The sequence below is a fragment of the Mesorhizobium sp. 2RAF45 genome, from assembly GCF_052115225.1.
Classification (GTDB): domain Bacteria; phylum Pseudomonadota; class Alphaproteobacteria; order Rhizobiales; family Rhizobiaceae; genus Mesorhizobium; species Mesorhizobium jarvisii.
Genome location: NZ_JBFRGG010000016.1, coordinates 1 through 57,232, shown reverse-complemented (window position 1 = coordinate 57,232; position 57,232 = coordinate 1). Strand labels below are relative to the sequence as shown.

Below are 57,232 nucleotides of genomic sequence, written 5' to 3'. Positions count from 1 at the left end.
GATGCTGGCGAACGGCGTTGAATTGACCGGCTTCAACGCGCCGCATTCGTCGGCGTGGGCATACGCCAAAGGCCCGCACGGCGCTTTCAGTTCGCGATTTGCGCATCCAAAAAGCCCGGCACCGAGCCCAATCACAACGCATATGCGCAGGACTCGCCTCGACAAGCGCTCAGCCCCCGCTCTTGCCGAATTCCGCGAACGGATTGACGTTGCGCGGCGTCATCATCTTCTGCACCTGGCTCTGGCGAAGAAGATCCCCCTTCAGCTTCTCATTCAGGGCCGCGACCGCGCCGTTCTGGACGCCGATCAGTTCGTTGACCGCGCGCGCGTTTTCCAGCTGCATTCGTGTGTTCTGGTCCACCGATCCCTTGACGTCCTCAGACTGCCCGATTTGCCCACTCGCGGATTGGAGAGACTGTTGGCGCTGGGTGACGCCCTGCGAAGCCTGCGAGGTCAATGCGCTCAGCAGCGAGGCCACGTTGACGCTGCCGCCATAGGCGGTGTTGACGGCGCTCGTCTCCTTGCCGGCAATCTGCTGGAGTTGCTTCACCAGCTGCAGTCCATTGATGACGGCGCCGGCGATTTTCTGGATTTCGGGCGACAGGCCGCCAAACGAAAGCGCCCCGCCGTTCAGGATCGATCCGAACGACGGCGCCTGGGCAATCGACATATTGCCGCCAAGACCCATCTGTCCGATCCCGAGCGAACCGTCACGACTGCCGCTGAGAGCCTGCAGGATCTCCTCGCTCTTTTTCAGGATATCCTTGTTGGAATCCATGATGGAGTTGGTGTTCTCCGCATTCTTGCGGGCGACATCGAGATTGGCGCCATCGATGACGGCAATCTGTGCAAAGCTCGCGCTCGTCCAAAGCGCCATGCCGGCAGCAACCGCGAATTTCTTCATGTCAGCCTCCTATTGCTGTAGGGAATCGATCACGCTGGCAGCGCCGGTAGGATCATTGGTGATGATCATCGAGCGGCTATCGGCCGAGCTTGCCGCCGCGTTCTGAACCGCGCATGGTAGCCAGCGGCCGCGATCGATCTTCAACCGCTCCAGTTCCGCGGGATCACAAGAGAGCGGGTTTGGGGAGCCGCTCTTTGGCGGTTGCACCAGCTTTGCGGACTGCGATGCCTGAACGTTCTGCAACGACAGAAGTTGGGCCAGCAACGCCGTAAAATCCCCCGCCTGGCCGAGGTACTGGTTGGTGACATCAGCGTTGATCCCACGAGCCGATGAGTTCAGCTCCCAGGCGTCCTTGTATTCGGTCACCTGGCCAACAGAGCCCGACAGCGCGTCGATTGCCGCATCGTTGGCGCCCATCTGCGATGCACTTGCATCGAGGCCGCCAGCCGCCTTTCTCACCGCGCCCATAGCGTCGTTCTGGGCCGTGCCGCCCGCGCCGTCGGCCGTGACGATCGAGAAGGGTGGCGGTGCGGCCGCCGGGGCCTTGCCGCTCGATACATAGTCGTTGAAGTAGCTGTTCCAGCGGCCGACACCGCCGGCCCACCCTCTCTGCTCGGCAGCATTCGATCCGTTGTAGAAGGAGGCGAGACAGTTGTAATTCGTCGCCCCGCATTGCTTCACGCCCATGCCGAGATATTTGACGCCGCCTTCGACGTTCTGCTCGTTCACGTCGCGGTCCAGTCCCATGGACTTGCCGGTGCCCTTGGTCAGCTGCATGACGCCTTTGACGCCGGTGTGGCTCCCGGCGCATGTGTCGAAGCGCGATTCCTGATAGGCAACGGACAGCGCCAGGCCTTCGGGCACGCCGTATTTTTGCGCGTAATACCGGATCATCTTCACGTTGCCCGCGTCGCGCTGCAACGCCTCAGCCGGGGATCGCCGAAACATCTGTGAGCGGTATTTGTTCGAATAGGTGCAGACGACGCTTTTCTTCTTGTCGGTTTCGTCCTTCTTGGCTTCATCCGACTTCGTGCTGTGCTTCTCGTCCTCTTGCCGCTTGTCGAGGTTCGGCCCGTCGATCACCGCGATCTGAGCGATAGCCACGCTCATGCTTTCCGCCGTCGCGAGAGCCACGACCAGACAAGCGCTGCTAAGCCGCTTCGTCATGCTCGTCCTCCCATCCGCAGAAGTATGGCAGCCACATCTCCGGCTCGTCGCCGAAGGCTTCTCGGAGCCGGGCGCATTCCTTGCTGTTGGCTTCGTTCGAGGACAAGACCTTGATGAGATCGGGCATCGCCGACAAATCGAGCTTGGCTACGATCGAGTCGCTGTCGTGCTTGACGAGGAAGGTGCGTGTTTCCTTCGCGGTCCGGCGCACGAACTCGAATTCCTTCGCTGTCAGCGAGAAGCGCTCCACGTAGGAGTCCTTGCCCGCCTTCGGATTGGGGAAGAAAATGTTGGTCTTCGTTTGCTCGATCAGCGACGACGAGATGGAAGAATTGACGACGTCTTCCGCCGTCTGCGTGCCAAAGCCGACGACGCCGTTGCGGCGACGAATGGTCTTCAGTGTCTCATTGATGAAGGCGGCGAAAACCTCGTCATCCAGCAGCTTCCAGCCTTCATCGAGGAAGAGCATCACCGGCGAGCCATCGATGACGTCTTCGAGGCGATGGAAGATGTAGAGCAACGCCGCCGAGCGCAGCTTTCGATCGCCCAGGATCTTCGTCATGTCGAACCCGACAACGGGTTTCGAGAAATCGACCAGATCGACGGGATTGTTGAAAAGCCAGCCCTTGTCCTTCGGGTCGAGCCAGGGTTGTATCCGCGCCGCCAGATCGTTCATGCCTGGCATCAGCGAACCCCGCAGCACTTCGGGCAGCAGGTCGAAGGTCCGCTGTTCGCGCGGGATCTTATAGATCATGTCGACGGCGGCGTTGATGACGCGCATTTCCGCCACGTCCAGCGCACCGCCTTCCGGCGTTAAAATGTAGATAAGCAGATCTTCAAGGAAAGAACGGTTTTCCGCCGTGTCATCAAGCTGCAACGGCGCGAACCCGGTCGGCTGAGAGGGCTCCATCACTTCGTAGCGACCGCCGAGCGCCCGAACGAAAATTTCGGCGCCGCGCATGTAGTCGAAATAGATACAACGCGGCCGCGGCACGATGCGCATGGCCTGCGCCATTAGAAACGACAGCACCACGGTCTTGCCCGAGCCGGTTGGGCCGAACACCGTGAAGTGCCCGACATCGTGAACGTGAAAATTGAAATAGTACGCCGTCTGGCTGGTCGTTTCGAGCAAAGCGATGGGCCGGTTCCAATGCAGCCGCTCGCGCTGGCCGGACGGGAAATTGTGTCCGGAAAAAAGACCGGCGAAATTTAGCGAAGAGATCAACGCACGTCGCGCGATGTAACTGAAATTCCCCGGCAACTGCGCCCAGAAAGCAAGTTCCGTGTTCAGGGTCTCGCGTACCGGCACGATCGACATGCGCGAAAGTTCGGCCGAGATGTCGGATAGCGCACGGTTGAGCCCAGTCATGTCAGGCGCCAATGCCATGACGCTCATGTGATGTTGTCCGAAGACGACTTCGCCGCCGGCCAGCTTGTCGGCGCCGTCGTGCACGGAGACCTCGACCGTCGTGCCCGCCTCGTCGGAACCCTCGACCTGGTTGGCGATGGTGTTGATCCTGCGCATCGCCGTTACACGGTCTTCGATCGCGAAACTTTGCGTCAGGACAAACTCATGCGGCAGGCGCAACAGACCGTCCAATGAGCCCGGCGCGGTGAACGGCGGGTATTCCTTGATTGACACCATGGCGCCGAGCTTGGCTGCGTCCGGCCCGCGAAGTTCCAACGCCGACTTGCCGAAAAACAGCTGCCGCGTCGCCAGAACATCGCCAAGGGACATGCGCGGCAAAGGCATTTCCACGTCGCCGCCACCCGCAAGAATCTTCGCCAGAAACTCGGCGGGCTCGGAAAAGATGCTGTCGCGACGCTTCACGACACCGAGAAGGCGTCCCCCATAAGCCGTGAAATCCTTGACCATGCCGTCGAGGATGTCATGCAGTTCGGCTATTGCCTCTTCGCGGGTTTCTTCGCCAGCGGTGCTGATACGGAATGCATTGAGCGCCTTGTCCACCCAGCCGACCCGGCCGACCATCGGGCGCCGTATGACCGTCAGATACGCCTCGTTGACGAAGAGGTTTTTCGAGCCAAGCTCGTCCATGTAGCGGGCGTCGAGCTCGGCCACGAAAGGATTGTCAAAGTCGCCTTCGATTTCCGGGGTCACGTGACGGCGGATGATCGTTGTGTAGACCGCAAACCGAGAGGTCGAAAGATTGCGGAACGTGGTGTTGCGGTTGAACATTCGGCTGTTCAACTCGGCCTGGTCCATGGTCTGGAATGGCAGGCCGCTGAGCCGGATGGCGCCGACCAGAAAGCCGCTCTTCGTCACGATCAGATTGTCATCGACATGGCGAAGGTAGGGGATGTGCATCGCAGCCGGCTTTTCGCGGCGGCGCTCACGGCCAAACTTCAGCTCTGCATCGAGGCTCATGGCGAATAGCTCCTCGCCCCCCAGAAAGTGAGATTCGCCACCGCTCCGCGTTTGGAGACGCGCCGCTCGAAAATATGAAAGATGTAGGGATCGCGCTGGCACAGATATGCGCTTACCAGATGCACCAGGCCGAAGACGCCAAGACCGAGCATGAAGCTGCTCGTGGCGATAAAGCCGATCACCGCCAGGATGCCGTTCAATGCAAAAACTTCATATCGCACCCCCCATTTCATCGGCGGGCGTGTCAGGGGCAGGCTGACGGGCTCGACATAGACTTCCTCGTCGTCCATGGCTCAGCTGCCTCCCGCCGTCGCGCGAACCGCGTCCACCAGCTGGGCAGCGCCGAAGATAAGAGCGATGCCAATGATGATGGAAAAAGCCATCATCCACGCCAGCCGTCCCGTCATGGCGAGGAAGCCGAGAAAACAGACAGCGATGATGGCAAATGAGCGCGCTATGTTACCCTGCAGAACGCCGACGAACCATTCCAGCACGTTTTCGACTGGTGCCGCCGATTGGGCGTATGCGGTCGCCGGCGCGAGCGCTATTCCGACCGCCGAGGCCAAGGCCAGTTTCAGGACAAATTTGCCTGCTTTCCTGTATTCCACCCTTGGCTCCTTTCAGTTGCCGAAATCCATGACATGACCATCCTGCCAAGCGTCCTCGCTTGCTGGCGGAGCGGCCGCCAGCATTTCGGATTTGGTCAGGACGGGCTTCTTCACGACACCGCCGAACTTCCAGCGGTTGAGGATTTTCACGATGTATTCCGCCGTCTCCGGATTCACCGGAATCCCTTGCGCCTTGTAGACGCTGTTGGGCCCGGCGTTGTAAGCCGCCAGCATCAGCAGCGGATCCTGGAACTCGTCGTAGAGGGACTTCAGATAACGCAGGCCAGCCCGAACGTTCGCCTGCGTATCGCAACGGTCGCTCACGCCGAGATCGGCCGCCGTGCCCGGCATCAACTGCATGATCCCAAGGGCTCCGGCCTTGGACGGACCCTGACTTGCGCCGAGATCGCTTTCAGCCCATGCAATCGCCTCGGCCAGATCGGCGTCGAAGCCTTCGTCCCGCGCGATTGAACGCACAAGTTCGGCGACTTCTGTACGGTTTTCGGTTTTGCACGACCCGGGCCTCTGCGTCCCGACTGAGGAAAGGGCTTGCGCCGGCGTTGCAAAGGCGACTGCGACGCGGTCTGATGCCAGATCCCGGCCGTGCGCTTCCAAGGGCATCGTAGCGGCACACAGTGTGAGCAGAAGAGCTGTTCGAGTGTTCATACTGTCGCCAAAATTTAACACTTTACTATGGCTACACGCAGCCCTAGTAAAGTGTCAACACGATATCGATCACAAGGACGGATTTCGATGAAACAGACGGCCCTTTGCACGGCTTTGCTGCTCCAGGGCGCCGTGGCTCATGCTGGTGGCGCCGACGCCCCAAGCGCCTTCGCGCAGCCGTCGGAACACTACCTGCTGCAGTTTGCGAAGCCGGGCGAGAAGGTGTTCGTCTATGAGCGCTACGATGCGAAAGGCGCACTCTTTCAGCGCGACGCGGCCGCCCTGAGCTTGCCGGTGAAGGTGCCGTCGGCGACCGAGCGCGTCATCAACGGCGTGGCCTATCGACTGCGCGGTCTCGCGGCCTGCCCAAAACCGAAGATTACCTACAAGGCGCAGGAGTGGGACTGCACAAAGGCCGCGCAGGACTATGAAGAAGGAATCTACAACGATCGTGCTTCTGTCGTGCTTTGCAAAACGCTTGTGCTGCGGAGCGGGAAGGGGGAACCAGACGCAGTGTCGTGTTTTTCTCTCGTTGGTGCGGGCAATACAAACGACCCGTACAACGTCGCCTACGACGATGACGAAATGGTTTTCTTCGACATGGCCGCAATCGGACGCAACAAGGACGGCAAGTCGCTGCGCCCCGATCTGGAGCACTCCGCCGACCTCGGTGGACAGTTCCAGGAATGAAACAGGCGCGCTTTGCAGTGCTGGCCGTTTTTGGTTTGTGCGCATCGGCACAGGCCCAGGGTGCATCCGAATCTGCCGCGCCAACGCCCTTCGCGGTATCGAAATCGGCTCAACTGCTGACCGGAGATACCTGGCGTGACGGCGACCACCTTTTCCGCCTCTATGGCGTCCAGTCATGTCTTCGCGGCACGTCGGCTGAACAGCCAAATGGGAACAAACTCGATTGCGGGAACATCTCGCTGGCGCACCTGGCCGCCCTGTTCGATAGCGCGGCGGTGACATGCCAGCCAATCGGCTACGCCCTCGACAAGGCGGCCTTTGTCGTGTGCGGTGCGCAGCTGAATGGCGACACAATCGACGTCGGCACCGCGCTCATCGCGACCGGATACGCGTTCGCCGCAACGACAGCAAAGGGCAAAGCCGTCAATGAGAACTACCTCATCGCGGAAATCAACGCTAAGATGAAACGTGCAGGTTTGTGGGGCACGACGTTTCAGCATCCTGTTCAGCTGCTGCTAAATAAGCGGTCGGAGAGACAACAATGAAGCACGACGATGAGGCGCACAAATATTACTATCCCGTGGAAGGACGCACCGAGGGCGCCATCGGCGATGCTATCGCGTTGGTTGCGATCATCTTGGTGCCGGCAGGACTCTATGCGGCCTGGAATGCCGTGGCTGCATGGATTTCAGCACTCTTCTCCTAGGACTGAACTTTCGTGAAAGAACCGAGCAACGCGCGTAAATCGTCGACGTCAATCTCGCACCAGCCATGGGCCGTCAGCCGTTGGAAATAAGCAGCTTTCATTCTCATTTCCGCGATAGTGGCTACTGGAGCAATCGCAGCACGCCTTCGCACCGCCGCCTCTTCCGCCATGACCGTGTCCAGCCTTTGACCCAGCAGAACCGCATCCTTCCCCTCGGCCTCCATCGCTTGCTTGCCGAGACTTTCAAGCTCAGCGACGCTCTGACGATGTTTAGCAATCAGTTTCGCGACGCCTTCTGCCGCTTCCATCTGTCGGTTGCTGCAGACCAGTTGAATAGGCATCGTCTTGCTCCTGGCTTACATCGGTCAGACACAGATAGCCGTGGAGGTGAGGAAAAATAGGGATGGCACCATCCCTATTTTGAAGCGACCAATTCTGAAAGACAGGGGGCGGGGGGCGCCTGCGTAGAAGGATTGGCTTCTGATGTTTCGTGCCCTGGTGGTCGAAGACCAGACGCTTATGCGTCTGGCACTGATGAACGAAGTGCAAGCGAGCTTCGAAAAATGCGTCGTCCTGGGGGCGGAAACGCTGAACATCGCGACCGTAGAACTTCAAAACAGCCATTTCGATCTTGTCGTTATCGATCCTGGCTTGCCCGGTTTTGACCCCACCTCACAAGGTGATCGCGTCGCTGTCGTCGACAGGATCATCGAGGCTTCACCCAGTGCAATCCATATTGTTGTCACCGGTTCCGACAACCGCTGCGAGGCAGATGGTTTCCGACGAATCGGCGCCGCCGCCTATCTAGGCAAGACCGGACTTGCGCCCGGCGTGTTCAGCGACGTTCTGGACGATATTTCCACCAAGGGATTCTCCTTGCGCCTGTCGCGGGCTGTCATGACAAAACCCGATTACCGATTTTCCGTCCTTACACCGCGCGAACAGGAGGCCATCGACATGATGGCGCACCGCGCACCCGGCGTGAAACGCAAAGAGATCTTCTCGCTCATGGCCGATCGACTCGCCATTGATGCCGGCTCGGCCGAGAAATATTACAAGCAGGCTCGCGCCAAGCTCATGAGGCAAGGTCATCCGCTCCCACAGGGGCTATGATCGCGATGGCTTCTCTAACCGTACATGGGATCAAGGTCCCCGTCGAACCGCGGGATGTTTCGCCGGTTATCTGGCGAGCGCTTCAAAGCCAGAGCTATGAAGCGAAGGAAGCGAAGTGGATATTCAGGGCGGTCAAGGCGCGCGATCGCGTACTGGAGCTGGGGTCGGGCATCGGCATCATCACCGCATTGATTGCGAAAATCCCCGGCGTTCAGGTGTGGGCTTTTGAAGCAAATCCCGCAACAGCGGAACTAGCCAAGCGCGTGATAGCGGCCAACGAGCTCGACAATGTCACATATTCCCAAGGCATGCTCACAGCAGGCCCGCCGCGGTCCTTCACCTTCTACGTTCGTCGCGACCTTTGGATGTCATCCACGGACAAAGACCAGGGACCATATGAGCGGGAACTTTCAATCGTCTCGGCCAACGTCGATCGTTTCATCACCGATCATCGGATAAACGCCCTCGTCATGGACATTGAAGGTGCCGAAAAAGAGCTTCTGCAGGATGCCGAGTTGCCCGGCGTCGAGCGCATCTTTCTTGAGCTGCACGACCATCTCTATGGCCTTGACGGCATCCGCAACATCACGCTTGCGCTTGCAGAAAAGGGGTTTGCCTACGACCCGCGGGGGTCCCGAGGACCTTGCGTGCTGTTCGCCAAGAACGATGGACCCCGTGAATACGGGGATATGGAAGATGTTGCGTAATGCCCTTGCTGTAATGTTTGCCTTGGCCCTTCCGCTCGCCAGCGCCGCCGAGGAAATTCCCCTCGATCCCAACGAAGTGTCGGTAGAAGACGCCAGCGGCAAGACCGTCGCGGTCTTTTCGGTCAACCAGCTGCAGGCAGAGTTTCCGCAACAGACCTATGACACGCGAACCCCCTGGACGAGCGACAACGAGAAAATCGAATACCGTGGGCCGCTGCTTGCAAACGTGCTTGCTAAGGCTGGAGTCACCGTCGCGCAGGAGGTGAAAGTTGTCGCCTTTGACAACTTCGTTTCCGATATTCGTATTGACGAAATCCGGTCTTATAATCCGATCCTGGCAGTTGAGCGTCGTTGCAACGAGAACGACAAGGCCAGATCGCTCTGCCCGTCGGGCCAGGAGTTCCGCCCGATCAGCATGGTGGAGAAAGGGCCCATCTTCATTGTTTGGCCCTTCGACCAGTTGCCCGCTTCCTACGTTCCCGCAAGAAACTCGATCTGGGTGTTTTTCCCAGTCATCCTGCGCGCCACGCAATGAAGTTCTACAACGGCCGTTTCCTCGCTGTTCTGCCGTATCTCGGTATGGCTGCAGCCCTTGGCCTGAGTGCGTGGACATTCATCCAATCCGACCGCTATCGCCAGGAGACGGATGCCATCCTCAATCAGACCTTCGAGATTCAGTGGCGCGCGGCACAGATTCGCGAGCGCCTTATACGGGTCTATGGCTATCTTCGTATTGCCGACGCAACGGGCAAGCTTGATGCGGACATCGATCGGCAAATGGCGCTGGTGAGCGTCAACGTCGCACAGCTGGAAAACCTGCCCTATCTGGACCGTTTTTTCCCCGATCATGACGCCGAACTCCTGGGCGGGGTTCGCCTGACCCTAGAGCAGAAGATCGCACCCCTTGTGTCGGCACGCAAAAATTACACACAAGCCATTGCAGACATGGCCAAGCTCGAACAGTCAATTTACGAGATCTCCAGCTCCACCGTTGATCACAGCGCCACCTTGCAGCAGACCGCCAGCATCGACATTGCGGCCACGCGTAACTGGTTCATCTTTGCCATCGCGCTTGGCCTCGGTGCCACCTTCTATCTCGTTATCCATCAGCGCTATTCCTCGGCCAATCGCCGTGACCAGCATATGCGCTCGTTTGCTTCGCTTTTTGCGCATATGACCCGATCGCGTGTTACAGCCTTGCGGCTGTTCCTTGAGCACGCACAACCAGACAAGCAGCCGAGCGGTGAAATGCTTGAGGCTGCACGCGGTGCTGCCAACGAACTGGAATCGATCACCAACAGCGTGCTTCAGATCGCCTATGCACCACAAGATTCCAGCACCGTGGCGCTCGGCCAACTGCTTGAGGATCTCACGCGCGATCGCAGCAGTATGGTGCAAGTTCTGGTCGATGCTAAAGCGCGTCTGCACCCCGTGCCGGCGGCGCCCTTCCGGCTGGTGGTCAATGAGCTGATCGAAAACGCTCTGGCCGCGTTTTCCGGCGCCAGAAACGCACGAGTACTCATCTCCGCGACACTCAAACGACAACCATTTCTCCCGCGCAGTTATCTGGTGGTAGAAGTGGCCGACAAGGGCGCAGGCATGCCACCTGCAATTGTTGCAAAGGCAACTACCCCTTTCTTTTCAACGCGAGCTGGAAATCATACTGGCCTTGGACTGACCGCATGTTCCGAGATGGTCTCGACGCTGAACGGAAAGCTTGTCATCCAGAGCGCCCAAGGTGTCGGTACAACCGTACAAGTCAGGATTCCTGTGCGTTCCACCGCAGCCGCCTTCTGGCAATCATTCGTTAGGCATAGGTGATGGCGCGGGTGGATCTCAGAGAGCGCTGCTCATTTTCACCTGAATTGCCGGTCTGCGCGATCACCGCGAACCCTGCCAGGCATTTATATGGCCCTGCCTAAACCGATGATGCCCCTTGATGTTTACGGCTCTGTGAAATGAGTACCTACGCGCCGGCTGGGTTGAGAGCAGGCGGATCAGGTGTTGGCGGAATCTTTTCGGAAAAGAGGAAGGTCGCTGGATCAAGTTTCAACGCCTTGGCGATCGCGGCAATCGTGTCGACGCTGATGTTGCCGCTCGCGCGCTCCAGTTTCACGTATGTCGCCTCCGCCACGCCGATGAGCTCGGCCATCTGGTACCGGTGCAAAGTTCGTCGTTGTCGCTCAATATCGATGATTTGCGCCAGCCGCTTGCGGATCGCATTGTCGTCCAACTGATGCGCCCACTCCGGAACCTTCTTCCCGCCAGCGAGCAGTCCTGCAAAAGACACTTGCAAGCCGCTTGCCATGATCTGCAACGTGGTCAGCGTGACATTGTTTTTCTGACGCACGGTCTGGATGTAGGTTCGATAGGCCAGCTTTTCGCCCTCGGCGGTCCGAAACAGCTCGGCCATGTGCATATGGGATAGGCCACGTTTGGCTCGCTCCCGCTCAAGCGTCAGGGCAATGTTCGTGCGCAACGGGTTGTTGACCACGCCCGCGTCGTCTCGTTTCATAAATCGATGTAGTCGCACAAACCTGCCTTTTCGATCTGTCCTTTTTCGCGCGGGTCATCCATAGTAAAATGTCAAAATCTATAGCGAGGAAAAGGCTATGACCATACTCAAATTCCTACTTGGGGGTGCCGTCGCCATCGCGGGCGCCGCAGCTCTTCCATCCCAATCAAAAGCGTCGGAATGGGGCTGTCAGGTCCTCCTATGTCTTTCCGGCGACTGGCAGGGTACCCCCTCGTGCCACCCGCCAATTTACAAGTTGATTGCGGCGATGGAAGCCCCGGGCTTTGACTGGCCGACCTGTCCGCAAGCCAACTCCAGCGCCGCGAGGTTCGAGAAGTATGCGGATTGTCCGCCTGGCTGGCAAGCAGTTGGCGGCAATGACTCCGATCGACCCGGAATGGGACAAGAACGCAACATCTGCCGCATCGCGTCCGAAAGGCTCACGCTACCCGTGTCTATGATGAATAGTCGCCTCGGCCAGAACCATGACAACGGATCCCGACAGGCCCAGATCGAAATCAACGGTAAGTTGGTGACGGCAGAAATCCAGAGCACAGGCAACGATAGAGGGCATTCCGCTGGAAATGGTCCCACCTACTTCACCATCTCTCGACCGATGCGAGAAAAACCCTGGTTCATCGAGTATGACGATGCGAACGGCATACGCCAGAAAAGCTGGTTTAACCTCAACATGCCATAGGCAAGGCGATCACTCAGGACGGGTCGCTATTCAGGGAGGTTTGTAGTGTTCAAGGTGCTTCTCCTGTCCACTGTGATTTTGAACACAGGCGCTGTGTTGACAGCGGCTGGTCAGAGCGACAAGCCGCGATCAAACGTGGACAATCCTATGTGGCCCGCTTCGCTAAAATGGGACTGCAACACAGCTACCAAAATCGTGTGCGAGCGCGATGGCAGTTGCTCGGCGGCTGAGGACCACACTGGATTTGTGCTGAACTACGGCAGCAACGAAGCTGAGTTTCCGGCCGGCAATGTCAGGATCAAACGCCACTATCAACAGACCGTGCAGGGGAGCCCTTTGCAGCAGGAAGTTAAAGTTGAACTGGCCGACAATCGCGTTCTTTGGCTGACGGCCGTGGATGCCAGCCGCACTTATTCGCAAGCGTGGGTTGGCGCACTGAGCGAGTTGAAGGGTGGCGCGGTACTAATGGAATCCGAGGGTGTCTATTGCATGCCGCACAAATGAGTTGCGCCGACAGGGGAGGCGCGAGCGAAGGCCGATATGGGCTGACCTGGGGCGCCGGCCCGGCTGCTCAGCGAGTTCAAAGTCTCCGGTTAAATTTAGTCAAAGGAGGGGTCTTAAGTAGCGCCTGTCTATCAACCGGTACGTCGAGTTGGCGTTACTGTTAGAAGCTGGCGATTGGCTCTCGATTAAAGTCTATAAGACTTGTTGAAAACGATAGTCTTACTTTGCAATAGCGAGTAATATCTACCTTTAGTTATGATGTGGCGGCGATGTAGAAATGTCGCCGGTTCTGCAAAGTAGAAATGTCGCATCCTACGTTTGCGAGGGCAGGGTGCAGCAAGTTAGAAATGCGACAGCGGCGCACTTCCTGGCGCCGACATGAGTGCCCGATCGGGCGTCAGCTGGTCGGGGTTGCGCAGCCCGATCGGGCGCGTTCCAGCTTGGCTCCCTGGCTTTAGCTTTGAAAGCCGCCTCACTCGGCAGCGGCCACCCTTGTCAGCGCCTGTTCTCGCCGCGCGATGACAGCAGGATCGTTCATGAAATCCGTCCGTTTGCCCGGCTTGCGTCCGCGCTTTTTGTAGGCGCTCTGCTCGCTGTTGGTCTTGATCTTCGGCGGAGGCCGCGCCTCGTCCTGCTAAGCCTTGATACAGGTCAGCACTTCGCCGAGCCGCTTGTTCTCGGTGATCGCCGTGTGCGTGACGTGCTGCTCCTTGTCGAAGACAGTGTGGGGGAGGGAACACGCTCTCCATCGAACGTCCAGCCGACCGTCGGCGAACTCTTAGATATCGACGTATTTGTGGCCGACATAGCGCTGCTCCCGCATGCACAGCACGTCACGCAGCCGATCCGACGCAACATTCAACGCGCGATGCAGATTGTCCGGTCGGGCAGAGACCTTGGCGAACCTCTCGTTGAAGTCGACCATGAAGGCCGGTAGGAACGCATTGGCCGCCTCGATGTCCGATATGCCGGCGACGCGCAGTTCCTTCACAAGACGGTCCTGCAGCGTCACTACCGTCGATCTGCACCAGCTCGCCATAAGATTCCCGACGCAAACGAGGCTGATGGAATGTCCGGCGCTGCTTGCGCGACAGCCAGATTCCGGCTTCCGCCATCCATTTGCGCAACTGCGCAACGTCTCTCGCGACACGATCAGGCCGTGGTTCGCCGCCAATTTCTCGGCCGCCAAGGTTGGCCCGAAGTCGAGATACTTTTCCCGAACCAATCTATCTTATGGACTCGCTTTTATGCAATATAATCACGACTCAATTCGGATTGATCGACCGCAACACCGAACTGGCCCAGGCGCTGAGAATAACCGGAACGCCGGGCTTCGTCGCCGGCGACCAGATCTTTCCCGGTGCGACCGATCTTGTGCCTGAGCGTGGTGCTGTATTTAAAGGCCTTCCCCCTTAATATATTAAGCTCTTAGCCTTATGGTCATGATGACGAGATGAATGATCCGACTGTTGGCGCGTTCTTCTGTTCTTCTGTGTTCTCGCCGCGAAGCAGCGTCCGAATACGGATGGCAGCGATAAGAAATTTCGACCGCCTGCCCAACAGAATGACTCCTAGATCACGCTCAACCACAAGAACGCACTCTTCGCAAATCTTACAATGCCGCTGGCTATCAGTTTGCCGGAACGGCCGGAGTGGTTGGTAGAACACGTACGAAATTTAGATTTCGAATTCCACATCAACGCAGCACGACAAGGATGGGAACGTGCACGCGAAGAAGTTTGCGGTCAGCTATCGTCGTTGCGTCGTTGCGTCATCATTCGATGAGCTTACAGTCTCCACCCGGCATAGTTTCCAGCAATATGTCTCCACCCCAGGGAAATTTCACGCCGAGATACCGGCGGCTGGTTTGCACAATCGGTTCAAGCTTCTCTGGATCATTGATAGGCAACAGCATGATCATCGCATGCGCCGTAACCGGGACTTGAACCGATGGAACTTTGCCGGCGCATTTTAAAAATGCATTGGCCTGGGCATCGGTGTCCGCCTGCTCCTCCGGTTTGAGCTCACCAGCAATGCACGCATTCAATGCGGCCGGTTCCGGCATATTGGATGTCGTCTGGGCCGTGCCCAGCATGGTAATCCGCTCCACTTTCGTGCCCTGCAGATCAGTCTGATCCTTGGTCAGATGCGCGGGAACGCTGAAATTCACGTGGTCAGATTCGACAGAAATTTCGCCCGTGTCACCGCCAGTGTAAGTTAGCGTGATAGGACTTTTCCAGCCTTCGATGAAAGTGTCTTCGGTTTCACATTTCACGATGGTTGCGGCCTGGGCCAATGCCATGGATTGCACGGTCACTGTCGTGAAGATGAGTGTTTTGAAGCCGTGGATCATTGCACCACCAGCTCGACACGGCGATTCTTGGCCCGGCCGTCATCGGAATCGTTGGAGGCGATGGGTTTTGTAAAGCCAGCACCCTCATAGCTCAGACGCGAGGGATCAATGCCATATCCTCCGACCAGGGCAGCTGAAACATTGGCTGCCCGCCGGCTTGAAAGATCCAAATTGTAGTCGGCGGCGCCCTGGTTGTCGGTATGCCCAATGATCTTGAGGCGCATTGAGGGGTTTGCAGTCAACGCCTTGGCGATTTCGTCAAGGGCCGGTTTTGATTCCGATTTCACCACATCCTTGTCGAAATCAAAGAGAATGCCGTAGACATTGGCGCTGCCCTGCTGCTGCAATGTGGCCGACAGATCCGCGGGCGCCTCGATCTTGCCGCCATCCATCGGCTTTTCCTCAAGGATGCGTATGAAAGCCGTGGATCTGTCCTGATCATCGCCTACAAGCACGCTGGCATAGACATTGCCTTCCGGCCTTCTCAGCTCCGCCAGCAAATAACGAGCATGATCGGCGTAAGATGTAGAGACGACGTTGCCCGGATCCAGTTGCTCGCCCAGAACATAGGTGTCGCGCACACTGCCGGTCAGGCACTCCTGATCCGTGCAGGAAAAGGTGATCGAGAACCCTTTTGACTTGAGCGCCGCCTCATAGTTTGTCGCAACCTCGAGCGTCGAGCTGCCGGGGGCCAGATCATAGCGAACCTCGCTGGACCGGCCTTGTTTCTTCAGCCATTCGGCGCCCCAATGATCCTTCACCGCATTGCGGTCCAGCAATGCACCATAGTCATGCGGTGCGTTTATGAATTGCAGCTCATCAAAATCCTTGAACCGGCACCAGGCAATCGAGGCGCCCTGATAGCGTCCTAGAAGTGCTGCGTCCTTGCAGCCTTGCGCATCTTCGGCATGCGCCGGCAGGTAGAGAGAAAGGAAAACCATCGTCGCGAGGATCATCCTCATCCCGTCCTCCATCATTTCACAGTATGAGTAAAGGTAACCCAAGGCTTGCAGTTGGACCTCGGCGGAAATCCACCATAGGCGCAGGCCTGGATTGCATAGCTGAATGTAGGCGGCTTACCCTTCGGGATATACAACTGGAACTGCGTCTCGTTTTTGCCGAGTTCGATTTGCCCGCCGACAATGCGGTCGGACGACACATTGAAATGATCGACATTCGTGTAGCTGGTGCTGAACTCTACGATATGCAGCGATCCTGCATCATGACCACTGACGCAAAACCCCTGCTTGCAACTCGCTAGCGCCGGCGTGCTTGCCATCGCAATCGCAATGCCGGCCATTGCGCTCAGCAGTAATGGGTTGCTCATCATCTGATGCTCCACTTTTTCAATCGGCAACACAGCTCTCTCCGCTCACATGAAAGCCGTGCTGGCAGGGCACGCAGCGGCCATTTTCGAAATGGTCGTTGTGGGAGCATGAAAAGCAATTGCCGGTGTTCGGGTTCAAGTTTTGGCCTTCCGGGCACTGCTCCACCGGGGGGAGAGCCTGCTGCTGCGTCTTGTTCCGCCTGCTGGCGACAGGCAGACAATTGCCGTCGCTATCCGCAATCTCGCCGTGGGGGCAAAGCGATGGTTGCGGCAACTGGTCATTGTGTTTGCGGTGAACGCGGTGTTTGACCTCCACGAGGTAAGGTGGTGGTGAACTGCAGCCATGAGCTTTGCAACTATCGAGCCCGCTTACGAATGCAGCTGAAACCTCGTTAGGAGCGCAAGTAAATAGCAACATTGCGAGGAGTGAACGGACTGGAATCGCCATGATTGTCATCCTCTAGTTGACGTTGCTTCTTGGGAGACATTTTCCGTTCATCTCGAAGTATCCTGCTGGGCAGCCTTGTGCGGGTGGCGGTGGCGGCGGTGTCACCGGAATGATCTCGCAATAGGCGCCGTATTTGCTCGGCTTCGTCAGCACCTTGTATCCACTCGGGCAATCATGCACCTGCGTCTGTGGCTGGGTATGCCGACCAATTCGGCACATGGCGTAGCTGGTCACCAACCTTCCATCCGGACATGTAATCTGCCGCGGTTCCTGCGGTTGTGGTTGAGTATGGCGCCCAATGCGGCACATGGCGTAGCTCGTAACCACTCTTCCATCCGGGCATGTGATCTGCCTGGGTGGCTGCTGTTGCTGTTCCTGATCGCGCACGCAACGACGGCCAACAAAATGCGTTCCTGTCGGACAGCAATTGGGGTAGGTCCCCACCGGCCTTCCGGCCGGGCATACAGCCGGCTGAGATGGCCGCTTCACACACAAGCCTGTATCGGGGTCAAAGAACTGGTTGTCCGCGCAAACCTGGATCTGCTTTGGAGGACGGCAGCGCCCGTGCCTATCCAACTCCGTACCGCTGGGACAGCAGTTCGGATAAGTGCCATTGGGTCGATCGGGGGGACACACTTTCAGCGTGATCTTCACACAAGCGTCGCGGCGCGCGGTTGTGCCCGTCGGGCAACTCACACATTTGCCTGTGGAGCGATCATGCACCATGCCCTGGCTGCACAGCGGGGGGGCGACGGCTGCCCGCTTGCACACGCCATTTTTAAAGGACGTTCCGGCGGGGCAGCAATTCGGGTAATTACCAAGGGGTCGATCCACCGGGCAGGTCTTTGCCCTAACAACGGGCGCAGGCTCTGTATCGATCGGTTTGCTTGGATATGCGCCACCGCCCCCGGCCGATCCTGCTACGCAAGCGCCACCATTCCATTTGGTTCCCGCAGGGCACGCGCAGAAGCCGTTATTGTTCAGAGTCATGCCGAATTTGCATTCCGCGGGCTGTGTCGTCGCAAGCGGTGCAGGGGTGTCATTCGAGATGCTTGGTGTCGCGCCACCGGTTCCCTGTCCGGCGCATTGCAGGCCATTCCATTTGGTGTTTGCAGGGCAAGCGCAAATGCCGCCGGTCATTGTCATACCGTTCCTGCACTGCGCAGAAGGCGCCGGCTTCTCCACGGCGATTTGCGCGCACGATTTGGCTGCCGCCTGCTGCCCATCAATATTCGCGCAGTTGTTTACGAACTTCGCATCCCCAAGTGAACCCGGCAATGGCTGCAGTGACAGCAGCAAGTCCACCGATGCGCCTGCCGTCAGGGGGCCTGGATGATTGCACTGCATGCCGGGGGCTGCCGAGCCGATGCAAACCCACGGCGCTGCTGGCGAGCTCGCAAATTTGTATTGCGTCATCGGTGCGGCATCGGCCGCCATCAGGTCAAAGATTGAAATGCCGGCAGGATAAGCTTGGGCAGATTTGTTGGTCACGGTGATCTTGAAGTCGCATGGCTTCGCCTCGCCACAGGTTTGTGCCACGGCAGTCTTGGTGATGACCAAATCGGCCGTCGTTGCGGGCGGGGCTGGCTTGGCCTGCACCGACACGCAGGATCGGCCGGTCGAGGCCTTGGCAGTGCCGTCTGACACATCTGCGCAATTTGAGAACGACCCCGGCGCAGCATCGGCCGGCAGTCGCACAATCATGTCGAACGTCTTGGGCCCAAACTCGCTGCCATCGGCGGCATCGAGATCAAGCCGGACCGGACCCGGCGAGGTGCAGCTGAACGGAATCTGGGTCGGCTGAGCGGCGCAGGGCAGCGGTGGATTTATGGAGACGATTGGTGCCGAAGCAAAGCCGGTGAGCTTGTCCGAAATCGTCACGGGTGCATTGTGGTCGATGGGGCCGGGGTTGAACAGCCTGATCTGGAAGTGGCAATCCGACCCCGCCAGGCAGGATTGATCGCCGGTTTTGGTGACTTTCACGGAAAATGGATCGAGCGCGACGAAGGCGCAACCTTTGTCATCGCTGACAACGGTGCCGGGATCATTGCCCAACCCCTTGGCGCCGGGCGGAATAGCCAACGCGGCGCAATTTGTCAGCGTATTGTCTTTCTTCCAGGTCGCGGCACCCGGTGTCACATTGATCCGCAAGGAGTCGACTAAGCGTCCTCCCGGCTGGATTGTGACCACGGGGTGATCGCACTTCAGCGAGGTTACGCCTGAGCAGGACCAGCCCGGGCTTTGGCTTGGCGTAAAGTCCATCTTTTCCGGCAGGCGCTCCTGGACGGCCTCCGTCAAGTTGATCGGACCGGTAAAGGGGGCGTCGCCTAAATTCCTTACAACAATGTCGAAACTGCACTGCCCGCTGACCGTGCAGCTCATCGGCTTTGCGCCCCCTGCGGTCGCAACCGACTTCTTGACCACGAGATTGGGTTGAGCGGGCAGCTTGCACTTTCCCTGGTTGGCAGGGTCAGGAATCACGCCCTGCATCGTCGCCGTTGCCTTGGCAGGCGCCTGGGCAGGATCGCCCGCTTCCAGCGTTGCCGTATTGTCGAGTTGGCAGGGCAGGCCCTTGGCATCCCGTGGGATGGTGACGGCCAATGGCAGGCTGATGCTGGCCTGCGCATCGATGCTGGCATCGCGGTTGTTGCAACTGTTGGCCACGGGATTCAGGGGGTCGGGTCCTATGCAAGTCCAAGGCGGAATGGAGGCGACCCCCGCTCCCAGGCCATCGAGGCCTGGCATAGCTTCGTTGATGGTGATCGGACCTTTGAACGGTGCGTCCCCCGCGTTAGTGATCGTGATGCTGAAGTTGCATTCAAAGCGGCTCTTGCCGTCGTTGAGCTTGCAATCATCTGCTATTTTTTTGAGCGTCAGCTTGGCCCCCTTTGCCGGCGGAGGAGCAACCGCTGGATTGAGAGTGACCTCGGCGCAGGACGGTTCAGGTGCCAGGTTGCCATCGTTTGGGCCTGGCTTTGTGTCGATCGAGGCGCAGTTCCGGAACGTCTTGGCGGTGGCCTTCGCCCCCGGCGCGAAGCTCAATTGCAAAGCCAGGCCTTCGGGCGGCACCGGACCAGGATTGGTGCAGGTGATCGTGTCGCCGTTGGTGCAAACCCAGGACGGCGGAGTGGCCACGAAGGGTTTGTTGGCCGGCAAATTGAGACCCGCCAAGTTGTCTGGGGTATCCTTGACCACGATGGGGCCAGGATGGTTTGGTGTCTTGCTCGTGACCTGGATGTTGAAGACGCAGAGCTGTCCCGCCGTGCAGTCTGCCGCACCGGCCGATTTCTGAACGGTCAGGCCGTTGCCCTGGTCCTGCGGGGGGCCATTGGCGTTGGCCGCTTCAACGGGTGGTGGTACCTGTTCAACTGGCGGGGGTCCCTGTACATCCGGTTGGGCAGCCTGCTGGTCCGGCTTCGCGATGTCCACCACCGCGCATTGCTCGGGGGCCGGATCGCCGGCCGCGGCGTCTGCACCTGGCTCTACGCCTGCGCCGCCGCCGCCAACTTCAGGCGGCAGAACGCCGCCCTTCGCCTTCACTTCGGCAAAGCAGGCCGCAACGATGGCGCGCATCGGCTCCTTGAGTTTCCCCAATTCGTCCTGCGACGCCAGCGGAGTCTTGGTCATGCACTCCTGCTTGATCGCGGCAGCGTCAAGCACCGCCGGTATCCCGGCTTTGGCGGCGCAGTCCATTTGACTGATCATGCCGAAGGTCGCGACCTTTTCCTGGGCAAAATCGTCGCACAGTGTGTCGTTTAATTTCGCCTTGTCGTCTGCTGCCTTCTGACTGTTGGCCTTGCATTGTGCCAGAAGGTCCGAACGCGCCTGCTTTTCCGCATCGAGCGTAGGATTGGCGGCGCTGCCCTGGGCCATGCAGAAATCGATGTGCTTTTGCCGGTCCAGCGTCCACCGTTGCGCAGGCCCCGCAGGCTGACAGCCTTCATGTCCCAGGTTCGTCATCGAACGAACCGCTTCGTCTGCATAGGCCTGGCAGAACTTGCTGCTGGTGCACTTGAACCACGGCCCGCCGTTATTTTGGAATGAGAGCACATGACCAGAACCGTCGGTGGCGCGCGCTCTGATGCGGCCTCTTACCTTGCCATCATCGTCAATCGTGCCTTGATAGTGGCCGGATGAGCCATTGCTCCATGCAACGTCGATATTAAATGTATTGCCCGACATCTTGCCGCTGACATTGCCGCTGACGGGACCGTTGTCTTCGATGAACGTGGCCGACCCTGTTACATTTCCTCCTAGATCGACATTCAGCGGCGCGAAGGCCACACTGAGATGATCGCTTTGCTGAATATTGAAGCCACTAGATTTGCCGTTTGTCGGCCGCCACGCCGTGCAATCCTTTGAAACCGCATTGACCCCGCCAATGTTGCCGCCCGGATCAGCGACGAAATGCAGCAGGCCGCCTCCGCCAGCGAAAGACCCCGGGCGGAAGCTGGCATAGCTCATCGGCGGATTGTTTCCGGAAGGTTTTAACAGCATCGCCTTCTTCTTCGGTGCCACTGGGGCGGCCGGCGCTGCGGGTTTTACGGCGCAGTTCTTCAGGCTGGTGGTGCCGTCGGGCAGATCGAGATCGAAGGTAAGCGGCAAAGTTTTCGACTCATGCGGGCCGAGGCCCTGGGCGCCGTTGCCGAGGGTGCAGTTGAGGGGCGGTCCACCCTTGACGCAGCTGAACGGTGCGGGTATCGGCGCGTCGGAAAGCTTAGCCCCCGGGATATCGAGGGTGTCGGTGAAGGGTATGGGACCCGGCACCGCCGCGTCGGTGGTGTTGGTCAGCGTGATCTCGAAGGTGCAGGGGCCAACGAGCGGGCAACTCGCCGGGCCTTTCTTCGAGATGACCACCGGCCCCTTCTGGAAAGGTGCATTGGGATCCAACGGAATGGACGCGCAAGCTTGTTGGGCCGCCTGCTCACCGCCTTGCGCCGCCTGCCCCGCAGGGGGGCCTGCCGGCTCCGGGAGCTGGTTGTTGTCCTCAAATGCCACTGCGGCCTTGGCCTCGCCGGCAAGTGGGCCAAAGCTGACGACGGCGTGGTTTTGCACGAACTGCGCGGCACCGCCCTCGACCGTGTCGACCTTGAAACTTGCCTTGACCACGCGGCTCTCTCCGGGAGCGAGGGTCACATTCGGTTCCTGGCAATTCAGCTCCCGGCCATTCGGCGTGCAGACCATTCCCCCCGGCTTCAGGATAGAACTGGCGTCGTTCTTGGCCTGGCTCTGACTGCCCACGGCCAGCGTTTCATTGATCGTAAGCGGACCAGTGATTGGCACCGGTCCGGAGTTGGTGACGGTCACGGCGAACTCACAAGTTCCCTGGGTGGGCGAGCAACTTCCTCCCGTCGGTGTCGACGTGACCGCGAGGCCTCCGGCATTGCTGGCCACCGGCGGTGGCAGCGCCACCGCCGGCTGCTGGTTCTGGCCTTGCTGGATCGGGGCCTGGGGTGCAACGGCACCGGGCAATGCGGCGCAGTTCTTGATTTCCTTTACGTCCGGCGCGGTGTTTGGCGCGAAGACCACGCGCATCGAAAGCTTGCCGTTGGCGGGAACAGGGCCAGGATGGGTGCAGGTAAATGGCGCCGCCTTGGTGCATTGCCAGGGAGCATTCGGCTCACCCGTGAGGGTGGCCTGCGGGGCCTCAATCAGTTCATTGATCACAATCGGCCCGGCGACTTCGCCGCCATTGTTGGTCACGTCGATATTGAAAGCGCAGCCGCCCTTGGGATTGCACTTCGCAACGCCAGCGGATTTCGTGATGGAAAGAGTGCCCGGTGCGTTGGCCTGATCCACAGGTGGAAAAGGTTGGTTGCTGCCGTTGTCGACCGGTGGGAAAGTTTGGTTGCCGCCGTTGTCCACCGGCGGCATGGGCTGTCCATTGCCACCCTGAGCCACAGGCGGGAAGTTCTGGTCCTGCACGGGCGGTATTGCCTGATTTGCGTCGGCAACGGGCGGGAAGCCGCTTGAGCTGTCGCAATTTGTCAGCGCCGCGACGCCGCCAGCATGGCCTCGCATTCCTTCGACATCTTGATTAGGGTCAATTGCGATGAAGCCGGCGTCCAAATCAGGATCAGGCGCTGTACCCCATTGGTCTTCTGGCCCGATCTGTACGCCGTGGATTATCTTCTGCGGCCCCAACGCGTCACCGGAAACCACTAGGGTGCCGGAACAGCTGGCCGTGTCCAGCGTACCGTCCGGCTTGTAAGCATATTGCAAGGCCGCGCCGCCACTGGTGTCTGCATGCTCCTCGTTCTGGCCGACCGGATAGGTGGCAGCTTCCAGAGTCCACTTTGAAGGCGTGTTTGGGTCGTCGGGCGTCTCGAGCACATAACGCAGGACAGCACTGGCACCTGGCTTGGCGAATGCCGAAAAATCACCCTTGTTCAAAATTTCGTTGCGGAACGCAATGATGGCGCCCTCGCCATCAAATACGATAGAGCCCACCACATCGGAGGAGGGATCGCCGGCGCCGAATTCGATACGGGCATCGTCCTGGAAAGATCCGTCCGGCCCGAGGCCGATCGACCAGATGCTATGATCCCCGGCGGTGGCATAAAAGAGCCTGCCACTATGAACAGCGAGAGCCTCAATGCGGCGGCCCACCGGTGTCATGCCCCAGGTTTCGGGCTTGGTGGGATCGAAATTGGGAGAGTCCAGTGTGATGGTACTACCATCATCCGGGATGGCCTCTTGCCCAGCCATCGGCCGGCCTTTCAGCCCGTGATCGAATTGCGCCACATGCGTGGCCGTGTTGCCCACATATTGGTGAATGAGGCCGGTATCCAGATCAGACACATAGATAGAGCGGCTAACCGGATCGAAAGCTATGCCGCCGATACCCTGTCCAGTGTTCGTTGCAATTTGCGCGTAGAGTTTCAGGGTTCCAGTCGCGGCATCGATCTTCCAGATTGCGCCGCCGCCACCGCCCGTTGCGGGGCCAAAGAGCCCGTCCATAAATTTGGCGCCCGGCGCGCCAGTCGTCAGTCGGTCGGGTTTGCCGTCGTTATCCTTGTCCGGTCCCACGATTTGAAGGCCGAAGGCGGAAGTTGCAGCCGCATAAAGGCCAGGCGAACCGTGCATGTCCGGTGGCAGGTTGTCGAAGGCTAGACCGAAAACGTGGCCAATTTCCCTGGCCTTGAAGGTTTTCCGGGCGGGAAGCGCGATCTGCTGGTCTCTGACCGGCTGTTGAATCTGGCTCGCGTCCAGGATTTGCAACGTGACGCCGTCGGGATCAATCACGGTTTTGGTTGCCGGATCCACACCTGGTGGGAGCCCGGCGGCTTGCAAGGTTACCCCGGCAAATCCAGATGCAGCGATGTCTCCGATATGCAGAACGTTGTCGTCTGCCCGCGAGCCACTGCTGATGCAGAGTGCAAGCGGCAGAAACAGGAGCCACATGAGCGCCTTGACGCATGGTCGCCGGGTTGTGCACAAAGCAAGAGTATGGCGGCCCATCATGCAGCTCCCCTAATCTTTCCGGGATATTCTGCTGAGACTCCCATGATCTGCCCTCCACCAGATGGTGGAGAGCCTTGGCTGCTCGCCTCGCTTAACCCGGAGGTGCCGCTGGCCCCCGCACTGCCGCTCGCACCGAAGCTGGTGGCGTCGCCCGAGGATCTCCAAGTCGCGACAAATGCAATCGCCAGTTCTCTGGCCACCGGACTGGTGTGGGCAGCCTGAATTGGCGTCGCCTCGATAGAGGAGGCCGCCGCTGCAGCAACGCCTGCAAAGCTGAAAACACCATGCCTGAATTTCATCGCTGAACCCCCGTTCACAAGGGAGATCATATCGATGAAGACAGTCGCGTGGCATCACCCCTAGGGGTGATCACTGAACTCGCTCAGGTTCCTATGAACGCAGTTCGGCGGCTCCTTTTGTTGTTCGCTTCCTATTGTCTATGGCAGTCTTCGTGCCGCCAATCTATTGTCCGTTCCGGTTCTCTACGGGCGGGCGAACATGGACAGTGTCGATATCACGTTGATTGAGCTCATCGGCGCCATCTATGACGCGGTCATTGAGCCTGACAAATGGTACGACGCGCTGGACCGGATACGGCTGCACTTCCGCCTTCACAATGTCATGATGGCGCTGAACGACATACGCGCCCAAACGGCATCGCTTTCTGTCCTGGTCAATATCCCGGACCATTGGGCAGCCGCAATGGCCAAGCCGGAATATAACGCGGAACTTATCGACTTGCTCGGAGGTCCGGAGAGCATTGAGGGCATGCCGCTCGAGGAACCAATTAACGTCATGAGCGTGACCAATCAACTGACGCTGGAGTCCAACAAGTACTACCTCGACCTCGCCGCGCCAGAGGGGATAATCGACAGCATCGGCATCTTTTTGACCCGGGACCGCTTCCGCATTGGCAATGTCGGCCTAGGTCGGCATCGGGACGAGGGACCCATTACCGAAGACGTCCTAGCGGGGCTCCGCGTCATCGCCCCACACCTTCGGCGTGCTGCTTTGATCACGGGCATCCTCGATGAGGAACGCAGGCAGCGCACGATGTTCGAGACGGTCGTCAACGCTGTGCGTTCGAGCGTGGTCATTGTCGATCGTCGTGCGAACATCATACATGCCAACGCTGCTGCTCGCGAGGCGATGGCGAACCGCAATCCTCTGGTCGATCGCGTGGGTCGCCTGGATATCAAAGGCGAGATCGTGCCCGGCGGGCTCTCCGCGGCAATCCTCGCCGCCGCGGAGGGTGACGGCCCGCTCGGTCGGCGCGGCATCGCGATCCCCGGCACGGGAACCGACCGCGAGCCGTTCGTAGTGCACGTGCTCCCGCTGGGCGGTCGCTCCGTGCGCTCCGGAGTTCCCGGCGAAGCGGTCGCCGCGGTGTTCGTCGCCGAGCGCGGTGACGACCCGAAATACGTTCTGGACGCGGCGGCGATCCTCTACAACCTGTCGCCGGCCGAGACGCGAATTTTCGAGCTCACGATCAATGGCCGAGACAGCGATCAGATTGCCCGGACCCTCTCAATCTCACCGAACACGCTAAAGTCCCACACGCGACATTTGCTCGAAAAGACCGGGCAACAGCGTCGGGTCGACCTGCTCCGCCTCGCAGCGTCGCTGAGGCCCGCTGTAAAGCAGAGTTAGCTGTTTGATCCCAGGCTTTGATGGTTCATCATTGTCGTCCGAATCAAAGGATGCGCTATGGGCCAGATTCTGCATGGGAGCGCCACAACGACAGAGGCGATCCGTCGAGCGATACAACATAGTCAAGCGAGCCTGAGGGCGCTTTCGAAGCGCTATGGCATCAACCCCAAAACAGTCGCGAAGTGGAAGAAGCGGAGTTCGACCGCCGATCTGCCCACCGGCCCCAAGGAGCCGAGATCGACGCTTCTGTCTGTCGAGGAAGAGGCCGTTATTGTCGCCTTGCGCCGCTACACGCTGCTGCCGCTCGACGATTGCCTCTACGCGTTGCAGCCGACGATCCCGCATCTGACGCGCTCTTCATTGCACCGTTGTCTGCAGCGCCACGGCATCGGCCGATTGCCGGATGTCAAGGGCGACAGGCCGGCGAAGAAGAAGTTCAAGGCCTATCCGATCGGTTTCTTCCATATCGATATCGCGGAGGTCCGAACCCAACAGGGCAAGCTACACATGTTCGTCGCCATCGACCGGACCTCGAAGTTCGCCTTCGTCGAACTGCACGAGAAGGCTCCGACAGCCATTTCCAAAGAGTTCTGCTACGCCTGATCGCGGCCGTCCCCTACAGGATCCACACCGTTCTCACCGACAACGGCATCCAGTTCACCACGCCAGGCGCTGGCGGTTCGGCCGTTCCGCTGATCAGGGAAGTGGCGAGATATTCCGAGCCCATGCCTTCGAATACGCCTGTGCCAAGAATGATATCGAACATCGAACCACAAAGCCGAAGCATCCATGGACCAACGGCCAGGTCGAGCGCATGAACCGCACCATCAAGGACGCAACCGTCAAGCGGTTCCACTACGACGATCACGACCAACTACGTAGCCACCTTGCTGACTTCGTCGCAGCCTACAACTTCGGCCGCAGGCTGAAGACCCTCAAAGGCCTCACGCCCTACGAGTTCATCTGCAAGGCATGGGCTTCCCAGCCCGAGCGCTTCACTCTCAATCCGCTCCACCAAATGCCGGGACTAAACATCTAGGTGTTTGATCTGGGCTAATTTGGGCGCCAGCGTCCACAAGCATATTCACGGCCGATGTCCGCCTTAAGGAAACGGCACAGCCAGTCTCAACGTCCGACATGCTGAGGGTTTCGGGTGCCTTCAGGCGTCGTCTAATCGCAGCCGATAATCCAAGCCCTTTTTCAGCCCTTTTTGCCGCACGAAGTGTCGTATGCCGGGAGCACGGTCGTCTTCGCAGTCGATATGATGTCGCTGCATGATGGGTCTCCACGGAACGGCCCTTCCACTGTATGAAGCGCACGCGTCAAGATGGCTTGACGGTGCAACGCCTGTTCTCGGAATGGGCCAGCTCACGTCCCGGCAGGGACGTCTCGGCGCAATCGACGGTAAAAATTTATGCTGTAGGGGTCGTCCGACTGAACAGTTCACCTGATTTCAGCATGGCATGCATGATGACCGCCAGCTTCCGGGCGACGGCGACAGCGGCCCGCTTGACCCGAGTTTCTCACGAAGTTTGAACCCCCAGGCTCGCAATTCACTTTCCGCATAAGTGCGCGTCAAGATCGCGGTCGCGGCCTCATATAGAAGAGCTCGCAGATTGGCGTCACCGCGTCTAAAATTGATATTAAGTAATCCATCTACGAACCAAAACTTCATTTGCCCGTAGTGCTGCTATCGAGCCGGCGTATCCTCTGATAAGCACATATAGGACTTGCGTTAAGCGCGACGAAAATTTAGCAATGTTGAGAAATATTCACTTTTTACTGGTGAAAGTCGCGTAATCTATCTTATGGAACTTGCAAATTTTTGCGACACATAGTTATTTTCCACGATCTAACCCTCGTGCGGTTGAAGACGGAAAAGCACCAGGTGCCTTCAGGATTGGGGCGAAAAGAGGGATTCCTTTTGCGAGCCGCCGAGAAGGAGGTGCCTCTTACCGCGCTTTGTCAGGGAAATGCGTGGCTGGACCCGGCTACGCCCAAGGACCACCTGAAAGACATTCTCAGCCACGACATCGACGGACAACTGCAGTTCAATCGCGTTGGCCGCGACGTCAACTCGACCCTCATTAACAAGCAGCCCAACGACCATCCCGCATTGGTCGGGCCGATCAATCCCCTATGAGCGATGAACCAGCCAGACTTGCCGAGGCATGGTAGCTCCGTTGCGCGAAAGCCAGCGAATTCAGAACCACACTTGCGAGCACGTTGGATGTGGCATGCGCGCGCCGTTCGGCTTCGCACGATCACTTTGGTTCTGTCGCGGGCATCGGGCCGACGGCGATCAATATCTCTTGGGAGGAAGGCACTAATGACCCACTCGAACCTTCGCCGATAATTGCAGCAGGCGTCCGACCGCATCGCAGACGTTCCCCGCGCTGATCTTCAAATCATGCTGCGACGCGCCGCGCTGGTAATCCGAAACACCGGCGGCATCGATCTCGATCCTGGCGTTCAGGATACGCTGTCTGACATCGCAGTAGAAATGGGGCTGACGAGATCGGATCTGATCAAGACCGTCGCTATCCGCATCGCGGGCATTGTCAGTTCTTCGGGTTCGGCGTAATCGATCTCTGCCGCTAGGCGCTACCCAGCCTCGAGGAACATGCATCCGCAATCGAACGCTCGGAATGTGCTTCGTCAGACGCTCGACTTCTCAATGATCGCCTTAGCCAGAGCTTCGCCTTCGTGGATCGGTTCGGAGCCATAGAGGCCAAGGACGGCTTCCTCGGATGGCAGCACGCCGGGCGAGCATACGCTTTTTACTCGCTTATGTCTCAAAACTGGCAGAGTTCAATTGAATTGCTGTGTATTATTCCGCTGTTGTCTTCAGGATGGGAGCCATGCCCCGAACATCCTTCGCCAACGAGCTCGAGAACGCCGCCGACAGCATCGCCGACATGGATGGAGCCGTTCTCATGCGCGATGCCGCGATTGTTGCGGGAAGGGGTCATGCCGTAGTGGCCGCACAGTTCGTCGTAGCGGCGCGTCAGGTCCTCCCAGGCGTCCTTGTCCAGGTTGCGGAATGCCGCCGAGAGGCTGTCGCTGCGATGCTCGCGGGGAGCCCCGCCGAGAGACCACAGCGCGTTCTGCAGGCCTTCCGCCAGGGCGACGAAGCTCTCGCCGCCGAGCACGACATGAGCATGCTCGAAGCCGGAATAGGCGAGCCGGAAATGATAGAGCCGGTGGTCGAGCGGCTGGCCGGCGATCGTGATGCCGGCTTTGCCCATGTCGGTGAAATCCGACAGGCCGAGGCGGCCGGGCTCATGCACCTGTCGGAAGATGACCTCCTGCTCCGCGCCGTGGACGGCGCGCCAGGAGCGGACGCGCCGCTCCAGCGTGCGGCGAATGCCGTTGCCCAGATCGGGGTGGCGGCGCAGCATCTCCTCGAAGATAGCTATCGCGCGAATGCCGGGCGCCGCTTGCAGCATCGGCATGACCTCGGTCTGAAAAATATCGGCAAGCGGATCGGCACGGCGTCGTTCCCGCGGCGCCTTCTTCTGCGAGGGCAGCTTCGAATACTTCTCGATGCGATAGGCCGTGGCTGTGCTGATCGACGCCTTTGCCGCCGCGACGGCTGTCGAATTGGTCTGACGGAACTTCATGTAGAGCCTCATCTGGTGATCGGTTACGTGGCCGCCGGGCACAAAGTGATTCCTCCAAATCGGAAAAACCACCGGCACTGCCCCAACGCCAGCTAGCCCTCCCTCTCGGGTTTCGCTCATGCCGGGCAACCGGCACGCCGTCAGTGGCTGGATTAATCTTTTCCGGACTCTTCGGCCCATTCGGTGTACTGTCCCCGCATCAGCGATCAACGCAAGGGCATCGCTGGCTGTGAGCGACCAACATGCTTCCACCCCAAGCCGGAGGAAGCCATGGGCAGTTCCCACACCTCAGCGATCCGTATTCTCCATCAAAATGACCGGGTGTGGCAATCGCCACATGACGAGCCGGAATGCCCCTACAGGAACCTGCTGCTGCGGCTCATGAGTACGGCAGACCTGGCCTTGCTCAAGCCGCACCTGCGCAAGGAACGTCTCCTGCTCAGGACGCAACTCGAAACCGCAAACACCCCGATTGAGACCGTCTATTTCTTTGAGGCGGGTATCGGCTCGGTGGTGGCGAAGCTACGGCCAGAACTCGACGCCGAAATTCGCGTCATCGGTCTTCGAGGGTATGACCGGCTCGGCACTGGTCATGGGGTGCGACCGGTCCCCGCACGATTGCTACATCCAGGTGGAGGCGGAGGTCCTCGGCATGGACGCAACGCCATTCGCGCAGGCGCTCTCGGACAGGCCCACCCTGCGGCTCTTTCTGCTGCGCTACGTCCATTACGCCCACGTCCAGACCAGCTATACCGCCCTGGCCAATGCCAGGCTGAAGCTTGAGGTCCGGTTGGCGAGATGGCTGGTCATGTGCGACGACCGCATAGCGGGCGACCGGCTGCCGGTGACCCATGAGTTCCTGTCGGTCATGCTGGGTGTGCGGCGGCCTGGCGTGACGGTGGCGCTTCAAGTGCTGGAGGGCCGCGGCCTCATCCGGTCCAATCGTGGCGAGGTTGTTGTCCGCGACCGAGATGGCCTCATCTGTTTGGCGAACGGCTCATATGGCCAGCCCGAGGCCGAGTACGCGCGGTTGGTTGGTGAGCCGGCATCGCCATGACCTTTGGAGAACGGCGGCGTTACCTGGGCGAAACGTCGCACACCTCCCACCTGGAATTCTTGACTGCGATCGTGGGCCATTATGAAAACGCCGACTCGTTGCAGGACAGGATCGTCGAGCGCGCCCGGCGCGCAGGTCTACCCTCAACAGCCGACGAAGTCCTGCTGGATTGCTTGCGCCGTTCCCTGTGTCGGGCCCGCATGGCATTGGAGTGCGAAGACGGCCAGGTCGGACGCTGTGACGATACGCACCCGGCCTCGTCACCAAACGCAAGTCGGCCCGACTAGTGTTCTTTGAGGGGTGAACACGAGCCGGGTCTCACCGCTCGAACTGAGCGGCTGGAACGAGCTTAACCCGCCCTGCTCTCTCTGACGCCTTTGGTAAAAACCGTACAGGCGTCAGGCCGAGACTCATCGAGGGTAGCACCCTATATTTGTCTCTGATGGCACGCACCAGCGAGGTCTTATCCCTGCTTGTGTGAGCCCTACCCGGCGAATCCGCCCTCAAACACGCGGTCTTTGTGAAGGGAGAGCGCTCATGTTGCCATTGCCTCACGCCGTCGATGCAGAAGTGCTGGCCGAGATCGATAGGCAGTTGGATCAGAACCCCGGCATGACACCCGTGCCGGTTCACAAGCTCGCGGCGAATATCCGGTTACGGACAAAGAGCAAGCTTCCCATTGCAGCCCTAGAGGGTTTGATTGTCGACGAGGCCGGGTGTCGCCACCTTCCCATGCTCTTTGAATCTCCGCGACCGTGATTTCGACGGCGCTGGCCGCGCGACCTGAGATCTCGGCGGCAACGACCATGTCCGCCCGAGGTTCGCGCCTCCGTTCATAGGCGCTGGATCAGGGCAATCGGCTCGGACTATGCCGCCCTTCGGCCGCTGGCTCTGAAGGGATGGGCGAGATCCAAGGCATCTGGCCGGATGCCTCGTTCAGCCTGGCCCCAAGTGACAGGATGGGCAATGGGGAAGCCGGCCGCGCTCGCGGGGAAAAAGCCCCCAACGGCGGGTTTTGCCTCGGCCGTTAGGAAGATAGTCAAGAAAGATACGGCTTTTTCGGGCTGCGCGGCCTCTGACAGCTTTATCGGTTGGGATCGGCATCCACGAGGCATTGAGCCAGCGATCTCGCAAGTTGCCCCGCCGGTGACCTTCGGCCAACTCTCCAAGCCAGCCGCTTCCAAGATGCTGCGGAGCAAAAGCGCGGCCTCGATCACCACTTCCACGGAACGCCTTCCCCGGGATCGAGGTCGAGGGCAAGCCGGTCGGCACTCCCGATATCCTCATTGTGGCTTTCGGCATCCATTCGACCAAGTCAGGCAGACCATCGAGATCATCCCCGGACACCTTCGCCACCTTCTCACTTTTGAACCCGAAGCTGGTGCACCGAAGCCGGGATCGGAGGCCGTGGCCGCGTATGATAGAAGGTGGCGGCGAAGGCGTGGCGGACCAGCTTCAGGGGCGTCGGCCAAGAATGGGCCAAGGCCCGATCGCGTCGCGCGGGCGATCGAGATTGCTCATGGCCGTATTGAGCCTAACGTCTTTGCTACATCTCCATCAAAATACAGCCGCGCTAAGTGACCGCATGCTGCGGCGTATGAATCACATTCGGTCCCATCAGGTAGGGCATCTTGATAAGTCGCCGGCACCTCAAACCGCCAGGCATGGACCTTCTTTTGCTGGCCCGATGAATAGTCCTGCACGCCGACAATCAAGATTGGAGAGGCATTTTTCCCTCCGGGTGGCACGAACCGATAGCGCTGATTTCCCATTATCATTCGCCTATCCTATATGAGTCGTGCGACAGTCTGTTGTCGTTGAAAGACGGCAATTGCGCCCGAGATATCGATGGTGGGCGCTTCGTTCAGCAGGGTCCAGACACGGCCTTGACAAGGCCACAAAAAGCTCCGCCACAACAATTCAGCGCATCAACCCCGCCGCGCGCAGAGCATCTTCGATGACCTTGGAAATCCCGTTCGCCGCGCTACGCGCATTGGCTCGCTCCGGCGTGGGATCGATACGGGCTGGCCGCGATTTTTCCGTTGGTGCAAAGGACTGCAATGCGGGAGCTGAAGTGACCTCGCTGGCTTTGCCTCGCACGTCGGGCTTCGTCAATTCCCAGAAGCGGGCGATGTGGCGTGTCGAGGAAATCCCAACATCCAGCATGAAAGGCCCTGCTTTGCCCAGACCATCGCCGCCGCCAGTTTGCAGTGGCGTTCCATGCCCCATCCCGGCAATGGTGAACGCCTCGACCACGTCGCGCCCGTTGCTGTCGCTCCAGACTTTCCGCGTCTGGCCGTTGATCTTCTCTATGCGTGTTGGCTTTTCGCCGAGGTTGTGCACGCCTTGCCACTGCGCCAGGACCGCGTCCGCATTGGCTGGCACGACGGTCGCGTCGGCCGAGCCCTGCCACAGCGAAAGTCGCGGCCACGGCCCCTTGTGCGGCGAGGCGGCCCGCAGCAGGCGCTGGAGATCGGTTCGGGACGGACCGCCATGGCCGCGCATACGGTCGAAGGCTTCGGGGATGGTCGAGGCAGTGCCATAGGCAAGCCCGGCAATGATCGCGCCGCCGGCAAACAGTTCCGGATAGTCCGCCAGCATCACCGCCGCCATGGCGCCGCCGGCGGACAGGCCGGTGACAAAGATCCTCTTGCGATCGAGCCCGTGCGTAACGACTACCGACTCGATCATGTGGCGGATGGACAGGGCCTCGCCGCTGTCGCGCCTGATATCGCCTGGCACAAACCAGTTGAAGCAAAGATTGGGGTTGTTGGCGCGCTGCTGCTCGGGAAAAAGCACAGCAAAACCATGCTCGGCGGCGAGCTCGCTCCAGCCCGCGCCATGATCATAGCTGGCCGCGTTCTGGGTGCAGCCATGCAGCACGACGACCAGCGCCGCCTGCCGGGCCAGGGTCTTCGGAAGATAAAGCCGTGCGCGCAATGCGCCGGGATTGGACCCGAACCCTGTAATTTCGGACAAGTGAGCGTCGTTCCGTTCCCCGGAACCGGCTGCTGACCGCGCGTGCATCGCGCTCAGGCGAGCGATCGTATCCGATATATTTCGCAAGTCGGTGTCCTTGTGCGCCGGAATGGCACGGTCGTGCACAACGCAAATGCAGCAATATCGTTGCTGCAGTGCACAATAACAATCCGTCCCGTCCGTCCGGGAACCTGGTAGATTGAATTGCGCGCTCTCGGTGAGGCGAACTCAGAGGCCCAGCGCTAGTCGAGCCTAGGTTATGCGCGGTGGAGGTTCGCACTTTTTACGTGCTTCCTGGAGCGCCTCGGCTGGATCCTTGATCACTTTCGTTTTCATGATCTTTGCCGCCGTATTGAGCACGCAGTCGATATAATCGTCGTCCTCGTCTGCGACGGCTACGCCGATCATAGCCGCTGTGGCAAGAAGGATGGCTGCAGCTAGTTTGATAACACCCTCCTGCCGAGGCCGGTATTCCGTCAACCTAGAGCGGGCCATTCGCGCTATGCACATCAGCAAATTTGAAGCGATTCTTTACTCACTCCGCCAGACCTGAGCTTATGCAGTATCGTGGCCTCTACCAGCTTCAGACCACCAATAAACTTCGTCAAGACCGCTCTCGCTGCCCTGCGAACAAGCCGATGAGCGACCAGACCTCGCTATGCGCTCGCTACATCTTGTAGGGCTAGGTATCTTGGTCGTTGTCTGGCCCAGTTTCCGAGAGGCGTTCGGCGACTCTGACCGATTCATGGGCGAGGCTCGCGCCGCGACGCTCCGCGCGCGCTCGCTGCCTCACCGTGACGGGCTTATCTGTTCTCTTAGTCGCTCCTCGCAATCGAGTTGATCAGGGCATCTATGGCCGGAATGAAAGAAAAGCGACGTCAGCGCACCCTCTGGAGGCTTCTCCACATCGTTTGGCATCGCAGGCTCGACGAACTTTAAACGCATGCCCTGACCCACGCCCGRCAATTCATTAGACTAAGCTAAAATAGCTCCGGAACATTTTAGACGAATCGAAAGTTCTAGCGTTGTCGAAACTCTGGACGACCTTACGAGGGGCCATTCGAATGGTTACGCCACAACAAATCCGCAGTGCTCGCACCATCTTGGGGTGGACACAAAAGGAACTCTCAGAGGCCGCGGGAGTCTCTGTTACATGCGTGGCCAATCTTGACCGTGGAGCAACAACCGGCCCTCACAGGAGTACCGTTTCCGCACTTCAGCAAGCACTTGAGGCGGGCGGCGTAGAGTTCATTGGCGAAACCACGATCATTGGCCGGGGCGTCAGGCGTCGAACTTGATCCCAAGCGGCGTGTTCCGCGCGCCATGCCGCCGAGCGTCCCGCGTGCGACTTGGCGCATGCAAATCTTAGCGAAATGGCAATAAGCGATTTGAGAATGGCGTTAGGACACCGCGTCCCCAAACGTCAGGGCTATACGCCAAGCGATGAAGACGCACTGATGAAGGCACTCCGTCGATACACCCTCTGAGGGCTAGGACGGTCGTGCTGCCGACCGATAGAAAGCTCGGCATCCGCACCACAGGGCCGTTGACCTTAGCGGATTGCTCACGACCGCAGTCGTAAGTTCTTCTTGGCAAGACTTGGGGCGATAGGGTCGCGGAGGTGCACGGACTAGGAGAGTTTCGCCGTCGAGTTGATGCGTAACGGCAAAGCGGTAGAGCGAGCCGAGGTTCAGGCCGAAAATTCTGTTACGGCAGCAAAGACGTGGGGACCAGTAACGATCCCGCACGGCGAAGAGCCTGACATTGGCGAATGGATCAGGGTAACGCACCAGACGGCAGCACGACTTGGTTTGAGGCGGATCGTTGAGACAAGGTGATGACAGCAGAGCCGCCAAGCGTCCAGAGGTTGTGAGGCCCGGCGATGCTGAAGCCGCGAGCGCTGGAAGCCCACTAAAGGACGATCTCGGCCCGGGAGCCTGCAATCGTCGGATGCATCATACCGGCAGGACGAGCTTCAGGCGGATACCGCTGACGCAGCATGATCGAGCGCTGGCGTAGATGATCCCAACGTAAGCCTCCGCCCCAGCCAAATGGCCAACCCGCTCGAAAACGCGCTCGGAGAATGCAGCCAGCGGACTGTTACCAGGAACACGACGCTTCCAACGGCAAGACCGGTCAATAGGGGATACATCGGGTATACACCGAGAGGGGCCGAGATCGACCAAGCGACAAACAACCAAAGGTCGTTGAGCAGATAAAGACTATAGCTAATACGCCCCAAACACACGACCGGATGCCAGTTTAGGAACCGTATATTGGCCAGCTGCGGGATCCGTAGTACACGGAACCGACAAGTCCCCCACTTATCACCGTCTGCCCAATCGCGCTCCGAACGCCACCCAAGTTGGTCAAGCGATGCAAATATCGCAGGCGGCATTTCAATCGGTTTGCAGACAAGAGCGTCAATTGGGCTGCACGAAAGCAGAATCATCACTGCTGAGGTTGCCGGGTCCATTTTCGAGGCTCCTTTGGACGAACGCGGATCTACGGCCTTTGTTGCACCTCCGGGTGCCAGCTGCCTCACAGTGGCGGGCTGTTTCGCTGAACAGGAACCTTACGCAGCGGCTAACCGTTAAGAACTGAAATAAGGAGGTTGAGACACATGGCCGACGAACAGAAAGAAGCCGCCGCACCGAAACCGACGCAGCGCGAAGCTCAGGAAGCCTTGGAGAAGCAGGTTGCGCAGCTGAAGCGCGAGATCAACAAGATCAATCGATCGCTGTCCGAGCGCGCACAAGACGTCGTCGAGGAAGCAGCCGGCTGGTATGACAGCGCAACCGATCGCGCAGGACGTACAGCCCAGGCGCTCCGGACCGGGGCTCAATCCGTCTCCGGTGCCGTCCAAGACAATCCGGGTACGGTGTCGACGGTCTTCATTCTCGGCGCCGCATTAGGTCTCCTATTGGGCCTAACCCTTAACGCTAGTGCGCCTAGTCGGGATCGCTGGTTCTATAAGTGACCAAAGATCCGCCACTGAAAACGGATGCGAAGAAAACACCTGTCCATCCTCGTTCCGACAAGGAAACGGCGACAAGAAATCCTGAGCGGCGCTATGCTTCGACGGCCCGCTGCGTCGCGGGTGGCGAGCTTGTCTTCGCTAAGCGGCCGGTTCAGCGCGTGGCCGGCGATAACTCAGACGCCGAGCGCACGCTGGCACTTGAGAAAACCATGAAGGCGAAAAGCAGCACCGCAGCTGCCACGATTAGCGAGCCGACCGCGACGACCGGCTCAAGAGCGGTATTGCCTTGCAGCATCAAATACAGGGCCGGCAACATCACCACCAAGCCGACGTTGTAGAGGCCGTAGTGGACCATTGCGAGTTTCCGCTCTGCCTTAGCCGGGTTAAGGGCGTAGTAGCCGCCGAAGATTGCGCTTGTGACCCATCCGAGCAGATTGATATGTGCATGCGCCGGAAAGGCGCCGTGGTCGCCCGAAATCGCCATCTGCAAGCCAGCGGTAATGCCCAGAATGAGCCAAACGACGGCCGTCTTAAAGAAAAGATCCGAAACCTTAGGCATGACACGTCCTCCCAGAATGCCGATTCCAATGCGATGATATTAGGGCTTCCTAAAAAGGCGATGCAATCAAAATCAAAGCCATCCACAAAAGTCCCGCCTGACCGTAGCGGACTTTTCATTTGGGGGCATAGCGGGACTAGCGAAAGCTGTGGTGTGCCTTGCGCCCTCGGCGCGGAAAGTGCGATCGTCGACGGCGAAATCATAGTCTTGAAAGATGCGGGCTTGTCGAACTTCGGTGAGTTGCGTCTTCGCGATATGCCGCTCAAAGACCGCCGCGCTGGGCTTTACGCGATAATTCCGCCCGGCCTTCGCATCCAATTCAGCGATGCGCTCCCCCGCGATGCGAAGGCGATCTTCGAACTGGTCGACAAGGCCGGGTGAAAGCATGGTTTCGAAGCGCAAAGACTGTAAGTATCGGAGCGGCAACTCGACGGCCTGGCTGAAGATCAAGGCGTATCGACGAATTCGAACTGCTCGGTGTGGAGCGCGAGGCGGGCAAACCATCCTTTGCCCTGATGGCAGAGCGAGGCACGGGGCGCTATGTCGGGTCGGCGTTCATCACCTGGAACCGGGAAATGCGCGAGCGGCTCTGGCAGCGCGTCCATGACCACGCAGAGGTCGCTAAAGAATTCGGCGGCGAGCGTTCGCCACTTGGCCTTGGGAATGTTGTCTTCAATGACGAGTCTTATGAATGCCCTGCGAAGGATCTCGCAGTCAAAAGCCGATACCGCCATCCCTGGCTGGTCCATGATGCCAACCTCCCATCTCGGCGGGAGCGCAACGAACTCCCAATACGGTGCTTTGGCAAACGAGGAGGGACGCATCGAGATCCGATGGGACGTTCTTGGGTCAGATCCAGAGCAACAGCTTGCACTGCATTGGGAAGAGAGCGGCGGACCAGAGGTCCGATCGCCGAGCCATAAAGGTTTTGGCAGCCGTCTTCTGGCGCGTGCATTGCATAGCGAATTCAATGCAGAGGTAGCGCTCTCGTTCCACCCCGCCGGGGTCGTCTGCGAAATCAGCTTGCCGATGGTATAATCGTTCTTGCCGCTTGTAATGAGGATCGAATTCATGGGCCATCTAGCCACGAAACTTCGCGTTCTTGTGATTGAAGATGAGGCGATGGTTGCTTTTCTGGTCGAAGACATGTTGACAGAAATGGGACATGAAGTCGCTGCTGTGGCATCGCGCATGCAGCAGGGTCTTGACCTTGCCCGGACGGGGGCATTTGATCTTGCGATTGTCGATGTCAACCTGGACGGTCAGCCTAGCTATCCCATCGCTGACGTCCTCAAAGAGCGCGGCATATCTTTCGTTTTCGCGACCGGTTACGGCTCGCAAGGACTTGATCCTGCCTACGTTGGCAGTCCTGTTCTTGCCAAGCCATTCGCGATTTCCGATCTTCAGAATTTGTTGCTGCAACTCCCAGTGAATCAGCCAAGGTCTGGGCCGCCAAATTGACGATCGTAGCGATGCTCGGAGGGGGTATTTTGGTTGCGATGCCATTCATCTATGGCCGCAACCCGTCAGCGCCGCTTGCTGGCCGGCGACACCTATGCTGAGAGTGCAAAATTACTGGCACTTGCGGGCGATGTGTAGGCTCGACGACAGGGTGGGCCGCGGCACCAATTGCGAGCAAGAAGTCGCAGCGACTGGGAAATGACTAAGGTGAATCCTCTGCCGCCTATTTAGCAACTGCAAAAGGACGACCAGGCTGCGGCGTGGCGGAGGCCAGTGCGGTGGCTTTTCGGCAAGCCCACGAACTCACGATCAAAAATCCACACACGGCGGGGTTAGTGCCGATACGGTCGGCAACTTTCAATAGCCAGCTAGGGTGGAGCAGCCTCCCTCCATTGACGCCAGGGCCTTTCGCTGCAAGGATTACTTTAAGGATTTATTTACCACACCGTAGCCACGGCGTGAACAGGAGGTTTGATTGGAACCGTATTTGGGTGCGAACCGTCTTAATTGGGATGATCGAGCCGAAATCCATTCGACCGATTCTACCGGCAGCTATCAGATCGAAAATGTCCTGGCTGGCGGGTCCAACCTCTACGAACTGGAAACGGGCGAGGTTGGTGATATTGTCGGCAAGGACATTATCCATTTGCAGTGTCATATCGGGCTGGACACAATCAGCCTGAAGCATCTTGGTGCGGGCAGCGTTACCGGTCTCGACTTCTCGCCGACAGCGATCGCGGCTGCGCGGGATTTCGCTGCGAAAGCGGGCACGGATGTACGCTTCGTGGAAGCGCCACTATTCGAGGCTGTCGAAGCGCTAGGCAGGAAATTTGATATCGCGTACGTTACCTGGGGGTCGGTAAATTGGTTGGACGACGTGTTCCGCTGGGCGCGGATTGTTAGCGCTCTTCTGCGACCGGGCGGGCGTCTCTACATGGCAGAGGGCCACCCACTAATGTTCCAGTGTGATCGCAAGGCTGCAGCGCTGGAGTTCAAACACGACTGGCGAACGCCGATAGCTAGGCCGCTCGCCTGGAATGAGGATCTAACCTATACCGGCGACGAACGCATTCTGAAACATTCCCGCTATTATGAGTGGATCCACCCAATTAGTGACGTAGTAAATGCGCTAATTTCAGCTGGGCTGACGCTCGACTTTCTAAATGAACACGACAGAGTATCGTGGCAGCACTTTTCGTTCGCGGTGAGGGCAGGCGCCAATATGTACCGCTTGCCAGAGGACACTCCCAAGATCCCGATGGCCTACTCCATAGGCGCGACCAAGAGGAGCGTCGGTATGACCCCATTTCTTGTTGCTCCGACGGTCTCCGAGGCACACTAACAAATCGGGGTAGGCCTCTGACTCCCTCTGTAAAGAACATCCAATTGATGCGGGCGGCACTTGCATTTCGTAGGTTGCAACAACGGCAAGGAGGCATTGCGGCTTTCGATACGGCGATCGACACCCATGGCAGCACCAGACCTCGATTTCTATCTTGTTCAGCCAGCTGGCGTGCTTTGGCGTGTGTGGCGCTGCAGGCGCCCGAGGATGCGCCGCGCCCCGAGGCGGGAGCGTCTGGCACCGCCAAGCGGGCATGTGGGTCGCCAGATTGGCCGTACCAGGGTGATTCTCTCAACTTGCGGATAATGGACATCGAGACGACGCCCAGGGACCACCTAGTGGATTGATCGAGACAAAGGAGTCCCGCAGGGATTCCACCCTGGAGCGTGGCACGCGAGGCTGCCGGGATGCGCACAGGTATCGGCATCGACGTAACGGCATCGGGATAGGACGCGGCTTGAGGCGATCGTTTTAGCGCGAAGTTCGCCCCAGAAGCATGTCTGGCGTGCGCGGATCATCCTGCTGACCGCCGATGGTCTGGGCATCGTGGCGATCATGGCGGTGACGACCAAATCCAAGACCTGTGTATGGCGCTGGCAGGAGCGTTTCATGGCCGAAGGTGTCGATGGCCTGCTGCGCGACAAGACTCGGCCGCCTGGCATTGCGCCTCTGAAGCCGGGGGTGGTCGACAAGGTCGTGGCGCTGACGCTGGAGCCGCCCGATCACGAAGCGACGCACTGGACCGTCCGTGCAATGGCCAAAGCGGTCGGCATCGCGGCGTCTTCGGTTGTGAAGATCTGGCACGACCACGGTCTTGCGCCACATCGCTGGCGTCGCTTCAAGCTGTCCAATGACAAGGCCTTCGCCGAAAAGCTGCACGACGTGGTTGGGTTCTACGTCTCCCCACCCGCCCATGCCATCGTTCTGTCGGTCGACGAGAAAAGCCAGATCCAGGCGCTTGACCGCACCCTGCCGGGGCTGCCCCTGAAGCCTGGCCGTGGCGGCACGATGACGCACGACTACAAGCGCCACGGCGCCACCACCCTGTTTGCCGCGCTCAACGTGCTTGATGGCTCGGTCATCGGGCGCAACATGCAGCGCCACAGGCACCAGGAGTTCATCCGCTTCCTCAACGCAGTCGAGGCCGAACTCCCGGCCACCAAGGCCGCCCACGTCATTCTCGACAACTACGCCACCCACAAGCAGCCCAAGGTCCTCGCCTGGCTGGCCAGACACCCACGATGGACCTTCCATTTCGTGCCAACATCGTGCTCCTGGCTCAACGCCGTCGAGGGCTTCTTCGCCAAACTCACGCGCCGCCGCCTGAAATACGGCGTCTTCCACTCCGTCGTCGATCTCCAGGCCGCCATCAACCGCTTCACCACGGAGCACAACCAAGAGCCGAGGCCCTTCATCTGGAAGGCCGACTCCCGACGAAATCATCGCTGCCGTCAGGCGCGGGCACCAAACGTTGGAATCAATCCACTAGCTGTTCTGCTGCTCGTGTAAGCCAACCAGAGAGGTAGAAACTGCAAAGTTTTGCAGATCATGAAGGTCAAAATTAATTAATGAACGCTAATGTTCGGCCGTCGTGTCCATCCAAGCACCTGAATTCCAAGGGAGTTCACCTTATTGGCTCTTTTCGGCTTTAGGTTTGGAGATGTAAAGCGGGCCGCTTTTTCGTCGGCAAATATTCCGGCCGCAATGGCAATTTTGGTTATCGCCATCTGCGCGGCATATGCGGACCATCAGAACACGACGTTATCGGATCAAGCCAACCGTGCCGATGTCCTGGTTAAGGTCAATCTTGTCCGCGCCAAGCTTGAAAGGAATATTAGCGCAAACCTTCAACTCGTGCGCGGGTTGGTCGCTGCGGTCGTAACTGAGCCATATATGGGGCAGCAACGCTTCGCTACACTCGCGAGCAACCTGTTTCGCGAGGGATCGCAACTGCGTAACATTGCCGGCGCGCCCGATCTGGTCATTTCCCTGATGTACCCAATGAAGGGAAACGAAAGGGCGATGGGCCTCGATTACCGGCAGGATGAACGGCAGAGTGAGGCGGCGCTACGGGCGCGTGACGAACGCAAGCTTGTTCTTGCTGGCCCCCTTGACCTGAAGCAAGGAGGCAAGGCCTTAATCGGCCGATTTCCAGTTTTTGTGCCGAGTGCGGGCGATACTGAACGATTCTGGGGCATCATTTCCGCAGTTGTCGATCTGCAGCGCCTTTACGAGGCGAGCGGGCTGTTTGACGATGATCTCGGGATTGACGTGGCCCTAATTGGCAAGGACGCTCTTGGTCCAAGTGGAGTTCAGTTCTTCGGCGATCCTGACATACGTAAGAAGAATCCCGTGACAGCTGAGGTTCTCCTTCCGTCCGGTTCGTGGCAGATCGCGGCTATCCCCAAGAAGGGTTGGCGATCGACTCCGAGCAACGCCTGGTTCTTGCGCGCTATCATGGCTGCAGCCGGAGCCCTGATTGTGATTCCGTTTTGGGCAACAGGCCGTCTGCTTGGCGAAAGACAACGCAATTATGCGGAATTGCGGCGCTTGTCGCGGCGCCTCGAACTCGCACTGGAGGCATCGGGCATCGGGGTTTGGGAGCATAATCTCGCAACCAACGATCTCTCGTGGGACGCCCGGGTCAATGAAATATACGGCAAACCCTGCGATGGAGGGAGCCGCGGCTACACTGATTGGGCGGGCGCGATTCACCCTGTGGATTTGGCAGGCGCCCACGCGGACTTCGACAGTGCTGTCGCCAGCGGTGGATCCTATTCGTCGGAGTACCGTATTGTTCGTCCTGATGGCGAGATTCGCCATGTTAGATCGAAGGCGACCATATACCAGGCCCCAACCGAGACGCCCAAAATGATTGGTGCGGAATGGGACGTGACAGCCGACGTTCTGCTGAACAGCGATCTGGTTCGCGCAAAACAGCTGTCCGACTCGAAAAATGCGGAACTCGAGGCGGCCAAGGCGCGCATAGAGCATATTGCGCTTCACGATTCGCTGACTGGTCTGCCTAACCGCCGTTACCTCGACCAGATGTTGGAGGAGTACGCGGCAAACGCACGGCGCGATGGCGGCTGTGCGGCCCTGCTTCACATCGATCTGGATCGGTTTAAGCACATCAACGATACGCTTGGCCACGCCGCGGGTGACGCGATGTTGGTACACGCCTCTACCGTCCTGCAATCCAAGGTCGATAATCGGGCGTTCGTCGCGCGGATCGGAGGTGACGAATTCGTTATCCTGTGCGCGATAGGTAACAATATCAAACAACTGGCGCAGTTGGCAGAGGGGATAATTAGCCAGATGCGCGAACCCGTCTACTACCAAGGCCATAGGTGTCGTTTTGGTGTTAGCGTGGGAATAGCAGTCGACAGCGCGAAACACATCGAAGCCAAGCAACTGTTGGTGAACGCGGATATCGCGCTTTACCGGGCAAAGAGGCGTGGGCGCAATCGACACGAATTCTTTACAGAGATGATGCAAAGCGAAATCGTCGATTCAAAGCGGATCGCCGACGAAATTCTCGGCGGCCTCGAGCGCAATGAGTTTATAGCCTTCTACCAGCCTCAATTTGACGCAAAGACGCTAGAAATTGTCGGTGTCGAGGCGCTTGCGCGATGGAGGCACCCAAATAAGGGTATTCTAGCGCCAGATGTCTTCCTCAGGATTGCAGAGGAACTAAATGTCGTCTCGACGATCGATCGATCCATACTGAACCAAGCACTTTCAGATTTTGAAGAATGGTCTGCCGCGGATCTTCATATACCACGTGTATCGGTTAACGTTTCCGCACGGCGCCTCCAAGATGAAGGACTTATCGAGAGCTTAGAAGAACTCCAAATAAAGAACGGCACAGTTTCATTTGAGCTAGTAGAGTCCATTTTCCTTGATGGAGACGATGATCTGGTGAGTTGGAATGTCGATCGGATCAAGGAGCTTGGCATTGATATAGAAATCGATGATTTTGGTACCGGCTATGCCTCCATAGTCAGCCTGCTTAAACTGCAGCCTCGCCGGCTGAAAATAGATCGGCAACTGGTCATCCCAATTGTGGCATCGGCGAAACGAAGGCAGGTCGTCTCGTCGATCATCGAAATCGGCCAGTCRTTGGGCATTGAGATCGTAGCGGAAGGCGTTGAGACGATGGACCACGCACGTGTACTCAAGGGCTTGGGCTGCGATATACTGCAAGGCTATGCCTTCGGGCAGGCGCTGGGTTCCAACGATCTAAAGGCCTTCGTTCAATCTCGACGGCTACGCGCGGCCAGCTAACTTGGGGGCGCCATATCGAACAACCTAGCCAGAAGGATCAGATCAAGAATTCTGGAAAGTGGCTGTTCCCCGATATGATGAGATACGGGCTCTCGACTGCTGACCTGAGGAGGTGGACGGCCTCCGCTCCCGGCATCGCAATGTGCCAAAGTGTGGCTGTCGAAAGTCACATGAGGGAGAGCCGCCCCTCCCGGCGCAACAACACATGGACGCGACGGTAGCCGTAGCGCACCCGCGTCTCGCATATCTCCCGAATTTGCATGCCGAGCATCAAGGCAGACAACCGGCAACCTGACCCCTTTCAGCTCGTGCCAGAGCCAGCTGGACATGGCACCCCGTCTCAAATCCGATGCGCTCGGCGTGAGCCGCACGTTTACGCAGCAACTCCGTCAAGGCTCCCGGATCGGACTTCGCCTTTCCCTGGAACACCGTCTTTCCAGCATCATCGACCACGCAGACGCTCGTCTCCCTCTGCGACACATCCAGTCCGACATATTCCTTCACTGCGGCCTCCTTGATCTCAATGGTCGGCGGCTTTTGCCGTCAGCCGAGTCTTCGTTCAAAGGAGCGACGGCAGCAATTACGTCATCGTTTCCAAAACCCCAGCCTGATCAGTGTCCACCCCTAGGGGCGCACTCCAGATCGGCGTCCAGTTTTGGCTCTGACGCACTTTTGGTGGTGATGGGGCCTACGCAGAACCGATGACGCGCGCCTGGAGTAGGTCGAGTTTTCCTCGGCCGTACATTTGGCGCTTAACGAGCTTGAGTTTGGTGATCTGCTCCTCGGTTTGGCCATTGGACCAGGGAGATGTGATCGCCGCGCTCACCGCCGCTCGGTCCTTGACGATGCCGTTGGCGAAGGGGCAACAAGGCCCGATCGAGCTCGCTCCAGCCATGGCTCAAGATCGACGAGAGACTTCTTGCGGATCATGGCCTGGAAGGCGGCGATGATTCCTCGGGCGTCGACCAGCTGGGGCACACCGCCCTCAATCGCGGCGACAAGGATGGTTTCGGACTTGGAGAGGTTGTCGCGACCGACGGTCATCGGCCGCGCTATGGTCCACGCCGAGGACGCCCGACTCATGGCGCCACCATCGACCTTTTCCGCCTTCCGCCACCGCCACGGTCGCGGGCGACGATGCCGATCTGAGGCTGGTCCGAGAGCCAGGCCTGAGCCGTCGCTGGTTCCCGGTCAGGCAGCAATGCGATGGTCTTACGCCGCTCCAGGTCGCAGATGAGGGTTCCATAGCGCTGGTTGCGTCGCCACGCCCAGTCGTCGATCCCGATCACGGCTGGCCGAACGAAGCCCGGGTTGCCGCGCCGCCGCACGACGCGCAGTAGGGTGTCGTTGCTCACGGGCAGCATCAGCCTCCGGGCGAAGCCCGCTGCCGGGCGCCCGCCCAGAACAGCCCCAATATGATGCACGATATCGTCGAGGCGAGCGGTTCGCCGCGCCCATGGCGTCGGGACGACCTCGTCAAAGCGCTCGGCGTAGATTCGCCGGCCGTACAGAACCGCGTCGCAGTGGAACCCGGCTCAGGACGACCAGCCGAACAGGCTTTCCAGCCAAAGGCAGATCCGCCAAGCGCCGCTGATACCGGCTGTGGATCCGTCCGATCTCGTTCCACAGCCCGGACAGGCACTCGCCATGCTCAAAGGTCGGATCGTGATGAGCGTCGCGTCGACCGTGCTGGCGGCATCTTCAACAACAAAGCCGCGCGGGACGAGAGTCGATGTTCGGAGGGTCTGGCCTATGGCATTGACTCCTTTTGTGAAACCAGTACCAGCCGACGTCACAATGTCATCAAAACTGAGTCAGAGCCCTTATTCCACGCCGAAACACATTCATCGTTCCGCTCCTTCTCCCAGCCGGGAAAATACAGCGAAAAACTCTAACCAAAAACGATCCAGTTATCGGGGATCAGAGCACACAGTCAACCGCTTATCCCGTTCGCTCAGGTGGTAACCATATCTAGCGATTGTTGCTGACGGACCGCCTCGCCTGCCTTATTGGCGTCGGCATGGGCGAGGCGCTGTTTCCGACCCGGTGGAAGAACGACAAGCCACCGTCGATCGAGAAGTTCGTGGAGACTTTCCGCGATGATTACGCATGCGCGGACTACCTTTTCAACAAGCGCTGGCCGGGCGGCTTCGCATGCCCACGCTGCGGTTCCAGGAAAGCATGGCGCCTCGAGGCGCGGCCGTGGCTTTTCGAATGCGCAGGCAAAGGAGAGAGGCCTGGGTGCCGCAAGCAGACCTCGGTGATCGCCGGGACGGTCATGCAGGGCACGCACCTGCCGCTGCGCAAATGGTTCCTGGCTGCGTACCTGATGGCGACGCACTCCAACTCCATTTCGGCGCTGCAGCTCCAGCCTAAGCTGGGCGTCTCCTACAAGACGGCGTGGCTGGTGCTCCACAAGCTCAGGCGCGCAATGGTGAACCCCAACCGGACACGGCTTTCCGGAACTGTCGACGTGGACGAGTCCGCCATCCCGTATAGGCGCAAGCAGGACGCGCTGGAGAGGGGTGGCGGCAGCAGCACAGCCAACCAGATATGGATCGCTGGAGCGAACCAGATATGGATCGCTGGAGCGGTCGAGACGGTCGGCAACCATGGCGTCGGACGCATCAGGCTCGCGCGCATCGCGGATCGTTCGGCTCAAAGCATCGTTCCGTTCGTGCGGACGGACGCACTTGCCTCATACGACAAGGTGCCTGGCCGTCGCCTCAAAAGGATCAATCTCAGCAGTAGGACGATGCCTGCCCACATCATTTTCAAATGGATTCACGTCGTTTTCGCAAACCTGAAGCGCTGGGCGCTGGGCACATTCCATGGCTTCCGGGAAAAGCATCTCGACGCCTACCTCGGCGAGTTCGCCTTCCGCTGGAACAGGCGGCGCCATTTTCACAGCGCGATGGACACGATGCTCGGGATAGGCCAGCGTCTCGAGCCCGTCACCTACCGCGGCATCGTCGGCGATACGACGCAGTGGAAGAAAGAGCACATCCGCGAAATCCTCAAGATGTGCCACCCGAACAAACGGATAATCGTGGAGGATCTCGCGAGCTATTACCGCGTCCACAGGGTGACGGTACTGGAGGAACTCGCCTGGTGGGTGGATCGCCTCAAGGAGGAGGATCCTGACGCGTATGGCGGCTTCCAATGGGATTTCGACGGCGTGCGAGAGTTCGGCGAGCGGCACCATTACACACGTCGGAAGCCGGGGCGGCCAGTGCTGACGCCGCGGCGGCAAGGCGAGGAACGTCGGACAAGCCGACGCTATCCGAACCCGTACGCCACCGCTCCCAGGATTCTCCCCGTGCCCCCGCCCGTCCACTGGCAGGCTCTCGCCCACGAGCCGAATGATTTGCGCTGTTCAGACGGGGTAGGGAAATCCCACTCTCAACCAATTGCAGGCCTTTTGACCCCCCACCGAGGAAGTCCTATTCTGCGACTTGCACAAGGCGCGAAACCCTCGCGTGATGGCGAGAACGATAAATGTCAGATATTGAAATCTTGTCGGTTCGAACGGTCATCAGACCGTTCGAACCGGAGGACGCCCCCGAGGTCTTTGCCTGTATCTCCCGGGAGATCACACGATTTATGGCGTGGGAGCCTCCACCCACTTTGGACGACTTCGCAGAGGTTTGGCGAGCTTGGCTTCCCTCAATTGAAGAGCGGTCGGACCTTCATATGGTGGCCCGTAACCGAAAAGACGGTCGGTGCCTTGGAATTGTTGGCGTACATGCGCTGCAGTCCGGAAAGCCAGAGCTAGGGATTTGGCTTCGGCGCGACGTTCATGGAATGGGATATGGCCGAGAATTGATTGGTTCGGTAGCAGCTTGGGCAAGCAAGCACATTCCCGTCGAGTACTTCGAATATCCGGTCGCAGAAGAGAACCTTGTAAGCAGACAGATTGCCGAGGCATTCGGCGGCCGAATTATGGAGCGGCGGACCAATCCCAAATACCGCTCGGTCGTCTATCACATCCCGCCTGTCGCATGAGGTGATAGTCCACTTTCCACCCAAGCCGAAATTCAAACTGACTCATCACGTCCAGACAAGCGGCGATGTCGGCCTCCCCCGAATCGTGGCATCATCGGCCGTATCAAGCGCCTTGTTGGCCCCGCACCCCGTGACGAAGCCCCGGTAGGGGCAGTCTGCCGTCATTCAGTCCACTCAAGATGTTGTGATCCCCTGAGCGAACGGGATAAGCGGTCACAGTCATGCGCGAGATGGAAACGACACGACGTTTGCACGATCGCGGGACTGAATTTCCCTATAGAGTATCATGGTCAAAACCATCTCGGCACTGCCAGCGGCTGAGATGGAAGGCATCGTTTCTAACAGTGCCTCAAGGCGGGCGCCGTTTAGGTCAGCGAGGTGGGATCTCAGGGCTTCAATACACTCGCCAAGGGCGGAAAGCAGTTCGGCGGTGTCTTTGTGGCTGTATGCCATTATAAATCTACCAGTGACAGCATTATCTGGGGCTCATCGGGCTAGTAAATTAGATGGGCTATTCGCGTACAAAGGCCAATGGTAATTTCGCCATGATTAGAGGCGAGGTCCCACCCGAAGAAGCCCGCCCACCCAAAAAGGAAAATGGAGAAACGCATCAACTAAACATAAACCGGATGATTAACAGAATCGTTAAAGTGTTATTGCGAATCAAACGAATATCAGGAGAAGACCGTGGATCGGGGGAACGGGAGAAACCGATGTAACGGCCAACCTGCCATTATATGTATGCGGTCCAGGCCGGCGGCGAGCTAAGGCAATCTAGCCTTGCTTGGACAGTCGGGACTTTGCTAACGCGCTAGGCGGACCTGCTTTAGCGAGTCGCCGATCCCTTGAAAGGCGGTCAGAAGTCTTTCTGCATCCGATGCGTCATAGAAGTGGGTTGGATCTGTGGCGCAGTCGGCAAGCATCTGTCGTGCGTCGCTGTCATCCACCATGAAAGCCACGGTGAAAACCTCGATGTTATGGGATTTGATGTAACTGCAAATATCGGTCGATTCGGTATTGGCTTGCTTAATCTGCAAGGCAGCGGCGGATGCTCCCGAACTCAAGGCGACGTGCTTGCCATCGCTCTGATTGAAGCGAAGGGTGTTTTTCCCATCGGTCATCAAAACGATAACTTTCCGAGGACTGGCGTTACTTGCGTCGTAGTCGCCACCCTCACTGAAGGGTTCGGTGGGAGACAGCATGTTCTGACCCCATATCAGCCCCGCAGGAATATAGGTGTTGGGCTTGTATGACGATCCGATGTTGATCACCATGCTGTTAATGGCCGTCAAAATTCCGAGTTTGTTCGTCGTCAGCGGCACAATCGGGTTGAGGCATTTTTGGGTAGTGTCGAGATAACCAGGATATTTGTCGGACGGATTGTTATCGGTAAGACGATCCGGCAGTTGCTTTTCGGGTGTTTTCATCCGTGAGCCTACACAGCCAAACCACGTGTAGTTTGCGGGCGAGCCGCCTCCGGTGCAAGATTGATAAGGGGCCACGGTCTGGCTTTCGCTTTTGGTGCACCCTCCGCCGCAAGTTGCCGGTTCCACAACTCCGTCTACCGTCTTGGTGCAGGCATAGGTCGGGGCGCTGGTCAGGCAGACAGTTTTTGTCGTTAACGTCTTACAGGTCTTGGGGGCTGGCGTCGTGCTGTAATCGCCCGGTACGCTGAGCCAACTTGCCGCCCGGTTCTGGATACCTACGTTGACGTAGTCGGCATAAGGAATGAGGGCCACCTTCACCTTGGCGTCGCTCACGGCGAACAATTGGGTGACCAAGTTGGTTGCAGCGTTCTTGAGCGTGTCGATCTTGGCGGTGCCACGACTGTCTTTTTCTGACATCGACCAAGTATTGTCGAGCACCAATCCAATCTCAAAGCTGCCGCTGACACCTCGTGTGGCAAGGGCGGAAACGCCGACGTCCATAGTATCAAATCGCGCCAAGCGCATGAAAGTCATTGGCAGCTTGGCCGTGAGGGCAATATCAACGTTAGTGTTGCTTCCGCTGAGCGAAGAGATCTTCGTCCCCTCCAGCGTCTGATCCGTCTGGTTCGCGGCAACGAACGCTTCGGCCATTTCTCTTATCCGAGCCTGATCAGTCTCCTTCGAACCTGCTACCGCCAAGGCAGCCGCGTCGGCGACCGTTTGAAGGCGGCTGTGTGCTGCCACCAAGCGGGAATAGTCCACGGCGAAGCCAACAGTCAGAACCAAAGGGACCACGCAAACCGCGCCAAAAATAGCGAAATTGCCGCGCTTGCACGACAAAAATTGATAAAACATTGTACCCCCGCAGTTCATTCGCCGGCTAAGGCTGACACAAACTGGTTGACTGCAGGTGTCGAATTAAGGTTGGCTGTCGGTTAACGGTGCTTATTCCATCGCCCGCCACGGCCGCGAAAAGTGCTGCACGGCCAGGAACATCAGCGTCGATGCCGCTTGCGCCGGCCTCAGCCGTGACCGGCGCAATCCCCAGTAGCGGCTTCAGCGCCCTCCAGGTTTCGGGGCTTGGGCTAACTGCATCGTGCGGCGGCGCCATCACCGCCCCAAGTCCAGCGTTCGTGTCATATCCGTCTGCCTCACCCCGAGTGCCCGCACCGCTGGAGGGGAGCGGGAGTGTGGCCGGGCATGTGCCTGGTTCTACGGCTTCTCGGCAACCATCGCCTCGGTGGTCGCAAGCACCGTCTCATCTAGTCGAGTTAGGCTTGCCAACCCGCGCCTGCAATGGCGTCACCTGCCGGTATTTCTTCATCACCGTGGTAAAATGGCTCTGGCGTGAAAATCCGGCCAGATGGGCGATATCGGCGATCGCCAGGCGGCTGTCGGCAAGCAGCCTTTCCTCGAATCGAGAACATATTGGTGCGGCGGCATCCCAAACGTCCGGGAGAAAGCCCGCATGAAGTGATAGGATGAAAGCCCGCAAACCGCAGCCATCTAGGCAAGCGCCAGCTTGCGCGTGAAGTTGTCTTCGAGGAAGTCCTGCACTTTGTGAGCGCTGCGGGCGGAAAGCGCGCCTTTTACGTGTAGCGTCGGTTGTCGCATCGCCGCTTCGGCCCTTGAAGCAAAGGTATTGATTGTCGCGCACTGCATGTCCGTGGACGATCCCCGCTTTCAAATGCTGAAGCATCAAAGCGCACCTGATGATGACTCACGCCGAAGATGGGCACACCCGCAAGCGACGTATTTTGCAAACCTCCGGAACCTTTGTAGGAAATTCCGGTCTTTTAATATCCGGTCGACGAGTGTTGCCACTTTGCCATATCAGCACTTTCAGGTCTTGACTGGAGCATGGAAGGTCGGCGTCCGTCCTCTGTACTTCTTCATGGTCGCGGCCAGATTGCTCTGATCCGAAAACCCGGCGAGGTAGGCGACTTCGGCAATTGCGAGTTCGTTGTCGACGAGCAGCTTTTCCGCGAAGTCCAGGCGCAGATTGATCAGGTAGGGCGGCGCCAACAGCTACACCGGAGGCACCGCCGTCAACAGCGGTACGCTGCAGGTATCGGGCGACGGCAATCTCGGTGCTGCGGCCGGAGCGCTCAGCTTCGATGCCGATACGCTGCGCAACACCGCGGCCTTCAGCTCCGCCCGCAGCGTGACGCTCAATGCCGGCGGCGGCACGTTAGAGACCGCTGCCGACCTTACCCTTTCGGGCCTGATCGGCGGCGCCGGCGGCTTGACCAAGACAGGCACCAGCGCGCTTACCCTCACCGGCGCCAACAGCTACACCGGCCCGACCACGGTCTCGGCCGGCAGCCTGTTCGCAGTTCCGGCCACTTTCACTCAGCCTGAGATAGGCGCCGTTGGCGCGGGGGGGCAGACCTCGGTTGCCCGGCATTAGGAAAGTCGAGAAAATCATCTTAGCCCGCCGTTGAGGCCATCTCCACGATCCGTCGTGACGCAACGCGTCCATACCGACATCAGCCGTTTACGGCATCCTTGAGCGCTTTCGCCGGCTGGAAAACGACCTTCTTCGAAGCCGCAATTTTGATCGTAGCGCCGGTTGACGGATTGCGCCCTTCACGCGCCGGTTTGTTCTGCACCTTGAACTTGCCGAATCCGTTCAGCTGATTTCCTGGCCCTTGGCAGCGGCCTCTGCAATGCCTTTCAGCACATCCTCGACCACGGTCTTTGCCTGGGTTTTCGACAGGCCGTGCGCGTCTGCAAGGCGGTCGGCAATATCGATCGTGTTGACAGCCATCGTTTTTATCCCTTCCATTTCGTTGATTGACGGCAGCCTTATGCCACAGGAGATCCAGCGCTGTCATTCGTCACGAACGGAAGCTACAGCAAACAAAGGCCAGAGCCGGGTATTTCGCGGGTCGATCAAGATAGCCATGCGCCGTACGTCGTCATCTGGATAAAATACTTGCTAGGTGCAGTACGCTACCGGTCGGCCGGTGCCTTACCAGCCTTCTTCACCGGCGACTTGACTGCCGTTGGGATCGTCGCCGCCGCGCGAGTCCGCGGGCCGGGTTTTTCTGCCACGGCTGGCGCAGTACTTACCTTGCGACCAAGCCCCATGGATATCGCAAGAGCCGAGCGGGTGGCCGCTCTCGTCGCTGATCATGCTCGACTCCAACATCGTGGCGGTCTCGCTGCCGGCGATCGGGCGCTCGCTCGGAGCCTCCTTCGTCACCTGTTTTCTCGAGCGTGGCGCGCCTCCGAACCCCGGCGAAGATGACTAACCTCAGTTGGGCATGATTGACCGCCCGGACCCCCTCAACGAGCGGCTTTAACGAGCCGGTCAAGCAGTGCGTAATCGTTCAAATCCTTGTAGGGCGTTAAGTCCAAATCGCCAGGGACGTTCTTAAGGCTCTCCTCGTCGATCGCTTTCTCATGGGCTTTCATCACCGCTTGGTATGCCTTCCACGTCAGCCCTGCGCCCCTGACGGCATCGCGTTCGGCACGCAATGCGATTTGGTGAGCATGAAGGTAGTGGAGCCGAAGCTCATCCAATAAAGCCTTTTCCACGATTTCGTGTGTGACCAGGAACGGCGTCAGCCTGACTTTCCGGCCTTTCCATGCCATCGTTCGCGGCAGGTGGCGGTCGATGTAAACCGTCTTCGCATCGCCGCTATATCCAGCAATATAGGGAATATCGAAATCGCGGCTGACTTTCACTCGCTTTTGTAAAGCCACCACCACATCGGCTAGCACGTGGTCGTCGACGTCTTCGGATTTGTGTCGAACTTCGCGGTCGAGATCCAAAGCGACCCCCTAGTGTCGTCTTTGCGCTGGTAGACTATGCAATCTCGTCGGGCGCATCTGGTTCCGCTATCCGGCGCGCACCTTGACGTCAACAAATCCGCTGGAAGCTCGGTGCGTTTCTCGTCGGGAGATGTCACCTTGACGGCCGCACCATACCAAGCCCGCTGCTCTCTTCCCCAGGCAGCGGGCTTTTTTGTCGGAACCAACCATGTCGGCGCGGAACGAACGGTCAAGCTAGGAATTACGTTTGTGTCGTAACAATTTGCGGGAGGTTCTCATGGGACGCGGCATCTTGCTCTGGCTCCTCGGTATTCCGATTCCAATTATCATCCTCATCATGCTCTTCGCCCGATAGGAGGCTACGATGCAACCAATCGGGGCCGACGTTTCCTCCACCACCGAATCCTCGTCCACCGCCGTTAGCTGGGGGCCGGTCATCGCCGGCGCATTCGCCGCATGCACGCTCTCTCTCATTTTGATGCTACTCGGCTCGGGCCTTGGACTGACTATGGTGTCGCCGTGGTCTGGCTCGGGCGCCTCGGTAACGAAATTCGCCGTCTCCACTGCGGTCTGGCTGGTCATCGTGCAATGGCTCTCGTCGGGCGTAGGTGGCTATCTTGCAGGACGGTTGCGTACCAAATGGGTCAACGTTCACACCGACGAGGTGTACTTCCGTGATACCGCTCACGGCTTCCTTGCATGGGCCCTTGCAACCCTGCTCGTCGTCGGCATTCTCGGATCGGCCCTCTCTGGAGCCCTTGGCTCGGGCGTTCAGGCGACGTCAACTATTGGGTCTGGTGCAGCTGTAGGCGCTTCGGCTGGTGCATCCTCCAACGCTGGAGCGGCGGCCGATAACGCAACATCGTACTTCGTGGATTCGCTGTTTCGGCCAACCGACCCTTCCAAGCTCGCCGCCGCCAACCCGCAAAGTGATGCGGCGGCTACGGCGCAGGCAACCCACATTCTGATCGCCGGCGCAGTGGCCGGCGACATTTCGGCCGATGACAAGACTTATTTGTCTCAGCTGGTTTCGGCGCGGACAGGATTGTCGGAAGCCGACGCCAAGACGCGCGTCGATGCAGTGCTTGCCAAGGTTCAGGACGCAAAAGTCAAGGCAAAGCAGGCCGCCGACACCGCTAGGAAGGCAACTGTAACTTTTGCACTTTTGAGCGCGTTGTCATTGGCCATCGGGGCCTTTGTGGCTAGCGCTGCGGCGGCACTGGGCGGAAGGCAACGAGACGAGGAGGAAGCTCTCTTCCTCGCCCGCTAGTCAGTCGAGATTCCGCACTTCAGAACTGGCCCGCCCGTTTCCATTCGTTTTGCTGCATAAGTGGAACCTCATATGCCGCGGCTGGTTTTATGCACGGCAGCGTAGCTGCTGGTCAAGATCCCGCAAGGCTTGGCCGGGCCCGCTTCGTCCCCGAGTCGCGGCGGGCCCACCGGAGTTACACCCGGTCGGCCGAGAAGCCTTTGCAGGTCGGTGCGGTCAAACCCCACCCCAAGACGGCTTTTAGCCACGGTTACGTTTGCGTGGGCTTTTTATCGGAACATCAGAGAAGGCGAGCCCGTTTGAAACTGCAGTAGAGGCTGCCGCATTTCAACAAGTTGATGCGGAGGCGGAGCACCCCTCAAGGTCTCAACAAACCTTAGTCCGCTGTCGAAAGGTGGCGGGCTTTTTGTGCTGTTGCAGGTGCTTTTGTTTGTCTGTCATTCCACGGTTCGACGGTCACACTTGTCGCAGCGTCGCCTTCCGGAGCTGGTTCAGGCGATTTTCTGTCGAGGAACCCTCCTGCCGGTCTTGCCAGCGAGTCGGGGCGCGATAATTTTTGTTGGGAAGGGACTTTTTTCGATCACAGGAGCCGACCATGAAACACCAAACCCTAAGCCAACTGCAGACCATTGCAGAAGTGGAACCCTTGTCGACGTATCCGATCATGACCAGGCAACAACGAATCGAGCGCTGGGCAGCTCTACTAGCAGAAAATCCCGAGCGCCGCCTGGGAGCCCTGACCGGCACCGAGCATCTTAAGGGGAAAGCCCGTGACACAGTGCGCTGTGAGGGCTCGCCAATCACAGTGGCTTTCGAGGATCCGGTACTGCGTGCGTTGGGCCTGAAAGATGACACCTATGGGGAAGCAAAGCGCTTCTTCGAACTGACTGACTGGGAATTGCATGACGTCGTCTGCAGTTGCCATGTCGGGACTACAATGAGAGGGCAATGGGCTGCCGCTAGAGTCCGCCAGATAACCGGCGGCAGCAGGCTTCTTAAATGGATCAGAGAGAGAATGTGGCAGTAAGGTTGCCTACGACTGCGACTCCCGAGAGGCTTTCTTCGTCACGTGTGCGCTAGTCCGGCGTAACCGCCCAGTTAGCGGAAGACAAGGCACCAAAGCCAGTGTCAATTTCGTGACCGTCGAAATGGGCAGTGCGCAGTGCACAATGGCGGTAGCCGCCTCCGGCCCATACACCTCGGTCGCCGCTTGGACGGCGCTTTCGTGTCGACCAAGTGCGCGATTCTCATGCCTGGATGTAAGGAGTATTCCCGGACTTCCGTTGGTGGTCCTTCTAATCTAAAGCAGCGTGATGTTCAGCGGTCCACTTTTGAGCGGCAGCGCACCGCGTTTTCGAGGCGCGTGCAGCCTGATGAACCGTGGGGAATTACGATGCGGTTGGCCGTTCGTTGAGCGCTAGAACCTTTCAGGTTTTGACGGAAGCGTACCCGGCGTTTTCGAAGTAGTTCTTGCATTCGGCTGCCTCGATGGTTTCGACGAGGTGGCCGATGTGGCGCCAAGTGTCCTCGACGGTGCGTTTCTGAGCCTGGCGCATCCAGTGTTTGATCTTGGCAAAGGCCTGCTCGATCGGATTGAGGTCCGGAGAGTAGGGCGGCAGGTACCAAAGCCTGGCACCGGCAGCCTTGATCATCTGCCTGATGGCCGCCGACTTATGACTTCCCAGATTATCCATGACGACGATGTCGCCGGGCTTCAGAACGGTGACGAGCTGCTGCTCGACATAGGCGCGGAAGCATTGGCCGTTGATCGATCCGTCGAAGACGCAAGGTGCCGCGAGCCGATCGCAGCGCAGCGCGCCCAGGAAGGTCAGCGTGCGCCAATGGCCGTGCGGCGCCAGGCCGCGCAGCCGCTTGCCCCTCGGCCCCCAGCCTCGCAGCGGAGCCATATTGGTCTTGATCCAGGTTTCGTCGATGAACACCAGGCATTGCGGATCGAGACCGGTCTGCCAAGATCGCCATCGCTGACGCCTGCGGGCAATATCAGCGCGTGCCTGCTCAAGGGCGAACAGCGTTTTTTTTGAAGCTCAGGCCCTCGCGGCGCAGGAACATCCAGACCGTATTGTGCGAAACCTTGATCCCGCGCGCATCCAACTCGTCCTTTAGCCGATGCAGCGTCAGTTCACAGGTCTGATTGATCCGCTCCACGATGAAGGCCCGATGCGGCTCCAGAACGCGCTTGCGGTGTCCGCCCATCTTGCCCGGCGCCACCGAGCCGGTGGCACGGTAACGCTGCGACCACTTCACTACAGAAGAAACTGCAACGCCAAAGCGCGATGCCACCGCACGGCAGTTCTCACCGGCGACAACTGCCTCAACAACACGCTCACGAAGATCGTTTGAAAGCGCTCGCGTCATCAGATGCTGGCCTCCAMTCCAGCCAGCATCTTGATGGGGTGGACGGCCCCCGACCCAGCGGCATCGCAATGTGCCAAGATGGCGTTGTCAAAGGACCATCAGAGGGAAGGAACCGTCCGCATGCAAGTTATCACGATTGGATTGGATATCGCCAAGAACGTCTTTCAAGTTCACGGCG

General features: G+C 58.8%; 47 protein-coding genes and 9 pseudogenes. 27 read left to right on the top strand and 29 right to left on the bottom strand.

What is annotated here, in order from left to right; genetic code table 11:
* Positions 1-169: 169 nt before the first annotated feature.
* From AB4Z43_RS28775 to AB4Z43_RS28750, 6 genes are all read right to left on the bottom strand, one after another.
* A complete protein-coding gene (locus AB4Z43_RS28775) occupies positions 170-904 on the bottom strand; it encodes a type IV secretion system protein (protein ID WP_441940007.1) in 735 nt (244 codons plus the stop codon).
* A 9-nt stretch (positions 905-913) separates the two neighbouring features.
* A complete protein-coding gene (locus AB4Z43_RS28770) occupies positions 914-1,987 on the bottom strand; it encodes a transglycosylase SLT domain-containing protein (protein ID WP_441940004.1) in 1,074 nt (357 codons plus the stop codon).
* A gap of 67 nt (positions 1,988-2,054) precedes the next feature.
* A complete protein-coding gene (locus AB4Z43_RS28765; RefSeq protein ID WP_441940002.1) occupies positions 2,055-4,457 on the bottom strand; it encodes a VirB4 family type IV secretion/conjugal transfer ATPase in 2,403 nt (800 codons plus the stop codon).
* On the bottom strand, positions 4,454-4,747 hold the full coding sequence (locus tag AB4Z43_RS28760; protein ID WP_441940000.1) for a type IV secretion system protein VirB3: 294 nt from the start codon (positions 4,745-4,747) through the stop codon (positions 4,454-4,456). Before AB4Z43_RS28760 ends, AB4Z43_RS28765 begins: the two co-directional genes overlap by 4 nt.
* A 3-nt stretch (positions 4,748-4,750) precedes the next feature.
* A complete protein-coding gene (locus AB4Z43_RS28755; protein WP_352619172.1) occupies positions 4,751-5,065 on the bottom strand; it encodes a TrbC/VirB2 family protein in 315 nt (104 codons plus the stop codon).
* Between the two features lie 12 nt (positions 5,066-5,077).
* Positions 5,078-5,731 (bottom strand): transglycosylase SLT domain-containing protein, encoded by a 654-nt coding sequence (locus tag AB4Z43_RS28750; protein WP_441939998.1) that lies wholly within the window; start codon positions 5,729-5,731, stop codon positions 5,078-5,080.
* A gap of 87 nt (positions 5,732-5,818) precedes the next feature.
* Between AB4Z43_RS28750 and AB4Z43_RS28745 the strand changes: the two genes are divergently transcribed.
* From AB4Z43_RS28745 to AB4Z43_RS28735, 3 genes are read left to right on the top strand one after another with little or no spacing between them, the layout of a single operon-like run.
* Positions 5,819-6,421 (top strand): hypothetical protein, encoded by a 603-nt coding sequence (locus AB4Z43_RS28745; RefSeq protein ID WP_441939996.1) that lies wholly within the window; start codon positions 5,819-5,821, stop codon positions 6,419-6,421.
* The gene (locus AB4Z43_RS28740) at positions 6,418-6,966 is read left to right on the top strand and encodes a thermonuclease family protein (protein ID WP_441939994.1); all 549 of its coding nucleotides are present in this window, start codon (positions 6,418-6,420) and stop codon (positions 6,964-6,966) included. The genes AB4Z43_RS28745 and AB4Z43_RS28740 overlap by 4 nt, the downstream gene beginning before the upstream one ends.
* Positions 6,963-7,127: a hypothetical protein gene (locus AB4Z43_RS28735; RefSeq protein WP_441939992.1), complete on the top strand. Its 165-nt coding sequence runs from the start codon at positions 6,963-6,965 to the stop codon at positions 7,125-7,127. Before AB4Z43_RS28740 ends, AB4Z43_RS28735 begins: the two co-directional genes overlap by 4 nt.
* Here the strand turns inward: AB4Z43_RS28735 and AB4Z43_RS28730 are convergent.
* Positions 7,124-7,468, bottom strand: a complete 345-nt coding sequence (locus tag AB4Z43_RS28730; RefSeq protein WP_441939990.1) for a hypothetical protein — start codon at positions 7,466-7,468, stop codon at positions 7,124-7,126. The genes AB4Z43_RS28735 and AB4Z43_RS28730 overlap by 4 nt on opposite strands.
* Before the next feature lie 142 nt (positions 7,469-7,610).
* On the opposite strand from AB4Z43_RS28730, the gene AB4Z43_RS28725 reads away from it, so the two are divergent.
* Genes AB4Z43_RS28725 through AB4Z43_RS28710 form a run of 4 tightly spaced genes read left to right on the top strand, consistent with a single transcriptional unit; the run spans position 7,611 to position 10,768 of the window.
* Positions 7,611-8,240 carry a response regulator transcription factor gene (locus AB4Z43_RS28725; protein ID WP_199201081.1) on the top strand — a complete coding sequence of 210 codons (630 nt, stop codon included), beginning with the start codon at positions 7,611-7,613 and terminating at the stop codon, positions 8,238-8,240.
* 5 nt (positions 8,241-8,245) lie between these two features.
* Positions 8,246-8,947, top strand: coding sequence for an FkbM family methyltransferase (locus AB4Z43_RS28720; protein ID WP_441939988.1), 702 nt, complete (start codon positions 8,246-8,248; stop codon positions 8,945-8,947).
* Complete coding sequence (locus AB4Z43_RS28715; RefSeq protein WP_441939986.1) at positions 8,937-9,482, top strand: hypothetical protein; 546 nt, start codon at positions 8,937-8,939, stop codon at positions 9,480-9,482. The genes AB4Z43_RS28720 and AB4Z43_RS28715 overlap by 11 nt, the downstream gene beginning before the upstream one ends.
* Entirely contained in the window at positions 9,479-10,768 is a 1,290-nt protein-coding gene (locus tag AB4Z43_RS28710; protein WP_441939985.1) for a sensor histidine kinase, read from the top strand. Before AB4Z43_RS28715 ends, AB4Z43_RS28710 begins: the two co-directional genes overlap by 4 nt.
* Positions 10,769-10,913: 145 nt before the next feature.
* On the opposite strand, the gene AB4Z43_RS28705 is transcribed toward AB4Z43_RS28710, so the two are convergent.
* Positions 10,914-11,462, bottom strand: a complete 549-nt coding sequence (locus AB4Z43_RS28705) for a helix-turn-helix domain-containing protein (RefSeq protein ID WP_441939983.1) — start codon at positions 11,460-11,462, stop codon at positions 10,914-10,916.
* Between the two features lie 97 nt (positions 11,463-11,559).
* On the opposite strand from AB4Z43_RS28705, the gene AB4Z43_RS28700 reads away from it, so the two are divergent.
* Both AB4Z43_RS28700 and AB4Z43_RS28695 read left to right on the top strand, forming a co-directional pair.
* Positions 11,560-12,162: a hypothetical protein gene (locus AB4Z43_RS28700; protein ID WP_441939981.1), complete on the top strand. Its 603-nt coding sequence runs from the start codon at positions 11,560-11,562 to the stop codon at positions 12,160-12,162.
* Between the two features lie 45 nt (positions 12,163-12,207).
* On the top strand, positions 12,208-12,666 hold the full coding sequence (locus tag AB4Z43_RS28695; protein WP_095204775.1) for a hypothetical protein: 459 nt from the start codon (positions 12,208-12,210) through the stop codon (positions 12,664-12,666).
* A gap of 472 nt (positions 12,667-13,138) precedes the next feature.
* On the opposite strand, the pseudogene AB4Z43_RS28690 reads toward AB4Z43_RS28695, so the two are convergent.
* Positions 13,139-13,891, bottom strand: a pseudogene (locus AB4Z43_RS28690) (ISNCY family transposase); the annotation flags it as partial.
* A 50-nt stretch (positions 13,892-13,941) separates the two neighbouring features.
* Between AB4Z43_RS28690 and AB4Z43_RS28685 the strand changes: the two are divergent.
* Positions 13,942-14,082 carry a hypothetical protein gene (locus tag AB4Z43_RS28685; RefSeq protein WP_441939979.1) on the top strand — a complete coding sequence of 47 codons (141 nt, stop codon included), beginning with the start codon at positions 13,942-13,944 and terminating at the stop codon, positions 14,080-14,082.
* 358 nt (positions 14,083-14,440) lie between these two features.
* Here the strand turns inward: AB4Z43_RS28685 and AB4Z43_RS28680 are convergent, their stop codons facing one another.
* From AB4Z43_RS28680 to AB4Z43_RS28665, 4 genes are all read right to left on the bottom strand, one after another.
* The gene (locus AB4Z43_RS28680; protein ID WP_441939977.1) at positions 14,441-15,019 is read right to left on the bottom strand and encodes a hypothetical protein; all 579 of its coding nucleotides are present in this window, start codon (positions 15,017-15,019) and stop codon (positions 14,441-14,443) included.
* Positions 15,016-15,981, bottom strand: coding sequence for an OmpA family protein (locus tag AB4Z43_RS28675; RefSeq protein WP_441939976.1), 966 nt, complete (start codon positions 15,979-15,981; stop codon positions 15,016-15,018). Before AB4Z43_RS28675 ends, AB4Z43_RS28680 begins: the two co-directional genes overlap by 4 nt.
* An 11-nt stretch (positions 15,982-15,992) precedes the next feature.
* Positions 15,993-16,376 carry a hypothetical protein gene (locus AB4Z43_RS28670; RefSeq protein ID WP_441939974.1) on the bottom strand — a complete coding sequence of 128 codons (384 nt, stop codon included), beginning with the start codon at positions 16,374-16,376 and terminating at the stop codon, positions 15,993-15,995.
* 430 nt (positions 16,377-16,806) lie between these two features.
* On the bottom strand, positions 16,807-24,198 hold the full coding sequence (locus AB4Z43_RS28665) for a YncE family protein (RefSeq protein WP_441939972.1): 7,392 nt from the start codon (positions 24,196-24,198) through the stop codon (positions 16,807-16,809).
* Between the two features lie 558 nt (positions 24,199-24,756).
* Here AB4Z43_RS28665 and AB4Z43_RS28660 point away from each other — a divergent pair.
* Both AB4Z43_RS28660 and AB4Z43_RS28655 read left to right on the top strand, forming a co-directional pair.
* Positions 24,757-25,908 (top strand): helix-turn-helix transcriptional regulator, encoded by a 1,152-nt coding sequence (locus AB4Z43_RS28660; protein WP_441939970.1) that lies wholly within the window; start codon positions 24,757-24,759, stop codon positions 25,906-25,908.
* A 57-nt stretch (positions 25,909-25,965) separates the two neighbouring features.
* Positions 25,966-26,947: pseudogene (locus AB4Z43_RS28655) on the top strand (IS481 family transposase).
* A gap of 373 nt (positions 26,948-27,320) precedes the next feature.
* Here the strand turns inward: AB4Z43_RS28655 and AB4Z43_RS28650 are convergent.
* Positions 27,321-27,541: pseudogene (locus AB4Z43_RS28650) on the bottom strand (IS110 family transposase); the annotation flags it as partial.
* Positions 27,542-27,769: 228 nt separating this feature from the next.
* On the opposite strand from AB4Z43_RS28650, the gene AB4Z43_RS28645 reads away from it, so the two are divergent.
* Positions 27,770-28,051 carry a hypothetical protein gene (locus AB4Z43_RS28645; RefSeq protein ID WP_441939968.1) on the top strand — a complete coding sequence of 94 codons (282 nt, stop codon included), beginning with the start codon at positions 27,770-27,772 and terminating at the stop codon, positions 28,049-28,051.
* A gap of 267 nt (positions 28,052-28,318) precedes the next feature.
* Complete coding sequence (locus tag AB4Z43_RS28640) at positions 28,319-28,492, top strand: hypothetical protein (protein WP_441939966.1); 174 nt, start codon at positions 28,319-28,321, stop codon at positions 28,490-28,492.
* Between the two features lie 337 nt (positions 28,493-28,829).
* On the opposite strand, the pseudogene istA reads toward AB4Z43_RS28640, so the two are convergent.
* Positions 28,830-29,573: pseudogene (gene istA, locus AB4Z43_RS28635) on the bottom strand (IS21 family transposase); the annotation flags it as partial.
* Between the two features lie 529 nt (positions 29,574-30,102).
* Here istA and AB4Z43_RS28630 point away from each other — a divergent pair.
* Both AB4Z43_RS28630 and AB4Z43_RS28625 read left to right on the top strand, forming a co-directional pair.
* A complete protein-coding gene (locus AB4Z43_RS28630; RefSeq protein WP_441939964.1) occupies positions 30,103-30,588 on the top strand; it encodes a Crp/Fnr family transcriptional regulator in 486 nt (161 codons plus the stop codon).
* 537 nt (positions 30,589-31,125) lie between these two features.
* Positions 31,126-31,347, top strand: coding sequence for a hypothetical protein (locus AB4Z43_RS28625; protein WP_441939963.1), 222 nt, complete (start codon positions 31,126-31,128; stop codon positions 31,345-31,347).
* Positions 31,348-32,508: 1,161 nt separating this feature from the next.
* Here AB4Z43_RS28625 and AB4Z43_RS28620 read toward each other — a convergent pair.
* Positions 32,509-33,654, bottom strand: a complete 1,146-nt coding sequence (locus AB4Z43_RS28620) for an extracellular catalytic domain type 1 short-chain-length polyhydroxyalkanoate depolymerase (RefSeq protein ID WP_441939961.1) — start codon at positions 33,652-33,654, stop codon at positions 32,509-32,511.
* Between the two features lie 977 nt (positions 33,655-34,631).
* Between AB4Z43_RS28620 and AB4Z43_RS28615 the strand changes: the two genes are divergently transcribed.
* Positions 34,632-34,865: a helix-turn-helix domain-containing protein gene (locus AB4Z43_RS28615; RefSeq protein ID WP_441939959.1), complete on the top strand. Its 234-nt coding sequence runs from the start codon at positions 34,632-34,634 to the stop codon at positions 34,863-34,865.
* 1,325 nt (positions 34,866-36,190) lie between these two features.
* Positions 36,191-36,547, top strand: a complete 357-nt coding sequence (locus AB4Z43_RS28610) for a hypothetical protein (protein ID WP_441939958.1) — start codon at positions 36,191-36,193, stop codon at positions 36,545-36,547.
* A 151-nt stretch (positions 36,548-36,698) separates the two neighbouring features.
* Here AB4Z43_RS28610 and AB4Z43_RS28605 read toward each other — a convergent pair whose 3' ends face one another.
* The 3 genes from AB4Z43_RS28605 to AB4Z43_RS28595 all read right to left on the bottom strand — a co-directional run bounded on the left by AB4Z43_RS28605 (position 36,699) and on the right by AB4Z43_RS28595 (position 37,855).
* Entirely contained in the window at positions 36,699-37,106 is a 408-nt protein-coding gene (locus tag AB4Z43_RS28605) for a hypothetical protein (protein ID WP_441939956.1), read from the bottom strand.
* A gap of 72 nt (positions 37,107-37,178) precedes the next feature.
* Positions 37,179-37,556 (bottom strand): hypothetical protein, encoded by a 378-nt coding sequence (locus tag AB4Z43_RS28600; protein ID WP_441939954.1) that lies wholly within the window; start codon positions 37,554-37,556, stop codon positions 37,179-37,181.
* Positions 37,553-37,855: a hypothetical protein gene (locus tag AB4Z43_RS28595; protein ID WP_441939952.1), complete on the bottom strand. Its 303-nt coding sequence runs from the start codon at positions 37,853-37,855 to the stop codon at positions 37,553-37,555. Before AB4Z43_RS28595 ends, AB4Z43_RS28600 begins: the two co-directional genes overlap by 4 nt.
* Before the next feature lie 322 nt (positions 37,856-38,177).
* Here AB4Z43_RS28595 and AB4Z43_RS28590 point away from each other — a divergent pair, with 322 nt between their 5' ends.
* From AB4Z43_RS28590 to AB4Z43_RS28575, 4 genes and pseudogenes are all read left to right on the top strand, one after another.
* Positions 38,178-38,567, top strand: a complete 390-nt coding sequence (locus AB4Z43_RS28590; RefSeq protein WP_441939950.1) for a response regulator — start codon at positions 38,178-38,180, stop codon at positions 38,565-38,567.
* 475 nt (positions 38,568-39,042) lie between these two features.
* Complete coding sequence (locus AB4Z43_RS28585) at positions 39,043-39,909, top strand: class I SAM-dependent methyltransferase (protein ID WP_441939948.1); 867 nt, start codon at positions 39,043-39,045, stop codon at positions 39,907-39,909.
* Positions 39,910-40,316: 407 nt separating this feature from the next.
* Positions 40,317-41,398: pseudogene (locus AB4Z43_RS28580) on the top strand (IS630 family transposase).
* Between the two features lie 215 nt (positions 41,399-41,613).
* A complete protein-coding gene (locus tag AB4Z43_RS28575) occupies positions 41,614-44,196 on the top strand; it encodes an EAL domain-containing protein (protein ID WP_441940147.1) in 2,583 nt (860 codons plus the stop codon).
* 184 nt (positions 44,197-44,380) lie between these two features.
* Here AB4Z43_RS28575 and AB4Z43_RS28570 read toward each other — a convergent pair.
* The 3 genes and pseudogenes from AB4Z43_RS28570 to AB4Z43_RS28560 form a co-directional block, all read right to left on the bottom strand.
* Positions 44,381-44,464 (bottom strand): annotated as a pseudogene (locus tag AB4Z43_RS28570) (IS3 family transposase); the annotation flags it as partial.
* Between the two features lie 2 nt (positions 44,465-44,466).
* A complete protein-coding gene (locus AB4Z43_RS28565; RefSeq protein WP_441939946.1) occupies positions 44,467-44,700 on the bottom strand; it encodes an IS110 family transposase in 234 nt (77 codons plus the stop codon).
* Positions 44,701-44,884: 184 nt separating this feature from the next.
* Positions 44,885-45,950, bottom strand: a pseudogene (locus tag AB4Z43_RS28560) (transposase family protein).
* Positions 45,951-46,216: 266 nt separating this feature from the next.
* On the opposite strand from AB4Z43_RS28560, the pseudogene AB4Z43_RS28555 reads away from it, so the two are divergent.
* Together AB4Z43_RS28555 and AB4Z43_RS28550 are read left to right on the top strand one after the other, a co-directional pair.
* A pseudogene (locus AB4Z43_RS28555) lies at positions 46,217-47,185 on the top strand (IS1595 family transposase); the annotation flags it as partial.
* 509 nt (positions 47,186-47,694) lie between these two features.
* Positions 47,695-48,201 (top strand): GNAT family N-acetyltransferase, encoded by a 507-nt coding sequence (locus AB4Z43_RS28550; RefSeq protein ID WP_441939944.1) that lies wholly within the window; start codon positions 47,695-47,697, stop codon positions 48,199-48,201.
* 803 nt (positions 48,202-49,004) lie between these two features.
* On the opposite strand, the gene AB4Z43_RS28545 is transcribed toward AB4Z43_RS28550, so the two are convergent.
* The 3 genes from AB4Z43_RS28545 to AB4Z43_RS28535 all read right to left on the bottom strand — a co-directional run bounded on the left by AB4Z43_RS28545 (position 49,005) and on the right by AB4Z43_RS28535 (position 51,653).
* Entirely contained in the window at positions 49,005-50,483 is a 1,479-nt protein-coding gene (locus AB4Z43_RS28545; RefSeq protein ID WP_441939942.1) for a pilus assembly protein TadG-related protein, read from the bottom strand.
* Positions 50,484-50,886: 403 nt separating this feature from the next.
* Entirely contained in the window at positions 50,887-51,327 is a 441-nt protein-coding gene (locus AB4Z43_RS28540; protein WP_441939940.1) for an AraC family transcriptional regulator, read from the bottom strand.
* Between the two features lie 143 nt (positions 51,328-51,470).
* Positions 51,471-51,653 (bottom strand): helix-turn-helix domain-containing protein, encoded by a 183-nt coding sequence (locus tag AB4Z43_RS28535; RefSeq protein WP_441939938.1) that lies wholly within the window; start codon positions 51,651-51,653, stop codon positions 51,471-51,473.
* A gap of 139 nt (positions 51,654-51,792) precedes the next feature.
* Between AB4Z43_RS28535 and AB4Z43_RS28530 the strand changes: the two genes are divergently transcribed.
* Complete coding sequence (locus AB4Z43_RS28530; RefSeq protein ID WP_441939936.1) at positions 51,793-52,038, top strand: autotransporter-associated beta strand repeat-containing protein; 246 nt, start codon at positions 51,793-51,795, stop codon at positions 52,036-52,038.
* 79 nt (positions 52,039-52,117) lie between these two features.
* Here the strand turns inward: AB4Z43_RS28530 and AB4Z43_RS28525 are convergent.
* From AB4Z43_RS28525 to AB4Z43_RS28515, 3 genes and pseudogenes are all read right to left on the bottom strand, one after another.
* A pseudogene (locus tag AB4Z43_RS28525) lies at positions 52,118-52,398 on the bottom strand (HU family DNA-binding protein).
* 204 nt (positions 52,399-52,602) lie between these two features.
* On the bottom strand, positions 52,603-52,767 hold the full coding sequence (locus tag AB4Z43_RS28520; protein WP_441939934.1) for a hypothetical protein: 165 nt from the start codon (positions 52,765-52,767) through the stop codon (positions 52,603-52,605).
* 152 nt (positions 52,768-52,919) lie between these two features.
* Entirely contained in the window at positions 52,920-53,408 is a 489-nt protein-coding gene (locus tag AB4Z43_RS28515) for a hypothetical protein (protein ID WP_441939932.1), read from the bottom strand.
* Between the two features lie 364 nt (positions 53,409-53,772).
* Here AB4Z43_RS28515 and AB4Z43_RS28510 point away from each other — a divergent pair, with 364 nt between their 5' ends.
* Both AB4Z43_RS28510 and AB4Z43_RS28505 read left to right on the top strand, forming a co-directional pair.
* Positions 53,773-54,678, top strand: a complete 906-nt coding sequence (locus AB4Z43_RS28510; RefSeq protein ID WP_441939930.1) for a hypothetical protein — start codon at positions 53,773-53,775, stop codon at positions 54,676-54,678.
* 595 nt (positions 54,679-55,273) lie between these two features.
* The gene (locus AB4Z43_RS28505; protein WP_441939928.1) at positions 55,274-55,705 is read left to right on the top strand and encodes a hypothetical protein; all 432 of its coding nucleotides are present in this window, start codon (positions 55,274-55,276) and stop codon (positions 55,703-55,705) included.
* A gap of 400 nt (positions 55,706-56,105) precedes the next feature.
* On the opposite strand, the gene AB4Z43_RS28500 is transcribed toward AB4Z43_RS28505, so the two are convergent.
* Positions 56,106-57,054 (bottom strand): IS630 family transposase gene (locus tag AB4Z43_RS28500; protein ID WP_441939926.1). Its coding sequence is split into 2 segments (ribosomal slippage): positions 56,106-56,717 and positions 56,719-57,054, totalling 948 coding nucleotides; the frame shifts between segments, so codons are not numbered across the junction.
* Positions 57,055-57,232 lie beyond the last annotated feature (178 nt).

Bases quoted from the DNA above. Each gene is read 5' to 3' on its own strand.
- AB4Z43_RS28615 (WP_441939959.1), top strand. From the start codon at position 34,632: ATGGTTACGCCACAACAAATCCGCAGTGCTCGCACCATCTTGGGGTGG.
- AB4Z43_RS28740 (WP_441939994.1), top strand. From the start codon at position 6,418: ATGAAACAGGCGCGCTTTGCAGTGCTGGCCGTTTTTGGTTTGTGCGCA.
- AB4Z43_RS28675 (WP_441939976.1), bottom strand. From the start codon at position 15,981: ATGAGGATGATCCTCGCGACGATGGTTTTCCTTTCTCTCTACCTGCCG.
- AB4Z43_RS28590 (WP_441939950.1), top strand. From the start codon at position 38,178: ATGGGCCATCTAGCCACGAAACTTCGCGTTCTTGTGATTGAAGATGAG.
- AB4Z43_RS28705 (WP_441939983.1), bottom strand. From the start codon at position 11,462: ATGAAACGAGACGACGCGGGCGTGGTCAACAACCCGTTGCGCACGAAC.
- AB4Z43_RS28730 (WP_441939990.1), bottom strand. From the start codon at position 7,468: ATGCCTATTCAACTGGTCTGCAGCAACCGACAGATGGAAGCGGCAGAA.
- AB4Z43_RS28765 (WP_441940002.1), bottom strand. From the start codon at position 4,457: ATGAGCCTCGATGCAGAGCTGAAGTTTGGCCGTGAGCGCCGCCGCGAA.
- AB4Z43_RS28630 (WP_441939964.1), top strand. From the start codon at position 30,103: ATGACCGGCTCGGCACTGGTCATGGGGTGCGACCGGTCCCCGCACGAT.
- AB4Z43_RS28545 (WP_441939942.1), bottom strand. From the start codon at position 50,483: ATGTTTTATCAATTTTTGTCGTGCAAGCGCGGCAATTTCGCTATTTTT.
- AB4Z43_RS28750 (WP_441939998.1), bottom strand. From the start codon at position 5,731: ATGAACACTCGAACAGCTCTTCTGCTCACACTGTGTGCCGCTACGATG.
- AB4Z43_RS28505 (WP_441939928.1), top strand. From the start codon at position 55,274: ATGAAACACCAAACCCTAAGCCAACTGCAGACCATTGCAGAAGTGGAA.
- AB4Z43_RS28660 (WP_441939970.1), top strand. From the start codon at position 24,757: ATGGACAGTGTCGATATCACGTTGATTGAGCTCATCGGCGCCATCTAT.
- AB4Z43_RS28715 (WP_441939986.1), top strand. From the start codon at position 8,937: ATGTTGCGTAATGCCCTTGCTGTAATGTTTGCCTTGGCCCTTCCGCTC.
- AB4Z43_RS28640 (WP_441939966.1), top strand. From the start codon at position 28,319: ATGCTGCGACGCGCCGCGCTGGTAATCCGAAACACCGGCGGCATCGAT.
- AB4Z43_RS28550 (WP_441939944.1), top strand. From the start codon at position 47,695: ATGTCAGATATTGAAATCTTGTCGGTTCGAACGGTCATCAGACCGTTC.
- AB4Z43_RS28540 (WP_441939940.1), bottom strand. From the start codon at position 51,327: ATGCTTCAGCATTTGAAAGCGGGGATCGTCCACGGACATGCAGTGCGC.
- AB4Z43_RS28720 (WP_441939988.1), top strand. From the start codon at position 8,246: ATGGCTTCTCTAACCGTACATGGGATCAAGGTCCCCGTCGAACCGCGG.
- AB4Z43_RS28735 (WP_441939992.1), top strand. From the start codon at position 6,963: ATGAAGCACGACGATGAGGCGCACAAATATTACTATCCCGTGGAAGGA.
- AB4Z43_RS28665 (WP_441939972.1), bottom strand. From the start codon at position 24,198: ATGTGGCTCCTGTTTCTGCCGCTTGCACTCTGCATCAGCAGTGGCTCG.
- AB4Z43_RS28680 (WP_441939977.1), bottom strand. From the start codon at position 15,019: ATGATCCACGGCTTCAAAACACTCATCTTCACGACAGTGACCGTGCAA.
- AB4Z43_RS28775 (WP_441940007.1), bottom strand. From the start codon at position 904: ATGAAGAAATTCGCGGTTGCTGCCGGCATGGCGCTTTGGACGAGCGCG.
- AB4Z43_RS28605 (WP_441939956.1), bottom strand. From the start codon at position 37,106: ATGCCTAAGGTTTCGGATCTTTTCTTTAAGACGGCCGTCGTTTGGCTC.
- AB4Z43_RS28595 (WP_441939952.1), bottom strand. From the start codon at position 37,855: ATGGACCAGCCAGGGATGGCGGTATCGGCTTTTGACTGCGAGATCCTT.
- AB4Z43_RS28610 (WP_441939958.1), top strand. From the start codon at position 36,191: ATGGCCGACGAACAGAAAGAAGCCGCCGCACCGAAACCGACGCAGCGC.
- AB4Z43_RS28510 (WP_441939930.1), top strand. From the start codon at position 53,773: ATGCAACCAATCGGGGCCGACGTTTCCTCCACCACCGAATCCTCGTCC.
- AB4Z43_RS28520 (WP_441939934.1), bottom strand. From the start codon at position 52,767: ATGATCAGCGACGAGAGCGGCCACCCGCTCGGCTCTTGCGATATCCAT.
- AB4Z43_RS28700 (WP_441939981.1), top strand. From the start codon at position 11,560: ATGACCATACTCAAATTCCTACTTGGGGGTGCCGTCGCCATCGCGGGC.
- AB4Z43_RS28725 (WP_199201081.1), top strand. From the start codon at position 7,611: ATGTTTCGTGCCCTGGTGGTCGAAGACCAGACGCTTATGCGTCTGGCA.
- AB4Z43_RS28745 (WP_441939996.1), top strand. From the start codon at position 5,819: ATGAAACAGACGGCCCTTTGCACGGCTTTGCTGCTCCAGGGCGCCGTG.
- AB4Z43_RS28625 (WP_441939963.1), top strand. From the start codon at position 31,126: ATGTTGCCATTGCCTCACGCCGTCGATGCAGAAGTGCTGGCCGAGATC.
- AB4Z43_RS28760 (WP_441940000.1), bottom strand. From the start codon at position 4,747: ATGGACGACGAGGAAGTCTATGTCGAGCCCGTCAGCCTGCCCCTGACA.
- AB4Z43_RS28710 (WP_441939985.1), top strand. From the start codon at position 9,479: ATGAAGTTCTACAACGGCCGTTTCCTCGCTGTTCTGCCGTATCTCGGT.